The 57,671-nt window shown below is 71.9% G+C and carries 52 protein-coding genes and 2 tRNA genes; 34 read left to right on the top strand and 20 right to left on the bottom strand.

The window, feature by feature from the left end; translation table 11 throughout:
* Positions 1-79 precede the first annotated feature (79 nt).
* Positions 80-340, bottom strand: coding sequence for a 30S ribosomal protein S20 (gene rpsT, locus ACZDYF_RS08495; RefSeq protein ID WP_191788967.1), 261 nt, complete (start codon positions 338-340; stop codon positions 80-82).
* Positions 341-583: 243 nt separating this feature from the next.
* Positions 584-1,276, bottom strand: coding sequence for a type II toxin-antitoxin system PemK/MazF family toxin (locus ACZDYF_RS08490; RefSeq protein ID WP_475055411.1), 693 nt, complete (start codon positions 1,274-1,276; stop codon positions 584-586).
* 277 nt (positions 1,277-1,553) lie between these two features.
* On the opposite strand from ACZDYF_RS08490, the gene lepA reads away from it, so the two are divergent.
* From lepA to ACZDYF_RS08465, 5 genes are all read left to right on the top strand, one after another.
* Positions 1,554-3,476: a translation elongation factor 4 gene (gene lepA / locus ACZDYF_RS08485; RefSeq protein WP_475055409.1), complete on the top strand. Its 1,923-nt coding sequence runs from the start codon at positions 1,554-1,556 to the stop codon at positions 3,474-3,476.
* Positions 3,477-3,552: 76 nt separating this feature from the next.
* Positions 3,553-4,959, top strand: a complete 1,407-nt coding sequence (hemW, locus tag ACZDYF_RS08480; RefSeq protein ID WP_475055407.1) for a radical SAM family heme chaperone HemW — start codon at positions 3,553-3,555, stop codon at positions 4,957-4,959.
* A complete protein-coding gene (locus ACZDYF_RS08475) occupies positions 4,956-7,040 on the top strand; it encodes an acyltransferase family protein (RefSeq protein WP_475055405.1) in 2,085 nt (694 codons plus the stop codon). The genes hemW and ACZDYF_RS08475 overlap by 4 nt, the downstream gene beginning before the upstream one ends.
* Positions 7,041-7,200: 160 nt before the next feature.
* A complete protein-coding gene (locus ACZDYF_RS08470; RefSeq protein ID WP_475055403.1) occupies positions 7,201-8,289 on the top strand; it encodes a DUF2189 domain-containing protein in 1,089 nt (362 codons plus the stop codon).
* A 212-nt stretch (positions 8,290-8,501) separates the two neighbouring features.
* On the top strand, positions 8,502-9,044 hold the full coding sequence (locus ACZDYF_RS08465; RefSeq protein ID WP_475055401.1) for a DUF4870 domain-containing protein: 543 nt from the start codon (positions 8,502-8,504) through the stop codon (positions 9,042-9,044).
* 76 nt (positions 9,045-9,120) lie between these two features.
* On the opposite strand, the gene ACZDYF_RS08460 is transcribed toward ACZDYF_RS08465, so the two are convergent.
* Entirely contained in the window at positions 9,121-9,987 is an 867-nt protein-coding gene (locus ACZDYF_RS08460) for a DUF3097 domain-containing protein (RefSeq protein WP_475055399.1), read from the bottom strand.
* A gap of 144 nt (positions 9,988-10,131) precedes the next feature.
* On the opposite strand from ACZDYF_RS08460, the gene ACZDYF_RS08455 reads away from it, so the two are divergent.
* From ACZDYF_RS08455 to ACZDYF_RS08370, 18 genes are all read left to right on the top strand, one after another.
* Entirely contained in the window at positions 10,132-11,592 is a 1,461-nt protein-coding gene (locus tag ACZDYF_RS08455; protein ID WP_475055397.1) for an MFS transporter, read from the top strand.
* 275 nt (positions 11,593-11,867) lie between these two features.
* Entirely contained in the window at positions 11,868-12,959 is a 1,092-nt protein-coding gene (locus tag ACZDYF_RS08450) for a type I restriction endonuclease (RefSeq protein ID WP_191788976.1), read from the top strand.
* A gap of 199 nt (positions 12,960-13,158) precedes the next feature.
* On the top strand, positions 13,159-14,175 hold the full coding sequence (hrcA, locus tag ACZDYF_RS08445) for a heat-inducible transcriptional repressor HrcA (protein WP_191788977.1): 1,017 nt from the start codon (positions 13,159-13,161) through the stop codon (positions 14,173-14,175).
* 115 nt (positions 14,176-14,290) lie between these two features.
* Positions 14,291-15,403 (top strand): molecular chaperone DnaJ, encoded by a 1,113-nt coding sequence (gene dnaJ / locus ACZDYF_RS08440; RefSeq protein ID WP_191788978.1) that lies wholly within the window; start codon positions 14,291-14,293, stop codon positions 15,401-15,403.
* 2 nt (positions 15,404-15,405) lie between these two features.
* Positions 15,406-16,242 (top strand): 16S rRNA (uracil(1498)-N(3))-methyltransferase, encoded by an 837-nt coding sequence (locus ACZDYF_RS08435; RefSeq protein WP_191788979.1) that lies wholly within the window; start codon positions 15,406-15,408, stop codon positions 16,240-16,242.
* Positions 16,243-16,312: 70 nt separating this feature from the next.
* Positions 16,313-16,681 carry a histidine triad nucleotide-binding protein gene (locus ACZDYF_RS08430; protein WP_191788980.1) on the top strand — a complete coding sequence of 123 codons (369 nt, stop codon included), beginning with the start codon at positions 16,313-16,315 and terminating at the stop codon, positions 16,679-16,681.
* Positions 16,682-17,005: 324 nt separating this feature from the next.
* Complete coding sequence (locus tag ACZDYF_RS08425) at positions 17,006-18,034, top strand: PhoH family protein (RefSeq protein ID WP_475055517.1); 1,029 nt, start codon at positions 17,006-17,008, stop codon at positions 18,032-18,034.
* Entirely contained in the window at positions 18,034-18,486 is a 453-nt protein-coding gene (gene ybeY, locus ACZDYF_RS08420) for an rRNA maturation RNase YbeY (protein WP_030151649.1), read from the top strand. Before ACZDYF_RS08425 ends, ybeY begins: the two co-directional genes overlap by 1 nt.
* On the top strand, positions 18,483-19,958 hold the full coding sequence (locus tag ACZDYF_RS08415) for a hemolysin family protein (RefSeq protein WP_475055393.1): 1,476 nt from the start codon (positions 18,483-18,485) through the stop codon (positions 19,956-19,958). Before ybeY ends, ACZDYF_RS08415 begins: the two co-directional genes overlap by 4 nt.
* Positions 19,955-20,902 carry a GTPase Era gene (gene era / locus ACZDYF_RS08410; protein ID WP_204809426.1) on the top strand — a complete coding sequence of 316 codons (948 nt, stop codon included), beginning with the start codon at positions 19,955-19,957 and terminating at the stop codon, positions 20,900-20,902. The genes ACZDYF_RS08415 and era overlap by 4 nt, the downstream gene beginning before the upstream one ends.
* A 69-nt stretch (positions 20,903-20,971) precedes the next feature.
* A complete protein-coding gene (locus tag ACZDYF_RS08405; protein ID WP_475055391.1) occupies positions 20,972-22,519 on the top strand; it encodes an alpha/beta hydrolase family protein in 1,548 nt (515 codons plus the stop codon).
* A gap of 31 nt (positions 22,520-22,550) precedes the next feature.
* A complete protein-coding gene (locus tag ACZDYF_RS08400; protein WP_475055389.1) occupies positions 22,551-24,131 on the top strand; it encodes an outer membrane protein assembly factor BamB family protein in 1,581 nt (526 codons plus the stop codon).
* A 48-nt stretch (positions 24,132-24,179) separates the two neighbouring features.
* Positions 24,180-25,826: an outer membrane protein assembly factor BamB family protein gene (locus ACZDYF_RS08395; RefSeq protein WP_475055387.1), complete on the top strand. Its 1,647-nt coding sequence runs from the start codon at positions 24,180-24,182 to the stop codon at positions 25,824-25,826.
* 87 nt (positions 25,827-25,913) lie between these two features.
* The gene (locus ACZDYF_RS08390) at positions 25,914-27,968 is read left to right on the top strand and encodes a DUF7937 domain-containing protein (RefSeq protein ID WP_475055385.1); all 2,055 of its coding nucleotides are present in this window, start codon (positions 25,914-25,916) and stop codon (positions 27,966-27,968) included.
* Positions 27,969-28,336: 368 nt separating this feature from the next.
* Complete coding sequence (gene leuA / locus ACZDYF_RS08385; protein ID WP_475055383.1) at positions 28,337-30,112, top strand: 2-isopropylmalate synthase; 1,776 nt, start codon at positions 28,337-28,339, stop codon at positions 30,110-30,112.
* A 174-nt stretch (positions 30,113-30,286) separates the two neighbouring features.
* Positions 30,287-31,051 carry a DNA repair protein RecO gene (recO, locus tag ACZDYF_RS08380; RefSeq protein ID WP_138824114.1) on the top strand — a complete coding sequence of 255 codons (765 nt, stop codon included), beginning with the start codon at positions 30,287-30,289 and terminating at the stop codon, positions 31,049-31,051.
* Entirely contained in the window at positions 31,051-31,848 is a 798-nt protein-coding gene (locus tag ACZDYF_RS08375) for an isoprenyl transferase (protein ID WP_191788989.1), read from the top strand. The genes recO and ACZDYF_RS08375 overlap by 1 nt, the downstream gene beginning before the upstream one ends.
* A 55-nt stretch (positions 31,849-31,903) precedes the next feature.
* Complete coding sequence (locus ACZDYF_RS08370) at positions 31,904-32,281, top strand: VOC family protein (RefSeq protein ID WP_475055380.1); 378 nt, start codon at positions 31,904-31,906, stop codon at positions 32,279-32,281.
* Positions 32,282-32,286: 5 nt separating this feature from the next.
* Here the strand turns inward: ACZDYF_RS08370 and ACZDYF_RS08365 are convergent, their stop codons facing one another.
* The 5 genes from ACZDYF_RS08365 to ACZDYF_RS08345 are packed head-to-tail and all read right to left on the bottom strand — an operon-like array spanning position 32,287 to position 36,293.
* Complete coding sequence (locus tag ACZDYF_RS08365) at positions 32,287-33,084, bottom strand: DedA family protein (protein WP_475055378.1); 798 nt, start codon at positions 33,082-33,084, stop codon at positions 32,287-32,289.
* Positions 33,081-33,476 (bottom strand): Fur family transcriptional regulator, encoded by a 396-nt coding sequence (locus tag ACZDYF_RS08360; protein WP_191788991.1) that lies wholly within the window; start codon positions 33,474-33,476, stop codon positions 33,081-33,083. Before ACZDYF_RS08360 ends, ACZDYF_RS08365 begins: the two co-directional genes overlap by 4 nt.
* Positions 33,464-34,369 carry a metal ABC transporter permease gene (locus ACZDYF_RS08355; RefSeq protein ID WP_191789157.1) on the bottom strand — a complete coding sequence of 302 codons (906 nt, stop codon included), beginning with the start codon at positions 34,367-34,369 and terminating at the stop codon, positions 33,464-33,466. The genes ACZDYF_RS08360 and ACZDYF_RS08355 overlap by 13 nt, the downstream gene beginning before the upstream one ends.
* A 23-nt stretch (positions 34,370-34,392) precedes the next feature.
* Entirely contained in the window at positions 34,393-35,274 is an 882-nt protein-coding gene (locus ACZDYF_RS08350; protein ID WP_475055375.1) for a metal ABC transporter ATP-binding protein, read from the bottom strand.
* Positions 35,271-36,293, bottom strand: coding sequence for a metal ABC transporter substrate-binding protein (locus ACZDYF_RS08345; protein ID WP_475055373.1), 1,023 nt, complete (start codon positions 36,291-36,293; stop codon positions 35,271-35,273). The genes ACZDYF_RS08350 and ACZDYF_RS08345 overlap by 4 nt, the downstream gene beginning before the upstream one ends.
* Before the next feature lie 279 nt (positions 36,294-36,572).
* Here ACZDYF_RS08345 and ACZDYF_RS08340 point away from each other — a divergent pair, with 279 nt between their 5' ends.
* Positions 36,573-37,961, top strand: coding sequence for a glycine--tRNA ligase (locus ACZDYF_RS08340; protein ID WP_191795396.1), 1,389 nt, complete (start codon positions 36,573-36,575; stop codon positions 37,959-37,961).
* Positions 37,962-38,054: 93 nt separating this feature from the next.
* Positions 38,055-39,266, top strand: coding sequence for a tRNA dihydrouridine synthase DusB (dusB, locus tag ACZDYF_RS08335; protein ID WP_377677311.1), 1,212 nt, complete (start codon positions 38,055-38,057; stop codon positions 39,264-39,266).
* Between the two features lie 95 nt (positions 39,267-39,361).
* Here dusB and ACZDYF_RS08330 read toward each other — a convergent pair whose 3' ends face one another.
* Positions 39,362-41,167 carry a glycoside hydrolase family 13 protein gene (locus ACZDYF_RS08330; RefSeq protein ID WP_191788995.1) on the bottom strand — a complete coding sequence of 602 codons (1,806 nt, stop codon included), beginning with the start codon at positions 41,165-41,167 and terminating at the stop codon, positions 39,362-39,364.
* Between the two features lie 197 nt (positions 41,168-41,364).
* Positions 41,365-42,402 carry a LacI family DNA-binding transcriptional regulator gene (locus ACZDYF_RS08325; protein WP_307824130.1) on the bottom strand — a complete coding sequence of 346 codons (1,038 nt, stop codon included), beginning with the start codon at positions 42,400-42,402 and terminating at the stop codon, positions 41,365-41,367.
* A 238-nt stretch (positions 42,403-42,640) separates the two neighbouring features.
* On the opposite strand from ACZDYF_RS08325, the gene ACZDYF_RS08320 reads away from it, so the two are divergent.
* From ACZDYF_RS08320 to ACZDYF_RS08295, 6 genes are all read left to right on the top strand, one after another.
* A complete protein-coding gene (locus ACZDYF_RS08320) occupies positions 42,641-43,861 on the top strand; it encodes a sugar ABC transporter substrate-binding protein (protein ID WP_475055369.1) in 1,221 nt (406 codons plus the stop codon).
* 133 nt (positions 43,862-43,994) lie between these two features.
* Positions 43,995-45,647, top strand: coding sequence for an ABC transporter permease subunit (locus ACZDYF_RS08315; protein ID WP_475055367.1), 1,653 nt, complete (start codon positions 43,995-43,997; stop codon positions 45,645-45,647).
* Between the two features lies 1 nt (position 45,648).
* Positions 45,649-46,581 carry a sugar ABC transporter permease gene (locus tag ACZDYF_RS08310; protein WP_191788999.1) on the top strand — a complete coding sequence of 311 codons (933 nt, stop codon included), beginning with the start codon at positions 45,649-45,651 and terminating at the stop codon, positions 46,579-46,581.
* Positions 46,582-46,644: 63 nt separating this feature from the next.
* Positions 46,645-48,477, top strand: a complete 1,833-nt coding sequence (locus ACZDYF_RS08305; protein WP_475055511.1) for a glycoside hydrolase family 13 protein — start codon at positions 46,645-46,647, stop codon at positions 48,475-48,477.
* Between the two features lie 114 nt (positions 48,478-48,591).
* Complete coding sequence (locus ACZDYF_RS08300) at positions 48,592-48,843, top strand: hypothetical protein (protein ID WP_475055365.1); 252 nt, start codon at positions 48,592-48,594, stop codon at positions 48,841-48,843.
* Between the two features lie 84 nt (positions 48,844-48,927).
* Entirely contained in the window at positions 48,928-50,193 is a 1,266-nt protein-coding gene (locus ACZDYF_RS08295) for a deoxyguanosinetriphosphate triphosphohydrolase (RefSeq protein ID WP_475055507.1), read from the top strand.
* Here ACZDYF_RS08295 and ACZDYF_RS08290 read toward each other — a convergent pair.
* Positions 50,138-50,590, bottom strand: a complete 453-nt coding sequence (locus ACZDYF_RS08290; protein ID WP_475055363.1) for an AraC family ligand binding domain-containing protein — start codon at positions 50,588-50,590, stop codon at positions 50,138-50,140. The two genes, ACZDYF_RS08295 and ACZDYF_RS08290, sit on opposite strands and share 56 nt — an antisense overlap.
* 27 nt (positions 50,591-50,617) lie before the next feature.
* A complete protein-coding gene (locus ACZDYF_RS08285) occupies positions 50,618-51,073 on the bottom strand; it encodes a VOC family protein (protein WP_475055361.1) in 456 nt (151 codons plus the stop codon).
* 88 nt (positions 51,074-51,161) lie between these two features.
* On the opposite strand from ACZDYF_RS08285, the gene ACZDYF_RS08280 reads away from it, so the two are divergent.
* The gene (locus ACZDYF_RS08280) at positions 51,162-52,043 is read left to right on the top strand and encodes a helix-turn-helix domain-containing protein (RefSeq protein ID WP_475055359.1); all 882 of its coding nucleotides are present in this window, start codon (positions 51,162-51,164) and stop codon (positions 52,041-52,043) included.
* Positions 52,044-52,122: 79 nt separating this feature from the next.
* Positions 52,123-54,060 (top strand): DNA primase, encoded by a 1,938-nt coding sequence (gene dnaG, locus ACZDYF_RS08275; RefSeq protein ID WP_475055356.1) that lies wholly within the window; start codon positions 52,123-52,125, stop codon positions 54,058-54,060.
* Between the two features lie 174 nt (positions 54,061-54,234).
* On the opposite strand, the gene ACZDYF_RS08270 is transcribed toward dnaG, so the two are convergent.
* Both ACZDYF_RS08270 and ACZDYF_RS08265 read right to left on the bottom strand, forming a co-directional pair.
* Positions 54,235-54,307: transfer RNA gene (locus ACZDYF_RS08270), tRNA-Asn, on the bottom strand.
* Between the two features lie 54 nt (positions 54,308-54,361).
* Complete coding sequence (locus ACZDYF_RS08265) at positions 54,362-54,868, bottom strand: hypothetical protein (RefSeq protein WP_475055352.1); 507 nt, start codon at positions 54,866-54,868, stop codon at positions 54,362-54,364.
* 63 nt (positions 54,869-54,931) lie between these two features.
* On the opposite strand from ACZDYF_RS08265, the gene ACZDYF_RS08260 reads away from it, so the two are divergent.
* Positions 54,932-55,005 (top strand) — tRNA-Ile (locus tag ACZDYF_RS08260).
* A 129-nt stretch (positions 55,006-55,134) separates the two neighbouring features.
* Here ACZDYF_RS08260 and ACZDYF_RS08255 read toward each other — a convergent pair.
* From ACZDYF_RS08255 to ACZDYF_RS08230, 6 genes are all read right to left on the bottom strand, one after another.
* A complete protein-coding gene (locus ACZDYF_RS08255) occupies positions 55,135-55,356 on the bottom strand; it encodes a hypothetical protein (protein ID WP_475055349.1) in 222 nt (73 codons plus the stop codon).
* A complete protein-coding gene (locus ACZDYF_RS08250; RefSeq protein WP_475055347.1) occupies positions 55,353-55,526 on the bottom strand; it encodes a hypothetical protein in 174 nt (57 codons plus the stop codon). Before ACZDYF_RS08250 ends, ACZDYF_RS08255 begins: the two co-directional genes overlap by 4 nt.
* Before the next feature lie 179 nt (positions 55,527-55,705).
* Complete coding sequence (locus ACZDYF_RS08245) at positions 55,706-56,500, bottom strand: hypothetical protein (RefSeq protein ID WP_475055345.1); 795 nt, start codon at positions 56,498-56,500, stop codon at positions 55,706-55,708.
* Positions 56,501-56,723: 223 nt separating this feature from the next.
* The gene (locus ACZDYF_RS08240; protein ID WP_475055341.1) at positions 56,724-56,879 is read right to left on the bottom strand and encodes a hypothetical protein; all 156 of its coding nucleotides are present in this window, start codon (positions 56,877-56,879) and stop codon (positions 56,724-56,726) included.
* Between the two features lie 153 nt (positions 56,880-57,032).
* The gene (locus ACZDYF_RS08235; protein WP_475055339.1) at positions 57,033-57,254 is read right to left on the bottom strand and encodes a hypothetical protein; all 222 of its coding nucleotides are present in this window, start codon (positions 57,252-57,254) and stop codon (positions 57,033-57,035) included.
* A 103-nt stretch (positions 57,255-57,357) separates the two neighbouring features.
* Positions 57,358-57,540: a hypothetical protein gene (locus ACZDYF_RS08230; protein ID WP_475055337.1), complete on the bottom strand. Its 183-nt coding sequence runs from the start codon at positions 57,538-57,540 to the stop codon at positions 57,358-57,360.
* Positions 57,541-57,671: the final 131 nt, after the last annotated feature.

Here is a 57,671-nt window from a genome sequence, read left to right as displayed (position 1 = left end):
CAGCGCCTCTCGACGTTCACCGTGCAGCCCGAGGTGGATCAGGGGCGCACAAGGTCACGCGTGGAAGGGAGTGTCACGCTCAGAGAGCGTTGACGGCCTTCGACAGAGCCGACTTGCGGTTCGCAGCCTGGTTCTGGTGGATGACACCCTTGGAGACTGCCTTGTCGAGCTTCTTCGACGCGGTGGCGAGGGCGCTGGCAGCGGCCTCCTTGTCACCGGCGGCGACGGCCTCGCGAACGCGGCGAACGTTCGTCTTGAGCTCCGACTTGACGGCCTTGTTGCGCAGACGAGCCTTCTCGTTCGTCTTGATGCGCTTGATCTGAGACTTGATGTTTGCCACGTGTGGACTTTCTGGTGTGTTCGCCGAAGCGATCGAATAGGTCGTAGAGGGCGATTCCAGCTCCGGGACTGGGGGTGGGGAACCCTTGGAGAGGAGCTGGAACTGTGCCCGCCGACCTGGGCGGACACGCAGCCACCTAGACTACCAGCCGACCGCGAGATCGGCCAGAATGCTCACCTCCGGCTCGGCACGGCCTGCCATCGCGCCGTACGGGTGCCCACGGACGTCGCCCGTGCGCGCCGGTCAGCCCTGGATCCGACCCATCTCACGGACGATCGTCTCGAACGTGCGCCGGTCCATGACGGCGCCCTCGCGGCGCACCGCGCCGGGGTCGACGCGGATCACCCGGTCGAGGCGCACCTCGCTGTCGCGGCCGCGGGAGTCCCAGGGGCCCGAGCCGATGTCGAGCCAGTGCCGCCCCCAGCGCGCCTCGTCGGCGGCGTCGCGTGAGTGGTCCTTGCTCGACAGCATGGTCGCGAGCAGCCAGTCGCCGTCCCGCCCCACGAGCAGCACGGGCCGGTCCTTGCCCTGGGAGAAGTCCTCCTCGTAGGGCACCCAGGTCCAGACGATCTCGCCGGGGTCCGGGTCGCCGTCGAGCTGGGGGGAGTACTCGGCCCGCACGCGGCCCGTGAAGTCGCCGGGGTAGCTGCCCGTTGGCCGGGGTCCGCGCGCGGTCGCGGGGCCCGCAGGGCTGCCAGACCCGCGGCCCCCCGCCCGGGGTCCGGGCTTCGGTGCGCGCGTGCCCGACGCCGTCGCTCCCCTCCGCGGGCGTGGCGCCACTCCGCGCGGGGTGCCCGACGCCGTCGGGCCGGAGGGCTTGCGGGACGTGCCCGGACCGCTCCCGGACGTGCCGCCCGCGCGGGACGAGCCGCCGAGCGCGCCGAGGATCGCGCGCGCCGCGTCCGTGAGCAGGGAGATCCACTTGTTCTGAGCCACGCCCGCAATCTACCGGGACGAGGCAGCGGGCAGGAGGCAGCGGGCAGGAGCGTGCCCAGCGGCGGGCACGTGGCCGTGCGCCCCGCTCCGGACGGTCGCGTGAGCCTCGGCCGCGCGGGGTCGTGGGACAATGGTGGTTGCTGTCCGACCCTGCGTGCGACGACCAGCGACCTGCCGGGCACGTCCCGGCGGCTCACGCTCCGTCGTCGAGCACCGATCCGCAGGGGCGGGCGCCGTCCGCCGCCCCGTCTTGACCCACCACAGGAGCGCACCCCCGTTGTCCCCGATCCCCAGCGCCCAGCTGAGCACCCGCATCCAGCCCGCGGCGACGCCGCCCGAGCTGCTGCGCAACTTCTGCATCATCGCGCACATCGACCACGGCAAGTCCACGCTGGCCGATCGCATGCTCCAGCTCACCGGCGTCGTCGACTCGCGCGCCATGCGTGCGCAGTACCTCGACCGCATGGACATCGAGCGTGAGCGCGGCATCACGATCAAGTCGCAGGCCGTGCGCATGCCGTGGGCCGTGCGGGAGGGGGACGACCCGGACGACACGTCGGCGCCGCTCGTGCCGTACGCCCTGAACATGATCGACACGCCCGGGCACGTCGACTTCACGTACGAGGTCTCGCGCTCGCTCGCCGCGTGCGAGGGGGCCGTGCTGCTCGTGGACGCCGCGCAGGGCATCGAGGCGCAGACCCTCGCGAACCTGTACCTCGCGATGGAGAACGACCTCGCGATCATCCCGGTGCTCAACAAGATCGACCTGCCGGCCGCGCAGCCCGAGAAGTACGCGGAGGAGATCGCCGGCCTCGTGGGCGTCGACCCGTCGACGGTCCTGAAGGTCTCGGGCAAGACGGGCATGGGCGTGACGGAGCTGCTCGACCGCATCGTCCAGGAGGTGCCCGCCCCTCAGGGGGACGCCGACGCCCCGGCGCGCGCCATGATCTTCGACTCGGTCTACGACACCTACCGCGGCGTCGTGACCTACGTGCGCGTGGTCGACGGCAGCCTGAACCCGCGCGAGAAGATCGTCATGATGTCGACCAGGGCGACGCACGAGCTCCTCGAGATCGGCGTGTCCGCGCCCGAGCCGCACCCCACCAAGGGGCTCGGCGTGGGCGAGGTCGGCTACCTCATCACGGGCGTCAAGGACGTGCGCCAGTCGAAGGTCGGCGACACGGTCACCAACGCGGCCAAGCCGGCCGAGGACGCGCTGGGCGGCTACAGCGACCCCAAGCCCATGGTGTTCTCGGGCCTGTACCCGATCGACGGCTCGGACTACCCGGTCCTGCGCGACGCCCTGGACAAGCTCAAGCTCAACGACGCGGCGCTCAACTACGAGCCCGAGACCTCGGTCGCGCTCGGCTTCGGGTTCCGCGTGGGCTTCCTGGGCCTGCTGCACCTGGAGATCGTGCGCGAGCGTCTGGAGCGCGAGTTCGACCTCGAGCTCATCTCGACCGCGCCGAACGTCGTCTACGAGGTGACCCTCGAGGACCGCTCGGTCGTCACGGTCACCAACCCGAGCGAGTTCCCGGGCGGCAAGATCGGCGAGATCCGCGAACCCGTCGTCAAGGCCACGATCCTGTGCCCCACCGAGTTCATCGGTGCGGTCATGGAGCTCTGCCAGGGCAAGCGCGGCGTGCTGGGCGGCATGGACCACCTCTCGCAGGACCGCGTCGAGCTGCGGTACACGCTGCCTCTCGCGGAGATCGTGTTCGACTTCTTCGACCAGCTCAAGTCCAGGACGCGCGGCTACGCGTCGCTCGACTACGAGCTCTCGGGCGAGCAGGCGGCGGACCTGGTGAAGGTCGACATCCTGCTCCAGGGCCAGACGGTCGACGCGTTCAGCGCGATCGTGCACAAGGACAAGGCGTACTCGTACGGCGTCATGATGACGGAGAAGCTCAAGGAGCTCATCCCGCGCCAGCAGTTCGAGGTCCCCATCCAGGCCGCCGTGGGAGCGCGCGTGATCGCCCGCGAGACCATCCGCGCGATCCGCAAGGACGTGCTCGCCAAGTGCTACGGCGGCGACATCAGCCGTAAGCGCAAGCTGCTCGAGAAGCAGAAGGAGGGCAAGAAGCGCATGAAGACGATCGGTACGGTCGAGGTCCCCAAGGACGCGTTCATCGCGGCGCTGTCCTCCGACGGCGCGGGCAGCAGCGGGGGCAAGGACGCGAAGGACAAGTCCAAGAAGTGAGGTGCCGTTCTTCTCGTGAGCGTGTGGTCCTCGATGTGCAGGGGGCCGCGCGCTCCGCGGCGTCCGGGGGGCGGGCATGAGCCCGGCTCTCCCGGACGGCATCCCCGTGCCCGACGACGGCGCTCTCCCCGCGTGGGTGGGTGCGGTTCCTGGTGCGGGGGCGGACGACCACGCGGGTCGTGACTTCGGGGTGTACCTGCACGTGCCGTTCTGCACCGTGCGCTGCGGCTACTGCGACTTCAACACCTACACGGCCTCCGAGCTGGGCGGTGGCGCGAGCCAGGCCTCCTACGCGGACACGGCGCTGCGCGAGATCGACCTGGCGGCCCGGGTCATGGACCGCGCCGGGCTGGCGTCGCGCCCGGTCTCGACCGTGTTCGTGGGCGGCGGCACCCCGACGCTGCTGCCGGCCGGCGACCTGGGGCGCATGCTCGCGGGCGTGCGCGAGGCGTGGGGCCTGGCGCCGGGCGCCGAGGTCACGACCGAGGCGAACCCCGACTCGGTGACCCCCGAGTCGCTCGCCGAGCTCGCGGAGGCGGGTTTCACGAGGGTGTCGTTCGGGATGCAGTCGGCCGTGCCGCGCGTGCTCGCGACGCTCGAACGGACCCACGACCCGCGGCGCATCCCTGACGTGGTGCGCTGGGCGCGCGACGCGGGCCTCGCGGTGTCCCTCGACCTGATCTACGGGACCCCCGGCGAGAGCATCGACGACTGGCGCACGAGCCTCGAGGCAGCGCTCGCGACCGGTGTCGATCACGTGTCGGCGTACGCGCTCGTGGTCGAGCAGGGGACGAAGATGGCCGCGCAGGTGCGCCGCGGGGACATCTCGTTGCCGAGCGAGGACGACCAGGCCGAGAAGTACGAGCTCGCGGACGAGCTGCTCACCGCGGCCGGGCTCGAGTGGTACGAGGTCAGCAACTGGGCGAGGCGGGCTGAGGGCGACGGTGCCCCCGGGGACGTCGGGGCGGACCCCGCGTTCGTGTGCCGCCACAACCTGGCGTACTGGCGCGGTGAGGACTGGTGGGGGGTCGGCCCCGGGGCGCACTCGTACATCGGCGGAGCATCGAACCGTACAGGTGGTTCGGCGGCCCCCGAGGGGTCATCCGAGGATCTCCAGGACGCGTCCGACGACTCGGCCGACGACTCGGCCCAGCCTGCGTCGGGCGGCCGCGAGGGCGTGCGATGGTGGAACGTGAAGCACCCGCGGCGCTATGCGGCGTTGCTCGAGGCGGGCAGCAGCCCGGCGGCCGGCCGGGAGCTCCTGACGGTGGCCGAGGCCCATCTCGAGCGCGTCATGCTCGGCGTGCGCCTGCGAGAAGGACTGGACCTGAGCGTCCTTACCGAGGTGGGTCGGCGCAACGTGGCCGGCATGGTCGCGGCAGGCCTCCTCGACGGCAAGGCGGCGATCCGTGGCCGCGGGGTCCTGACCCTGCGAGGGCGGCTGCTGGCGGACACGGTGGTACGGGAGCTGACTGACGGGTGACGACGGTAGGACAGTCGGCTCGGGCGCAGGCCGGAGCGGCCAGGACCTCGACCGACCGCGTCGACGTGTGGCAGCGACTGCGACCTGCCGACCTCGACCTCGACTCGCCGGACAGGTCCCTCGTCGGGCCCCCGCCGCAGAGCCCACCGGCCGCCGACGGCCACCGCCCGTCGCGGCCGGTGCGACCGACGGTCCGGTACCGGCGGATCGCCGGGCTCGACGGGCTGCGCGCGCTGGCCGTGCTCTCGGTCATGGTCTTCCACTTCGCCCCGCAGGTCCTGCCCGGCGGGTACGTGGGCGTCGACATCTTCTTCGTGCTCTCCGGGTTCCTCATCACGACGCTCCTGGTCCGGGAGTTCCGTGCCCGGCGGGCCGTGTCCTTGTCCCGGTTCTGGGTCCGGCGAGCCCGCAGGCTCCTGCCGGCGCTGGGCCTGGTCGTCCTGGTGTGCACGGCTGCCGCGGGGCTCGTCGGGGGTGATCTCCTGGTGGGGATCGGGGCGCAGGTGGTGGGAGCGGCCACGTTCACGAGCAACTGGGTCTACATCGCCCAGGGCAGCACGTACTCCGGGGGGCTGGCACCGCAGATCTTCGCGAACCTGTGGTCGCTCGCGGTCGAGGAGCAGTTCTACCTGGTGTGGCCCCTCGTGGTCCTCGCCGTGCTCGCGCTGCGGATCACGCGGCGCAGGGCACTGGTCCTGGCGGGCGTGCTGGCCGGGGGGTCGGCCGTCGCGATGGCGTTCCTCTACTCGCCCGGCACGGACCCGACACGGGTCTACTTCGGTACCGACACCCACCTGTTCGGGCTGATGATCGGTGCGTTCCTGGCCTTCTGGCACCTGCGCACCGGACGCCCCACCCTCGTCCGGGAGTCGCCGCGCACCACGACGCGCAAGGGAACCCTGTTCGTCGCCGCCACGGGGATCGCGGGCGCGGTGGTCCTGGTCGCGGCGATGTTCTGGATGCCGTGGGACGACGACCTCACCTACCGGGGCGGCCTCTTCGCCGTGTCGCTCGCGACGGCGGGGGTCGTCAACCTCGTGCTGCACGCACCGGGCCTCGGCAAGCAGCTGGACCGGGGGCCGGTGGGCTGGGTGGGCGCGCGCTCGTACGGCCTGTACCTGTGGCACTGGCCGGTCTTCGTCCTGGCCGCCGCGCTCGCCGGGGGCGGTGGGCTGTACGCGAGCCCCGGCCCGTGGGTCGCGCTCGCCGCGACCGTCGTGACGTTCGGTGCTGCGGCGCTGTCCTACCGATACGTCGAGCGCCCTGTCATGGGGCGTGGTCTGGGCGGCTACGTGCGAACCGTGGTGGCGTGGCTCCGACGCGGCGCATCGGGTCGCAACCCGTTGCCCGTCCGCGGGTGGCTCACGGTCGGTGGCGTCGTGGTCGTCGTCGGGCTCGCGGTCACGGGCTTCGTGCGTGCCCCCGCGACGTCGTCTCTCGAGGCGCAGATCCGCGCGGGACAGGAGGTCGCCGCGCAGACCCAGCAGCCCGGTGGCGCCGCCGCGGCGGAACCGGCCCCGGAGGTGGCCCCGGTGCCCGCAGAGCCTGCCGCGCCGCAAGCGCCGGCCCCGGCCGTCGCCCCGACGCCCCCGCCCGGCGACCAGGTCACGATCATCGGCGACTCGGTCACGCTCGCGAGCGCACCGGCCCTGACCACCTCGCTCCCCGGAGTGCTGATCGACGGCGCCGTGGCCCGCCAGATGAAGGACGCCGTCGGTCTCGTCGACGCCGTCCGCGCGGCGGGAAACCTCCGGCCGTACGTCGTCCTCTCGCTCGGGACCAACAGCACGGTGGACGCCGCGATGATGGACAGGGTCCTCGCCGCGATCGGCCCCGACCACACGGTCGTGCTCGTCACGGGGTACGCCGACAGGTCCTGGGTGCCCGTCACGAACGCCGAGCTCGTCGGCGCGTCCCAGCGCTGGGGGAACGTCGTGGTCGCGGACTGGAGCGGCGCGGTCGGGGCCCAGCCTGCGCTCCTCGGGCCCGACGGCGTGCACCCCACGGGCGAGGGCGCCTCGCTCTACGCGGGGGTCGTCGCGGGCGGTCTCACGCAGGCGGCCGCGCTCCGCGGTTCCTGACGCCGCGGCGGCGCCGACGGGCGGCGCTTCGCGCGGGCTGCGCTTCCTGTGGCGGGAATGGACCGAACGCCCCATCGTGGAGGGTGATCTGTGAAATGTTCGATCGTCACAGTCCGTTCACAGTGTGGCTTGCCGCACCCCGCCGACCCGAGGGATCACGATGAGCGACAACACCGCAGGCGGGCCGCCGCCGGAAGAGAACGAGCCGACGCCCCAGAACCCGTACGCGAGCACTCCGGACCCGGGCGCCGCCGCACCACCGCCGTCCGATCCGGTACCGCCGAGCCAGCCGCCTGCCCAGCCCCCGGTGACGCCGCCCACGCAGCCACCCGCCCAGCCGACGCCACCGGCTCAGCCCACGCCACCCGCCCAGCCGACCCCGCCGGCGCAGCCAGGTCCTCCGGCCGCGCCGCCGTACGGCGCACCGACCCCGCCCCCGGCAGAGCCCTACGGCGCTCCCGCCGGCGGCCAGCAGCCTCCGTACCTGCCGCCCGCGGGCGCCTACCCGCCGCCCTCAGGCGCGTACCCGCCGCCCGCTGGCGCCTACCCGCCGCCAGGCCAGCCGGCGTACGCGGGTGCTGCCCCGTTCTCGGTGGGTGACGCGATCGGTTTCGGGTGGAAGAAGTTCTGGGCCAACCCGTGGCCGTGGATCCTCGCGGCCTTGATCTTCCTGGTCATCAACGCGGTCTTCAACTGGATCTCGGGCGGGTTCGACCGGTTCACCGACTACCGCACCGACGGGTTCTCGGACACGAACATGGCCGAGGCGCTGGGGCTGAGCTTCGTCGGCGTCCTGCTGACGATCATCGGCGTGATCATCAGCTACCTGATCGCCGCGTTCTACTCCCGAGGCGCTCTGGACGAGACCCAGGGCCGCAAGCCCGACGTCTCGGCGTTCTTCCGGATCGCCAACGTCGGCAACGTCCTGCTGGCCGCGTTCCTCGTGGCCGTCATGACGATCATCGGCACGATCCTGTGCATCCTGCCCGGGATCGCGGTCGCGATCTTCTCGGCGTTCGTCTACTACTTCACCCTCGACAAGGAGCAGGACGCGATCACCGCGATCAAGTCCAGCTGGTCGCTCGTCGCGAAGAACTTCGGGTCGGTCTTCCTGCTGCTCCTGGCGCTCTTCGGGATCAACATCCTGGGATTCCTGGTCTGCTTCGTCGGCCTGCTGGTCACGATCCCGCTGTCGTACATCGCGGTCGCCTACGCCTACCGGCGTCTGGTGGACGAGCAGCCCGTCTGACCTCGCACCCTTCCCGACGACGGGCCGTGCCGCACCCCCATCTCGGGGGCGGGACGGCCCGTCGTCGTCTGCCCACGGGCGAGCGCCGGGTGTCTGCCGGGTGAACCGGTTCGGTCGGGTGACGGGCACGGTGGCCGCGGGTGCGCCGGACCGGCTAGCGTGAGGCGCCCGGTCCGTCCTGAACGGTCCGGTCCGTCCGTAGAGAGGCCCCGATGAGCAGCCAGAACCCTTCCGACCAGGTCCCCGACTACGGGCAGTACGTGCCCCCGACGGACCAGCACGGCACGCCAGGAGCCCAGCCCGGCCAGCCCGGCCAGCAGGGATGGGCAGGTCAGCAGGCCTCGTACGGCCCTCCTGCGGGTCAGCAGGGCCAGTACCCGCCCCAGGGCCAGTACCCGCCGCCGGGCTACCAGGGGGCCCCGGCTTCGCCTCTCTCGCCTGCCGACACCAAGACGTGGGCGAGCCTGTCCCACCTCCTGGGCGGGATCCTCGGGTTCCTCGCCCCGCTCGTGATCTGGCTCGTCTTCCGCGAGCGCAGCCACGTCGTGGACGTCGAGGCCAAGAAGGCGCTCAACTTCCAGATCCCCGTGGCCCTCGTCCTGCTCGCCGCGAACTGGGTGCTCCCGGGCTTCCTGTCCGGACTGGTGGTCTTCGGCGTCTGGGTGACGTCGCTCGTGTTCAGCATCATCGCGTTCCAGGCCGTCAGCAACGGCCGTCCGACCAGCTACCCGGTCGACGTGAAGATCGTGAAGTAGGCCGACGAGCCGCTGAGGGCGCGTCCTGGGGGAGACCCAGGACGCGCCCTCGGTACGCCGTCCCGGACGCGGGACCTCAGTCGGCCGTCACGAAGTCGATGAGCTCCTCGACACGGCCGAGCAGCGACGGTTCGAGGTCGGCGTAGGTGCGCACGGTCCCGAGGATGCGCTGCCAGCCGCGGGCGACGTCGGCCTGCTCGGCCGCCGGCCAGCCGAGCTCGCGCAGGATGCCGCGCTTCCACTCGGTGCCACGCTCGATCACGGGCCACACGTCGAGTCCCACGCGCTCGGGCCGAACGGCCTGCCACACGTCGACGTAGGGGTGACCGAGCACCATGACGGTGCCGGGGCGCACGCCCCGCAGCGCCTCTGCGACCAGGCGCGTCTCCTTGCTGCCGGGGACCAGGTGGTCGACGAGCACGCCCACCTTGCGCTCCGTCGTCGGGCCGAAGTCCTTGAGCGCCTCGGCGAGGTTGTCGACGCCGTCGAGCAGCTCGACCACGACCCCCTCGATGCGCAGGTCGTCGCCCCAGACCTTCTCCACGAGCTCGGCGTCGTGCTTGCCCTCGACCCAGATGCGGCTGCCGCGCGCGACGCGCGCCCGGACGTTCGCCACCGCCCGCGAGCCCGACGCGGTGCGCGTCGGGGCGACGGGCGCCGTCGAGGTCACCGGGGCGGTCAGCTCGACGGGCTCGCCGTCGACCCAGAAGCCCGGGCCGAGGGGGAAGGTGCGCGTGCGACCTGCTCGGTCCTCGAGGACGACGACGTGCATGCCGCCGGACTTCTCGACGCGCACCACGGCGCCGACCCAGCCGGTCTCGACGTCCTCGACGACGAGGCCGCGCTCGGCGGGCTGAGGGCGGGACACAGGTCGCCGGCGGTGGGGGACCGGGGCGGGGGTCGCGCTGGACAGGACGTCGGAACCGTAGCGATCGAAGCTCACCCGGTTCACCCTAGGCGGTGGTCGCCCGTGCGCCCGGAAGGGGCGCGCGGCGACCCGCGAGGTCGTGGACCCGGGCACCACGGGACCGGCCCCTCGCGGGCCGCTCGCCGGGTGCGGGCCCACGCACCGTGGTACGACTGGCCGGTGAGCACTTCGAACGGCCCGGCCACGCCCGACGCCCAGCGGTGGCGCGTCCTGGGGCTGTGCCTCGCGGTCGGTTTCATCACCATGCTCGACGTGTCGATCGTCAACGTCGCCCTCCCGTCGATCGAGAAGGCGCTCGACGCGGGCCCGACCGAGCTGCAGCTCATCGTCGCGGGCTACACCCTCGCGTTCGGTCTCGCGCTCGTCCCGTCCGGTCGCCTGGGGGACGCGGGCGGGCGTCGGACGTTGTTCATCGTCGGCCTCGTGGGCTTCGCGCTCACGAGCCTCGCGGCGGGCCTGGCGCCGAACGACGAGTGGCTCGCGATCGCCCGGCTCCTGCAGGGCGTGAGCGCGGGCATGCTCAACCCGCAGGTCGTCGGACTCATCCAGCAGATGTTCTCGGGGTACGAGCGCGGCAAGGCGTTCGGCATGTTCGGTGCGACGATCGGCGTCTCGACCGCGCTCGGCCCCCTCCTGGGCGGGCTGATCCTCCAGGTCGCGGGCGAGGAGAACGGGTGGCGCTGGATCTTCGGGATCAACGTCCCGATCATCGCGGTCGTGCTGCCCCTCGCGATCAGGTTCCTGCCCGTGACGGCGCGCAGGCCCGGCCCGCGCAGGCTCGACCCCGTGGGCCTCGTCCTCATCGCGGTCGCGACGGTCGCGGTCATGCTGCCGTTCGTCACGACGTCGGGCCAGGACGACGACCCCGGGCGCTGGTGGTGGCTCGCGCTCGGGGCGGTCGCGGTCGTCGCCGCGGTGTTCTGGGAGCGTCGCTACCAGCGGACTACGGGCGCCCCGGTCCTGGACCCGCGGGTCCTGTCGCTCACGTCGTTCCGCAACGGCACGCTGCTCGGCATCACGTACTTCGCGGGGTTCACGGGGATCTTCCTCGTCGCGACGCTCTACCTGCAGAACGACCTGCACTTCACGCCGCTGCACGCGGGGCTCATCGGGATGCCGTTCGCGATCGCGTCGGGCGTGGCGTCGTGGCTCGCGGGTCGCGGGGTCGCGCGCTGGGGCCGGCCGCTCGTGGTCGCGGGCCTCGTGGTGGTGCTCGTCGGGCTCGGTGGCGTGATCCTCGCGATCCGCGCCACGGGGGACGACTCGTCGGCCGCAGGCTGGGGCATCGCCCTGACCATGATGATCACCGGGATCGGCAGCGGGACCGTCATCTCCCCGAACCAGACCTTGACCCTGGCCCGCGTCCCGGTCGAGCTCGCGGGAGTCGCGGGCAGCATGCTCCAGCTCGGGCAGCGCGTGGGATCGGCCATGGGCATCGCCGTGGTCCTCTCGACGTACTACTCGCTCAAGGCGGGCGGCTCGACGGGAGCCGTCGCCGCGAGCACCGCGATGCTCATCACGGTCGCCCTGGTCGCGGTCTCGCTCGTGGTCGCGGTCGTCGACCTGCGGGCGCGGCACGCACAGGCAGCGCCCGAGGGCAAGGTGACGTCCGCTCTGTGAGCGCCGCCGTCCGGCGCGGCGTGGACGGCGCGATGAGGCCCGGTGAGCGCCCAGGGCCCGACGGCGGGGCGCGGGCTGCGTCGTCGGGTGCGGCGACTGGTTGCTCGGCACGGACGAACCCGACGTCTGAACGTGCCTCTCACGGGAATGCTCGACCGGCGAGCCGGGCTGCGCGATCTGTGAATTGTGGGTGAAGTTCGCGAGCAATCGTCCCTCTCGATTGCCGGCCCGCTATGCTGCGGCCACCACACACTACGTCGAGATAGGTGATTCGGTTGGAAATCGCGGAGCGTCTTGCCTCGTTGGCAACCAAGGTTCGTCAGCAGAAGGCCTCGATCCAGACCGAGGAGGCGACCAAGAACGCGTTCGTCATGCCGTTCATCTCACTCGTCCTGGGATACGACGTGTTCAACCCGAACGAGGTCGTTCCCGAGTTCACGGCGGACGTCGGGACGAAGAAGGGCGAGAAGATCGACTATGCGATCGTCAAGGACGGCGAGGTCCAGATCCTCATCGAGGCGAAGACGGTCGGCAGCCCGCTGGGGATCAACCACGCGTCCCAGCTCTTTCGGTACTTCGCGACGACGAACGCACGAATCGCAGTCCTGACCAACGGCGAGAACTACCACTTCTTCACCGATCTCGACCGACCGAACAGGATGGACGACAAGCCCTTCCTGCAACTCGACCTCTCCGACCTCGACGACTCGCTGGTGCCAGAGATCCAGAAGCTCACGAAGGACTCGTTCGACCTCGAGTCCGTGGTGAGTGCCGCTGAAGAACTGAAATACATCGGCGCTCTCAAGCGAGCTCTTGCGGTGCAGTTCCGTGAACCGGACGCCGAGTGGGTGAAGGCCCTCACCGGCCGCGTGTACGAGGGTTCGATCACCCAGAAGGTGCGCGAGCAGTTCCGCACACTCGTCACCAAGGCGATGAAGCAATTCCTCGCGGACCAGGTCAACGAGCGTCTCAAGGCCGCACTCGGCGGACAGGGGTACGCGGAGTCCGCCGCCCCGCTGACCGGTGAGTCGGCGGCGCGAGAGAGTGTTGCGGAGGCCGTCGAAGAAGCCGATCGCGGGATCGTGACGACGTTCGAGGAACTCGAGGGGTTCCAGATTGTCCGAGCCATTGCATGCAGCGAGGTTCCGCCGAGCAGGATCGTGCATCGAGACACGAAGAGCTACATGGGCATCCTGCTGGACGACAACAACCGCAAGCCGCTCGCCCGTCTTCACTTCAACACGGGGCAGAAGTACGTAGGGCTGTTCGACGAGGAGAAGAACGAGACCCGACACGCGATCGAGACGCCGGAGGAGATCTACAACTTCGCCGAGCACATCCGTAAGAGCGTGCACTACTACGACTGATCGGCGGGGCGGGCCGTCGCCTGACGGCCCGCCCCGACGGCAGAGGCCTCGTCTCGGTGTCCCGTACTGGCCCGGACCCGAACGGGAAGACCCCGTGAGGGCCCTGTGCACGTCGCACCCCGCGCCTCCGGCCACCGCGTAGAATTAGCACTCGACGGTGGAGAGTGCGAGAACGCGCGACGATCGGCAGGAGGTGGTCATGAGCGAGGAACGACGGCTCGACGTGCTGCGTGCCATCGTCGAGGACTACGTCCTGACGAGGGAGCCGGTGGGATCCCGCGTCCTGGCCGAACGCCACCGCCTGGGCGTGTCCCCGGCCACGATCCGCAACGACATGGCCGCCCTCGAGGAGGACGGCTACATCGCCCAGCCCCACACGTCGGCCGGGCGCATCCCCACGGACAAGGGCTACCGCCTGTTCGTGGACAAGCTCTCGACGGTCAAGCCCCTGTCCTCGCCCGAGCGGCGCGCGATCGAGACGTTCTTGTCGGAGGCCGTGGACCTCGACGACGTGGTCGCCCGGGCGGGGCGTCTCCTCGCCCAGCTCACGGGCCAGGTCGCCGTGGTGCAGTACCCGTCGCTGCGCCGGTCTGGCCTGCGGCACCTCGAGCTCGTCCCGGTGGGCGACCGGCGCCTGCTCGTGGTCATCATCACGGACACGGGCCGCGTCGAGCAGCGCACCCTCGAGGTCGCCCAGGCGCCGGACGAGGCCACGCTCGCCGAGCTGCGCTCGCGGCTCAACGCCGTCGCGGCCGGCAAGCGTCTCGCTGAGCTCGGCAAGGGCTTCGCCGACGTCGCGGAGGAGTTCCGCCCCGAGGACAGGGACCTCGCGCGCTCGCTCGCGCTGCTCGTCGAGGAGACGCTGTCCGAGGAGTCGGAGGAGCGCATCGTGCTCGCCGGCACCGCCAACCTGGCCCGGGTCGGCATGAGGTTCGAGCACGCGCTGCGCCCCGTCCTCGAGGCGCTCGAGGAACAAGTCGTGCTGCTCGGGTTGTTGACGGAGATGGCCGCGGAGTCCGGGGTGAGCGTGCGCATCGGTCACGAGACGCAGCTCGAAGGGCTCGTCGAAACGTCGGTCGTGACGAGCGGATACGGTAACGAGGGAGACTCGGTCGCGTTGATCGGCTCGATCGGACCGACCCGCATGGACTACCCCGGGACGATCGCCTCGGTCCGCGCGGTCGCGCGGTACCTGTCGCGCGTCCTGACCACATGAGTTCGGTTCTTGCGCCGGCGGGTGCTCGACCTGGTCCTCGGACCCTGGTCGTCGCCGCACGGTGTTGTCGGAAGTCGCCGGTCCTGGATCGGCGTGCGCTAGTAGAGAGTGACCTGTGAGCGACTACTACGAGATCCTGGGCGTGCCCCGGGACGCGAGCCAGGACCAGATCAAGAAGGCCTACCGCAAGCTGGCCCGTGAGCTGCACCCTGACGTCGCGGGCGAGGCCGCCGAGGACAAGTTCAAGGACGTGTCCCGCGCCTACGAGGTGCTGTCCAGCCCGGACAAGCGCCAGCAGTACGACCTCGGCTCGGACCCGTCGGCCGCCGGCGGCGGCATGGGCGGAGGGTTCGGCTTCCAGGACATCTTCGAGACGTTCTTCGGGGGAGGCCAGGCGCAGACCGGCCCCATCCCGCGTGCCCGTCGTGGCCAGGACGCCCTCGTGCGTCTCGACATCGACCTCTCGGAGGCGACCTTCGGGGCGCGCCGCGAGCTCCAGGTCGACACCGCGGTGATCTGCGGCACCTGTTCGGGCTCGTGCTGTCGACCCGGCACGTCGCCCCGCACGTGCGACGTGTGCAACGGCCGCGGCACCGTCCAGCGTGTGGCGCGTTCGTTCCTCGGCCAGGTCATGACGACCGCCCCCTGTGCCGCGTGCCAGGGCTTCGGCACCGTGATCCCCGAGCCGTGCGCCGAGTGCGCGGGCGAAGGGCGCGTGCGCAGCCGTCGCACCCTGACCGTCAACGTCCCTGCGGGCGTGGACACCGGCACCCGCATCAAGCTCACGTCGCAGGGCGAGGTCGGCCCCGCGGGCGGTCCCGCGGGCGACCTGTACGTCGAGATCCGCGAGCGCAACCACGAGGTCTTCGTGCGCCGCGGCGACGACCTGCACTGCACGCTCCAGGTGCCCATGACGGCTGCGGCCCTCGGCACGGTCCTCGAGCTCGAGACCCTGGACGGCCCGCAGGAGATCGACCTGCGCCCCGGGACGCAGCCCGGTCAGATCGTGACGCTCAAGAACCTCGGCGTCGGCCACCTGCACACCGGCGGCCGGGGCGACCTCAACGTGCACGTCGAGGTCCAGGTCCCGACGGGCCTCGACGAGGAGCAGGAGGAGCTGCTGCGCTCGCTCGCGAAGGCTCGCGGCGAGGAGCGGCCCGACCCGCGCCTGTCCGCCGCGCACCCGGGGGTCTTCTCCCGGCTGCGCGACAAGCTCTCGGGACGCTGAGCGTGAGCGCGCCGGTCTTCCTCGCGGAGGCGAGCAGCTCGCTTGAGAGCGGGGCCGCGAGCGGCCTCGCGGGCTTCCCCGCGGGATCGCTCTACGTGCTCGACGGCGCCGAGGGGCGTCATGCGGGTGTCGTGCAGCGGCGCGGTGTCGGGGAGGCGGTCGACGTCGTCGACGGCGAGGGCCTTCGCCTGCGGTGCACCATCGAGGGCGTCGAGCCCTCCGGGGTCCGCCTGCGCGTCGACGAGGTCGTCGAGGAGCCCGCACCCGACGTCGTCGTGACGCTGGTCCAGGCCCTCGCGAAGGGCGACCGCGACGAGATGGCGATCGAGGCCGCGACCGAGGTCGGGGCCGACGCCGTGGTGCCGTGGCAGGCCGAGCGCTCGATCGTCGTGTGGCGTGGGGACCGTGCCGCCAAGTCGCGTGCCCGCTGGCTCGCGACCGTGCGCGCCGCGACCAAGCAGGCGCGGCGCGCCCGCCTTCCCCGGGTCGACCTCGCGATCGACACGCGCGGGCTCGTCGAGCGCACCCGTCAGGTCGTCGAGGCCGGCGGCGCGGTGATCGTGCTGCACGAGGAGGCGTTCGTCCCGCTCGCCGAGGTGGCCCTGCCGGTCCCCGCGTCCCAGGACGTGGCCGCGGCGGGACGAGCGCCCGAGGTGCTCGTCGTCGTCGGGCCGGAGGGCGGCATCTCCGAGAAGGAGGTCGAGGCGCTGACCGGCGCCGGTGCGCGCACCGCGCGCCTCGGCCCGCACGTGCTGCGGACCTCGACCGCTGGCCCGGTCGCGATCGCGATGCTCGTCCAGCGGCTCGGCCGGTGGGGCGGCACGGACGACGAGCAGTGACCCGGCGCGCGGTCCCGGCGCCCGTCCCGCCCCCCGGGCCGCGCAGACGAGCCGGGGGTAGCCTGCCGTCATGACCAGCAACGACACCGCTCGCCCGACCGACCCGGACTGCCTGTTCTGCAAGATCGTCGCAGGTGAGATCCCCGCGACGATCGTGGCGACCACGGACCAGGCCGTGGCGTTCAAGGACATCAACCCGCAGGCCCCGCTGCACGTGCTCGTGGTGCCGCGCGCGCACCACGGCGACATCGCTCAGCTCGCCGCCGCCGACCCCGACCTCCTCGCGGGGGTCGTGGCGCTGGCCGACGAGATCGCGAGCGAGCAGGCCGACGGACAGTTCCGGCTCATCTTCAACTCGGGGCCGCGCGCCGGGCAGAGCGTGTTCCACGTCCACGGGCACGTCATCGGAGGCACCGCGCTGGGGTGGAACCCGGCCTGACCACCACGTGCCGGCCGTCGCTCGTCCGTCGAGCCGCCGGGCCGCCGGTATTCGCCCTGACCCGGGCGGGCGTGCTCGATATCATGGACGCACCACGAACCACCAGACCTGCAGAAGGAGTGCCTCGGCGCAAGCCGGCTCATGCCATCTTCGACACCACCCCCACCGACCGGCCCGGCGTCGCACGGCCTCGGAGGTCCTCCTCGTGATCAGGAGCGCGCCCGCGCCGTCCGGCCGAACGGGACCGTCGACGCGGAGGCAGCAGCCACGCACCCCGCCGGTACCCGGGTAGAGCACCGCATCGTCGTGCCGTCCCACGTGCCCATGGTCGACCTCCTCGGCAGCGGGGACGTGGTCCTGCGGGCGATCGAGTCGGGGTTCCCCACGATCGACGTCCACGCACGCGGCAACGAGATCGCCGTGACGGGCCCCGTCGGCGACGTCGCGCTCGCCTCCCGGCTGCTCGACGAGCTCGTCGAGGTCGTCGAGTCCGGCACTCGCCTGACGCCCGACGTCGTGACCCGCTCCGTCGCGATGCTCACCGCGGCGACCGCGGCCCGCCCGGCCGAGGTCCTCACGTTCAGCATCCTCTCGAGCCGTGGCCGGACCATCCGGCCCAAGACGGTCGGGCAGAAGCGCTACGTCGACGCGATCGACGCGAGCACCGTGACGTTCGGGATCGGCCCCGCCGGGACGGGCAAGACGTACCTCGCGATGGCCAAGGCCGTCCAGGCCCTCCAGGCCAAGCAGGTCAGCCGCATCGTCCTGACCCGGCCCGCCGTCGAGGCGGGGGAGCGGCTCGGGTTCCTGCCCGGCTCGCTGTCGGAGAAGATCGACCCCTACCTGCGCCCGCTGTACGACGCGCTGCACGACATGATCGACCCCGAGTCGATCCCCAAGCTCATCGAGGCCGGGACCATCGAGGTCGCTCCGCTGGCCTACATGCGCGGTCGCACGCTCAACGACGCGTTCATCATCCTCGACGAGGCGCAGAACACCTCGACCGAGCAGATGAAGATGTTCCTCACACGCCTCGGGTTCGGTTCCAAGATGGTCATCACGGGGGACGTGACGCAGGTCGACCTGCCCGGGGGCACCCCGTCCGGGCTGCGGGTCATCGAGGACGTACTGACCGGGGTCGACGACGTCGAGTTCTGCCGCCTGACCTCCACGGACGTCGTGCGGCACCGGCTCGTGAGCGACATCATCGACGCGTACGCGCGCTGGGACGTGAGCACCGCACGGCCCGCCCGTGACGGTGGCGGCCGTGCGCACGGCGGTGCTCGGGGCGGGACGGCCCGCCGCGAGCGACCACGAGACCCACGAGACCAACGAGAGCAAGGGGCACGCTGATGAGCGTCGAGATCAACAACGAGTCCGGCTACGAGGTCGACGAGGCGGAGTTCGCGGCCCTCGCGCGTTACGTCCTGGACGCGATGCACGTCCACCCCCAGAGCGAGCTCGGCATCCGGTTCGTCGAGTCGGACGTCATGGCCGAGCTGCACGTGCGCTGGATGGACGAGCCCGGCCCCACGGACGTCCTGTCGTTCCCGATGGACGAGCTGCGTCCCGGTCGCGACGGCGACGTGACCCCCGCGGGCGAGCTGGGCGACATCGTGCTGTGCCCCGAGGTCGCCGCGCAGCAGGCGGTGACGGCGGGTCACTCGACGGCCGAGGAGATGCTCCTGCTCACGACGCACGGCATCCTCCACCTGCTCGGCTACGACCACGCCGAGCCCGAGGAGGAGAAGGAGATGTTCGCGCTGCAGCGCAAGCTGCTCCTGACGTTCCTCGCCAGCCGATGACCGAGGTCCCCGTCGCGCTGCTGCTCGTCCTCGCGGTCGTGGGGGTCGTCCTCGCGGGGGCGCTCGGCGCCGGGGAGGCGGCCGTCATGCGCGTCACGCGCGCGGCCGTGGGCGAGGCGGCAGCGGAGGCCGAGGCTGCCGTCACCGGCGGGCACAACGGCGGATCTGCCGGACCCCTCCCGCCGCGCGTGGTCCGGGTCCGCCGCGTCCAGGCGCTGACCGAGGACCCGCCGCACACCGCGGCCTCGCTCGCCTTCCTGCGCGTCGTCGCCGAGATGCTCGCGGCGACCTGCGTCACGTTGCTCGTCCTGGCCTGGCTCGACGACTGGTGGCAGGCGTTGCTCGCCGCGTCGCTCTTCGCGGTCCTGGTCGCGCTGGGCTTCGCCCGGGTCGCCCCGCGTGCGCTCGGACGGCAGCACCCGGTGCGCGTGCTCGTGGCCCTGTCGGGGGTCCTGACCCCCGCGGTCGCCCTGACGGGCTGGCTGGTGCGTGTCACCGCCTCGAAGGACGACACCGACGGGCCGCACGAGCGCGAGCTGCAGGACATGGTCGACCGTGTGAACGAGTCCGAGATCATCGAGGAGGAGGAGCGCGAGATGATCCGCTCCGTCTTCGAGCTCGGCGACACCCTCACGCGCGAGGTCATGGTGCCCCGCACCGACATGATCACCACGCCGGCCTCGACGCCCCTGTCCAAGGCGCTGGCCCTCTTCCTGCGCTCCGGGTTCTCGCGCCTGCCGGTCACGGGGACGTCGGTCGACGACCTCGTGGGCGTCGTCTACTTCAAGGACGTCGTCAAGGTCGTGCACGGCTCGCCCGAGGCCGCGTCGCGCCGCGTCGCGGACGTCGCCCGCCCGGCGATCTTCGTGCCCGAGTCCAAGCCCGTCGACGACCTCCTGCGCGAGATGCAGGCCTCGGCCTCGCACATCGCGATGGTGGTCGACGAGTACGGCGGCGTGGCCGGTCTCGTGACGATCGAGGACGCGCTCGAGGAGATCGTGGGCGAGCTCACCGACGAGCACGACAGGTCGGGCCCCGAGGTCGAGGACCTGGGCGACGGGACCTTCCGCGTCCCGGCCCGCCTGCCGCTCGACGAGCTCGGCGAGCTGTTCGAGCTCGACATCGAGGACGACGACGTGGACACCGTCGGGGGCCTGCTCTCCAAGGCGCTCGGCAAGGTCCCGCTCCCCGGATCGACCGCCGAGGCCCAGGGCGTGCACATGACCGGCGAACGCGTCGAGGGGCGCCGCAAGCAGCTCGCGACCGTGCTCGTGAGCGCTGCGGCCACCGACCGGGAGAGCGCTGGCGATCCCGAGCCCTCACCGGACGCGGGCACCCCCGAGCGCACCGAGCCGCGCGAGCGCGGCCACCGAGACCACCAGTCGACCCCCCAGCACGCGGAGCGTGCCGGGCGGACCAGTGACACCCCGCGTCGAGCGGGCGAGTCGAACGAGAGAGAAGCACACCGGTGACCCAGAACGACCACGCAGCAGCAGAGCACAAGGCCGGCTTCGCGTGCTTCGTCGGACGGCCCAACGCGGGCAAGTCCACGCTCACGAACGCCCTGGTCGGGCAGAAGGTCGCGATCACCTCCGGGCGACCGCAGACGACCCGCCACACGATCCGCGGCATCGTGCACCGCCCCGACGCGCAGCTCATCCTCGTGGACACGCCCGGGCTGCACCGTCCGCGCACGCTCCTCGGTGAGCGGCTCAACGACCTGGTCCGCGAGACCCTCGCGCAGGTCGACGTCATCGCGTTCTGCCTCCCGGCGGACCAGAAGGTGGGGCCGGGCGACAAGTACATCGCGGCCCAGCTCGCGGACCTGACCAAGGGGCGGCGCCCGACCCCGGTCGTCGCGGTCGTGACCAAGGCGGACCTGGTGGACCGCGAGACCCTCACGAAGCACCTGCTCGCGGTCGACCAGCTCGGCGAGTGGCAGGACATCGTGCCGGTCTCGGCGAAGGACGGCTTCCAGGTCGAGACCTTGGAGGAGGTGCTGGTCAAGCACCTGCCGCCGGGCCCCGAGCTGTACCCCGGTGGCGAGCTGACCGACGAGCCCGAGGCCGTGATGGTCGCCGAGCTCGTCCGCGAGGCGGCCCTGGAGGGCGTGCGCGACGAGCTGCCGCACAGCCTCGCCGTGGTCGTCGACGAGATCGTGCCGCGCGAGGGGTCCGGCAACCCGGAGACGGGCAGGCCCCCGCTCCTGGACGTGCGGGTCAACCTCTTCGTGGAGCGCGACAGCCAGAAGGCGATCATCATCGGGCGTGGCGGTTCGCGTCTGCGTCACGTCGGGACCGAGGCCCGCAAGGGCATCGAGGCGCTGCTCGGTGCGCGCGTGTACCTCGACCTGCACGTCAAGGTCGCCAAGGACTGGCAGCGTGACCCCAAGCAGCTGCGCCGGCTCGGGTTCTAGGGTGTACCCCCGTCCGTCGTCGGGCCGTCCCCAGGGCGGACGGCCCTCCTCGCGCGAGACGATCCTGTCGTGATCTTCCGTACCGCGGCGACGAGCGCCGCCCTCGCGATCGGGCTCGCCCTGGTCGGGGCCGTGACCGGACCCCAGTGGTCTCCGGTCCCGGTCACCGACCACCTTGAGCCCACCACCTCCGACACGACGATCGGCGGGCAGGGGCCCGACGTCCAGCCCGTGGGGACCTACGAGGTCCGGGAGACCCCGGTCGTCGTCAGGCTCGACGGCACGAGCGTCGAGGGGATCGTGCGCGAGCCGGTCGACGCCCCGGAAGGGCGCCCGGGAGTGGTGTTCCTGCACGGCGCGGGCACCGGGGCGGCGGACGAGGCGTTCGTCGACGTCGCGACCGACATGGCGAGCGCGGGAGTCGTGACGCTCGTGCCCTCGAAGCGGCTCGACACGTACACGACCCGGCACCGCGACTACGTCGACATGGCTCGGGACTACGAGCACTCGGTCGACCTGCTGCGGACCAGGCCCTCGGTCGACCCGGACAAGGTGGGGTTGTACGCCGAGTCCGAGGGGACGTGGATCGCACCCGTCCTGGTGGACCAGGACCCCGACGTGTCCTTCCTGGTCATGGTCTCCGCGCCCGTGGTGCCGCCACGCCAGCAGGCGGGCTTCGCCGTCGACTCCTACCTGCGCAACACGGGCGTGCCGCAGGGGGTGTTCCGCGCGATCCCGCGCGCCGTCGGCATGGAGATGCCCGGGGGAGGGTTCGAGTACGCGGACTTCGACGTCACGCCCTACCTCTCGCGCCTCGACGTGCCCACCCTCGTGGTCTACGGCACGGCGGACCCGTCGATGCCGATCGAGCAGGGCGCGCTGCGCATCATCGCGGAGGCGGGGGCGAACGGGAACCATGACGTGACCGTGCGCTACTACGAGGGCGCGAACCACGGCATCAAGATCGACGACGTCCTCGTGCCGGAGTTCGCGCGCGACGTCTCGGCGTGGGTCCAGGGACTCGTGGGCACCGCCGGTGCCCCGCCGACCGTGGCGGGCGGCCAGCCGAACCAGCTCTACCTGGCCTCGGCCGTGCCCAACCCTCGGTGGTACGGCAACGGCGACATCGTCATCGGGTTCGTGATCGTGGGTGGCGTGCTGCTCGTCGTGGGGCCGCTCGTGTGGCTCGTGACGGGGGCGGCGCGCAGGCTGCGCCGTACGCCGCACGCGGCCGGGCGGCTCGCACCGGGACTGCGGTGGCCGCTCGTGGGTCTGGCGACCGGGTCGGTCGCGACCATGATCGGTCTCGTCGTCTACCTGGTCTCGGTCGCTCGGCTGGCCCTCGACTACCGGACGGACGCGTGGGTGGTCCAGGGCGGGTGGGTCGCCGTCCGTCTCCTGGGGCTGGCGACCGTCGTGGCCGCGGCGTTCATCATCAACCGCCTGTCCGACCTCCGGACGGCCCGCAAGACGGTCGACGCCTCCCCGGAGGGGGGCGTGGTGGTCCGGCCTGCGACCGGCGTCGGTGCCCGCACGACGTTGTGGGCGACCGTCGCGGGGTCGACGATCCTGCTCGTGACGCTCGCGTACTGGGGTGTGTACCAGCTCGGCATCTGACTTCCCGGTCGTCGACGCTTAGGGTCGTCCCATGGGACGACGTCCGCGGGGCACGGCGAGGTCGAGCGTGCGCGTCTTCGCGATCGAGGACGTCGACGAGGACCTGGCCGAGCAGGGCCCGTCCGGCCCGCGGTCGCGCGGCGCGGTGCCCGACGGTGGGGCGTCCGTCCAGGGGCCGGCCGACGGCCCGGTGCCGCAGGTCCTCTCCGGTGCCGAGCCGCAGGTCGACGAGCGGCCTGCCCGTCGACCGTGGTCGCGCAGGTCTCGCCTCTTCGTCGGGGCAGGGGTGTCCGTCGTCGCCCTCCTCGTCGTCGGAGGGGTCGTCCGTGGCGAGATGAACGAGTCTGCCCGCGTCGATCGGGTGATCGCGGCCGGCGGGATTCGGCCCCTGGGCCCGGAGGTGGGTGTCCTGTGGCGGATCGAGCCGACCGGCTCGGGCGACGAGGATTCCCCGACGGGATGGTGGTTGTCACCCGCCGTGGTGGACGGGACGCTCGTCGTGCAAGGGAGCCCGGTGGTCGGCTACGACCCGACGACAGGTCGGGAGCTGTGGCGCGGCGCGCCCCGGCCCGCGTCGGACACGGCGAAGGTCACGACCGCGTGCACGGGTACGGGCACGTGGGAGGTGCAGGAGGACCCGCTGGTCTGCACGACGTTCGAGCTCCGGTCTGTCCCGACCGTCGGGGCGACGTTCGAGCAGTCGTTCCCGGTGCGCGTCGACGTCATGGTCGCCGCGACCGGAGAGGTCACGGGCACCCGCACGTTCGGCGAGGAGACGCAGGGTGCCGCCTTCTTCGACGACGGCATCGCCTCGGTCAGGTGGGGGGACGACGGACACGTGGTGGTCGACCTGGAGGACCGGGCCACGGGAGAGCTGCGCTGGTCGCGGGAGATCGCCCAGGAGCGTGGGAGCAGCCCGGAGGGGGAGTACCTGGGACTGCAGGACGGCGGCTCGGTGCTCATGGTCGCGGTCGCAGGCCGTCTGGTGACGCTGGACGCGGACGGCCGGACCGTGGACGAGGCCGAGGAGTCGTGGACCATCCCCCTGCGGGACGGGCTCGCCCTCGTCCAGCACCCCGACGGGGGCTCGACGGTCCTGGACCGTCACGGGGCGGAGCTCTTCCGCACCCGGGGCACCGTCCAGGAGTTCACCGCGACGGACGGAGGGCCGACGGCGGCGTTCTTCGTCACCGAGGGCGGCGGTGTGATGGACGAGTCCGGGAACATCGAGCGGCCGCGCACGACAGCGCTCGACCCGGCGACCGGACGGACCCGGTGGAGCATCGACGGGGTCGCCGCCCCGGTCGCCCAGGTGGGCGACGTCGGGATCCTGTCGAGGGCAGGTCGGCTGTTGGCGGTGGACCTGGGCTCCGGGGAACGGTTGTGGGAGTCCTCCGAGGTCCTGACCTATACGTCGGCGCACACCGACGGGACGGACCTGTACCTCATGGGACCGAGCGCGACGGGCGGGACCCGGGTCACGGCGGTCTCCGTGGACTCCGGGCAGGAGCTGTGGTCGAGCGACCTCGAGGACTCCGCCGCGTGGGGGGTCGGCGTGCGTGGGACGCTCGTCGTCGCGACCGACGACGGCACGCTGCTGGGCATCGGCTGACGGGCCCCTCGCTCCGCCCGGTCGGCGTATCGGGACTACCGTGGAGAGGTGGCTCCACGACGTCGTGAGCACGATGCCCACGCCGTCGAGCTGGTCGAGGTGGCCGAGCTCGACGACGACTTCGACGCGGAGCCGTCGGTCGCGACCGGGCCCAGGCGGGGGAGCGTCGGAGCACGCACGGGAGGCACCGCTGCCCGGGATGCGGGAGCCGGCTCGTCGCGGGTCGGCGTCGGACCTGGGTCGGACGGTGCGTTCGACGGGTCGCCCGAGCCGCGTGGCCGAAGGGGCGGCGTGCTCGGCCACGTGATCCTCGGCGCGGTCCTCCTGCTCTGCGTCCTCGGGGCGTCGTTCGCGGTCGGCGCAGTGCTCGAACGGGCGAGGGCAGCCCGGGTGGCGGCACAGGCGGGTGGGCTGTGGCCCGTCACGGTCGAGCCCGCGAGCGTGTGGCGGGCGTCGAAGGGAGCGGGACTGCCCGCAGCCGTCGAGGGGCAGGTCGTCGTCGTCGGCCCGGGTGGGACGTTGTCCGCCCGTGACCTCACCACGGGTGAGGAGGTGTGGGCCGCCGACCTGCCGTCCGGAGCGACCACGTGCGGGCCCGACCTCCTCGACCCGGACGGTCGAGGTTCGCCGCTCGTGTGCGTCACGGTCCGCGGGGCGTCGACCGAGGCCGGTCGGGGCGACGACGGGTTCCCGCTTCTCGTGACGGTCCTGGACCGGTCCGGGCGGGTCGTCGGGTCGCGTGGGCTGGCGGACAGGATCGAGGCGGCGGTCCCGCTCGCGGGAGGGCAGGTCGCGACGGCCGTCCGGGCGACGGACGGCGTGGTCGTCTCGTGGGAAGGTGCGCTCGACGGTGTCGTCGAGAGGGTGCGGACGGTCGGTGTCGACCAGGACCGGGTGGACGGCGTCGGGGCCACGGGGATCGACGGGGCGCCGTCGGGGACGGTGCCCCCCGACGGCCTCGGCCTGGTCGCGGCGCGCGGGTTGCTGCAGGTCCGGTCGGGCGGCGCGTCGACGACCTTCGACGCGCACGGCGAAGCGCTCACCGAGCGTGCAGGCGTGCGGACGCGGGGCTGGTTGGGGGAAGGCGGCCTCCCCGGAGGTGCGTCGGCCCGGGTGGTCGACGACCGCCGGACGGGGTGGGAGGACCGCGTCGACGTGACGGGGGCGGACGGTCGGGTGCGGTTCAGCATGGCCGGTGAACCGTTCCTGCCGCAGGTCGCCGATGACGGACCTCCCCCGGTCGTCGTGGTCCGGATGCCTGGCTTCACGGGGTACGACGCGAGCACGGGCCGTCGGCTCTGGCACCGGGAGGAGTGGCCCGAGGTGCTCTGGCTCCAGACCGACGACGTCGTGGTGGTGGAGTCGGGGTCGCGGTTGCTCGCGCTCGAGTCCCGGACCGGGCGTGAGATCTGGCAGCGCTGGTTGCCCGCGGAGGTCGTCCGGGTGTTCACCGACGGGGACTCGGTGCTGCTCGCGACCGTCGGCGACGGGCTCGGCGGGACGGACGGCGCCGCGACGAGCGTCGTGTCCGTGAGCCTCTTCGACGGGCGCACCGAGTGGCGCAGAGCCCTCGACGGCGACTACTACGAGGTCGTGTCCGCCCAGGGGATGCTGTTCGCGATGACGAGGACGGAGGTCGTGCGCCTGGGTCGTGGGTCGCGCAGGCACAGAGTGGGAGACTTGAGCCATCGGTGATCTACCGGTAGAAACTGACGGGGCCGTCGTGGCCTGATCCGGCGCTCGCCCGACAGCGAGCCCGGGGTGATCTGTAGGGAGAACGCGATGACCAACGAGACCGACCCTGGGCCTGGCCCCGATCAGCAGTCACCGACTCCGGCCGGCGGGGCCGCGAAGGCTCCGTCGTCCGACACGCCCGCGACGGGTACGGCCCCGGCGGCGCCCGTCGCCGAGCAGAAGCCGGAGGCGGCCGCCGGGAGCAACCCGTTCGCCGGCATCCCCGTGAGCGACTACGTGCGCGACGGCGTGGCGGCCCTGCTGCTCTTCGTCTCGCTCACGATGCCGTGGGACGTCGGGCACAAGGCGTCGGACAAGATCGAGGTCATCCTCGTCACGGTCGTCTCGTTGCTCTCGCTCGCGCTGCCGTACCTGGCACGGACCGGTGCGCTGCCCACCACGTGGACGGTGCACACGACCCGCCTCGCGCGTCTCGTCGCGAACGCCCCGTACGTGCTCCTGGCGGCGGTCTACGTCGTCCTGGACCTGGTCAACCGGTCGGCCGACAACGGCTGGGGCGGCATCGGTACCGCTCTCTCGCTCGGACTCGCGGGGGCGTTCCTCGCGGCCCAGCCGCGCCAGGCCGAGCTCGGCCCGGTCGAGCAGGACAGGGCGGCCTCGCGCGTCTGGACGCTGGTCCTGACCGTCGTCGCGGGCGTGGCGGTCGTCGGTGCGCTGATCGCGTTCCTGCTCACCTTCTCCCTCGGCGTGTCCGCCCTGCTGCTGCTCCGGTTCCTCGTCGCCGGCGCCGTGACCGTGGCGCTCGTCGGGTGGCCCGTGTGGGGGATCCTGCGCCGCGACGAGGCCTGGCGCCTCGTGCTCGTCGGTCTGGGGATCGCGCTCGTGGTCCTCTTCGTCCTGAACACCAGCAACCTGCTGGTCAGCTTCGACTCGTTCGCGCTCGGGCAGTTCGGCCTGCTGCTCGTCCCCGCCGCTGCGGCGGTCGCCTCGTCGCCCGCGCTCGCGCGGACCACCTCCTCGCAGTCGCCCGTCTCGACGTGGGTCGCCGTCGCGGTGAACACGCTCGACCTCGTCGTCGTCGTCGCCCTCGGAACCGCGCTGACCGGTGTCTTCACGCTCGCGAACGGCGCGAGCGGGTCGGTCCTCATCCTGTCGATCGTGTTCGGGCTCCTCGCTGCGGGCGCCGCGCTCGTGGCTCGTCGATCGCTCGCCCGCGACGCCGTGGCCGGGCGGACGCTCGCGCTCGGCGCGGCAGGCGTCGTCGCGATCCTCGGCATCGTGCTCCTCATCGTCGCGACGAACCAGCCCGGGGCAGGCTTCGGCACGACGCTGCTCCTGCTGGCGTACGGGCTGCCGCTCATCGTGGTCTTCGCGCTCACGGTGCCGGCCGAGGTCCGGACGCACTTCGCGGAGAACCGCCCGTCGTCGCTCGTCGGGGCCGACGCCGCGCCGAGCGCGTACGTCTGGCAGCCGCCCGCGCCGCGCCCGGCTCGTCCCAAGCCCGCGCAGGAGCCGGTCGCGGGTCCGTACGGCAGCGGCAGCTACGCGACGGGCCCGGACGGGTACGGCCCAGAGGCCGGCGAGCACGAGCCCGACCAGGTCGCGGCCCCGTCGCGTCCGACACCTGTCCGCGCTCCGGCACAGTCGGCCCAGCCCGTGCAGTCTGCCCAGCAGCCTCAGCAGCCCCAGTCGGCGCAGCCCGTGCAGCAGGTCCGCTACCAGCCGACCCAGGAGCCGACGCAGCCGGTCCGTCAGGAACCGCAGACGCAGCCTTCCCGGCCGGTCGAGCAGTACCAGCCGACCCAGGTCCTGCCGGCGCAGGGGGGCTCGTCGTCGCACCCCGTGCAGCCGGTCGTCCCCGAGCGTTCGGGCTACGCGGCGCGGCCGGGCTACGCGGCACAGTCCGTGGGTGACACGGCGGTCCTGCCCCCGTACCAGGACCCGTCGCCGGTCGGGTTCAGCGCCGCTCAGGCACTGGACCCGTCCACGCCGCTCGAGGTGCTCGCGCAGATCGTCCAGGAGGCCCCACACCTGCGCCCCCAGGTCGCGGCCAACCCGTCGACGTACCCCGCGCTGCTCGAGTGGCTCGGCAACCTGGGCGACCCTGCGGTCGACGCCGCCCTGCGTTCGCGCGGCCGCTGACCGGCCCTGACCAGGCGGGGCCGCGCTCTGAGGCGGGCCGACGAGGTCGCTCTCGTGGCGTCGCTGGTTCGTCTGGTCCCGCTCTGAGGCGGGCCGACGACGTCGCTCTCGTGGCGTCGCTGGTTCGTCTGGTCCCGCTCTGAGGCGGGCCGACGGCGTCGCTCTCGTGGCGTCGTCGGCCCGCCTCGCGCGTGTCGTCCATCGGGACGTCCCGGACCATCGCCCCGGACGGGAGTACAGTGGCAGCGTGCACGTGACTCAGCTGCTCCTCCTTCGTTGCCGCGACGAGGCCCTCTAGGCCGCATCCTCGTCGCGGTGGTCTGGTGTGCCGGCTGAACAGCACCGACGAAGAGATCGCGAAGGACATGATGAGCACCACGGCGCAGACCCCCCAGACCAGCACCCGCTCCGCACAGCAGCCGTCCGGCATGCCCGTGCACAAGTACGAGCCGTTCCACGAGCAGTTCGACGTGTCGCTGCCGGACCGGACGTGGCCGGACAAGCGCATCGAGAAGGCCCCGCGCTGGTGCGCGGTCGACCTGCGTGACGGCAACCAGGCGCTGATCGAGCCCATGAACGCCGAGCGCAAGCTGAAGATGTTCCAGCTGCTCGTCGAGATGGGCTACAAGGAGATCGAGGTCGGGTTCCCGTCGGCCTCGCAGACCGACTTCGACTTCGTGCGCCTGCTCATCGAGGAGGGGCACATCCCGGACGACGTCGTGATCCAGGTCCTGACGCAGTCCCGTGAGCACCTGATCGCCCGGACGTACGAGTCGCTGCGGGGCGCGAAGCAGGCGATCGTGCACCTGTACAACTCGACGTCGCGGCTCCAGCGCGAGGTCGTGTTCCGCACCGACCGCGAGGGAATCATCGCGATCGCGGTGAACGGCGCCAAGCTGTGCCGCAAGTTCGAGGAGACCATCCCGGAGACCACGGTCTTCTACGAGTACTCGCCCGAGTCCTACACGGGCACCGAGCTCGAGTTCGCCGTGGAGATCTGCAACGAGGTCATCGAGGTCTTCGAGCCGACGCCGGAGCGCAAGGTCATCATCAACCTGCCGGCGACGGTCGAGATGGCGACGCCCAACGTCTACGCCGACTCGATCGAGTGGATGAACCGGCACCTGGCGCACCGCGAGAACGTCGTCCTGTCGCTGCACCCGCACAACGACCGCGGGACGGCCGTGGCCGCCGCGGAGCTGGGCTACCAGGCCGGGGCGGACCGCATCGAGGGCTGCCTGTTCGGCAACGGCGAGCGCACGGGCAACGTCTGCCTGGTGACGCTCGGCATGAACCTGTTCAGCCAGGGCATCGACCCGGAGATCGACTTCTCCGACATGGACCGTATCCGTCGCACGGTCGAGCACTGCAACCAGATCGCCGTGCACGAGCGTCACCCGTACGCGGGCGACCTGGTCTTCACCGCGTTCTCGGGCTCGCACCAGGACGCGATCAAGAAGGGCCTGGACGCCATGGCCGCGGAGGCCGAGGCTGCGGGCAAGGGCGTCGACGACCTGGTCTGGGGCGTGCCGTACCTGCCGATCGACCCCAAGGACGTGGGCCGGTCGTACGAGGCAGTGATCCGCGTCAACTCGCAGTCGGGCAAGGGCGGCATCTCGTACCTGCTGCAGTCCGAGCGCCACCTGGACCTGCCGCGTCGCCTGCAGATCGAGTTCTCGCGCGTCGTCCAGGCGTTCACGGACGCCGGGGGCCAGGAGGTCACGGGCGACGACATCTGGCGGATCTTCTCGGACGAGTACCTGCCGGTCGCTCCTGAGTCCGGCCTGGAGCCGTGGGGCCGGCTGAAGCTGCGGGGTACCCGCGCGGCGTCGTCGGAGGACGGCCCGGACACCCTGGCGGTCGACGTGCTGGACCGTGGTGAGCACCTGACGCTCGAGGGCTCGGGCAACGGTCCGGTCGCGGCGTTCGTCGACGCGATCGCGCAGGTCGGTGTCGAGGTCCGTGTCCTGGACTACGCCGAGCACGCGCTCTCGGAGGGCGGTGACGCGACGGCCGCCGCGTACGTCGAGTGCCAGGTCGGCGACGACGTGCTGTGGGGCGTCGGGATCGACCCGTCGATCACCACGGCCTCGCTGAAGGCGATCGTCTCGGCCGTGAACCGCGCGGAGCGCTCCGAGGGCTGATCCCTTCCGTCGACGGGTCCCGTGCCGGGCGGCTCGGGACCCGTCGTCGTGTCCGCACACCTGCGCCTCGCGTGGCGGTACGCACACAGCCGGCGCGCACCGGGCAACGCACCGGGCACGTACCGGGCACGGACCGTGCACCGGGACGTCGGTGGCATGACGGACAATGGTGGAGTGGTCCTCTACCGAGACGAAGCGATCGTCCTGCGCGCCCAGAAGCTGGGCGAGGCGGACCGCATCGTCACCCTGCTCACGCGCGAGAACGGCAAGGTCCGGGCTGTGGGAAAGGGCGTGCGCCGCACGTCCTCGCGCTTCGGGGCGCGGCTCGAGCCGTTCATGTTCGTCGACGTCCAGCTCCACGTGGGCAGGTCGCTCGACGTCGTGACGCAGGCGGAGACCGTGGGGCCCTACGCGCGCGCGATCTGCGAGGACTACGGCCTGTACACGGCGGGGGCCGCGATGCTGGAGACGGCCGAGCGGCTCGTCGAGGCCGAGAAGGAGCCTGCCGTCCAGCAGTTCTGGCTGCTCGCCGGAGCGTTGCGGTCGCTCGCGGGGCACGCGCACGCGCCGGGCCTGGTGCTCGACTCCTACCTCCTGCGCGCCTTCGCGGTCGCCGGGTGGGCGCCGAGCTTCACCGACTGCTCGCGCTGCGGCGAGCCCGGCCCGCACCGGTCGTTCGCGGTGGCGCTGGGCGGGGCGGTCTGCTCACGGTGCAGGCCGCCGGGGTCGACGTCCCCGGCCCCCGAGACCTTCTCCCTGCTCGCGGCGCTGCTCGCGGGCGAGTGGGACGTGGCGGACGCGTCGGACGTGCGCCACCGCAAGGAAGCCAGCGGCCTCGTGGCCGCCTACAGCCAATATCACCTGGAGAGAACGTTGCGATCACTGCGGATGGTGGAACGAGACGACGCGGGTACCCCGCGGGCCGGGGGAGAGGCCTGATGGGGCGAGGGATCCAGCCGCCCCCGCCGCACCCGTCGGGGGCGACGGCGCCGAACATCCCGGCCCGGTTCGTGCCGAACCACGTCGCGATCGTGATGGACGGCAACGGTCGGTGGGCCAACGAGCGGGGGCTCCCGCGCACCGAGGGGCACAAGGCCGGGGAGGCCGCGCTGCTCGACGTCGTGGCGGGCGCGATCGAGATCGGCGTCAAGCACGTCTCGGCGTACGCGTTCTCGACCGAGAACTGGAAGCGCTCGCCCGAGGAGGTCCGCTTCCTGATGCAGTTCAACCGGGACGTGATCAGGCGCCGTCGTGACGAGATGAGCAGCTGGGGCGTGCGCATGCGCTGGGCGGGGCGTCGGCCGCGTCTGTGGGGCTCGGTCATCAAGGAGCTCGAGGACGCCGAGCGACTCACCAAGGACAACGACACGTGCACGCTCACGATGTGCGTGAACTACGGCGGGCGCGCCGAGATCGCGGACGCCGCGCAGGCCATCGCGCGGGAGGTCGCCGCGGGCCGGCTCGACCCGAGGAAGGTCACCGAGAAGACTGTCGCGAAGTACCTGGACGAGCCCGACCTGCCGGACGTGGACCTGTTCCTGCGGTCCTCGGGCGAGCAGCGGACGTCGAACTTCATGATCTGGCAGGCCGCGTACGCCGAGATGGTCTTCCTGCCCGAGCACTGGCCCGACGTCGACCGGCGCAGCCTGTGGCGTGCGGTCGAGGAGTACGCGAGCCGTGACCGACGCTACGGCGGGGCGATCGACAAGTCGGCAGAGTCGGCCGACATCCCCTGACCTGGAGGGCTTCGACCGTGTGCACGTGTCGGTGCCCCTCGCTACCCTGCCGGGTATGACTCTTTCGATCGGTATGGTCACGGTGGACTCGACCGACCCGCGCCCGCTGGCGCAGTGGTGGGCCCGGCAGACGGGCGGCAAGGTGATCGACGAGGCCGACGGCTGGTTCCTCGAGGTCGTCCCCTCCCCGGAGGGCACGGGGCCCGTGCTGGGGTTCCAGAAGGTCGAGGACCCGACGCCCGGCAAGAACAGGCTCCACCTCGACGCGTCGACCGCCGACCGTGCGGCGGAGGTCGCGCGCCTGCTGGCGGACGGAGCCTCGCTGGTCGCCGAGCACACGATCCCCGGTTACCGGTGGTCGGTGCTCGCGGACCCGCAGGGCAACCAGTTCTGCGTGGGCGAGGCGGACGAGAGCGCGACCGAGATCTCCTGAGGAGCTCAGTCGCGCTCAGGCTCCGCGGGCTCGGCCGAGGGGTCTGCGGGGTCGCTGCGCGGACGACGCGCCTGCGTGGGGCCGGGGACGTCGTCCGGGGCGTCGAGCAGCAGGTCCGCGACGTCACCGAACGGGTTGCTCCCGGTCGTCCGAGGCGCCCCGTCCGTCGCCTCGGTCGTGGCCGGGGCGTCGTCGCCCGACGACGTCGCGAGGGTCGCGTCGTCGTCGCCCGCGGCACGTGAGCGGCGTCGCCGCGACGCGACGACGACCCATGCCACGAGCCCGGCGACGAGCAGCACGAGCACGACCAGCCCGACCGGGCTGCCTGCCGCGAGCAGCACGGCCGTGTTGAACGCCGCGATCCCGATCGTCGTCCAGATGGCGGCCCAGATCGCGCACCCCGGCAGCAGCGCCGCGAGGTAGCGCGGGAGCCGCATGCGCGTGTAGCCCGCCGTCAGGTTGATGACGGTCTGGACCCCGACCGTGAAGAACGACAGGGTGACCGCGATGGGCCCCCACTTGTGGATCGTGGCGATCGCCCGCTGGGCGCGCTCGCTCTCGAGGCGGCGGGCCCACCGGGTGTTGCCCGTGCCGCGAGCGACGCCGCGACCGACCCAGTACGTGGCCTGCGCGCGGACGAACACGATCGCGAAGGCCGCGGCGTAGATGATCCAGTACGGGACGCCGTCGATCGTGAAGATCCCTGTCGACCCGTCTGCCGCGGTGACGACCTCCACGCCGCGCGCGAAGGAGGGCGCGGACGTGAGCGATGCCGTCGGGCCCAGGAGGAGCGGCACGCTCACGACGCCTGCTTCGCGCGGCACGCCTCGCACGTGCCGAAGAGCTCGATCGTGTGCTGGATGTCCGTGAAGCCGTGCGCGGATCCCACCTGGGAGGCCCAGGTCTCGACGGTCGGGCCGTCGATCTCGACGGCCTTGCCGCACGAGCGGCACACCAGGTGGTGGTGGTGCTCGGTCCGCTCGCACTTGCGGTACAGGCTCTCGCCGTCCTCGGTGCGCAGGACGTCGACGTCTCCGCCGTCGGCCAGGGTCTGCAGGGTGCGGTAGACGGTCGCCAGACCCACGGCGTCGCCGCGAGCGCGCAGCAGCTCGTGGAGCTGTTGCGCGCTGCGGAAGTCGGGCAGGTCCTCCAGGGCCTCGGAGACCGCTGCCCGTTGACGGGTCATGCGCTGCATCGCTCGCCACCTTCCACGTGGACGTCGTCGGGGATGTCGGGGTGCGGGTCGTGCGACGTGCGCGGCCTGCGCCGCACGAGCACGGGCCGCAGGACCGCCACGACCGCGTAGAGGGCGATCGCCAGGACGACGATCGTGGCCCCCGGGGACAGAGTCTGCCAGTACGTGACGGACAGCCCGACCACGCAGACCACGACGCCGATCACCATGGCCAGCGCCATGGTCCGTCGGAAGGAGATCGTCACGAGCTGCGCGATCGCGACGGGCACGATCATCAGGGCGCTCACGAGCAGCAGTCCGACGACGCGCATGGCGACGGTCACGGTGAGGGCTGCGATGACGGCGATCGCGATGTTGAGGGCCCGGACCGGCAGTCCCGAGGCCCGCGAGAACTCCTCGTCGTAGCTCACGGCGAACAGCGCGGCGCGCAGCCCCATGCCGACCGCGAGGATGAGCACTCCCAGGATCAGGGTCAGCCACAGGTCGGTCGGGGAGACGCTCGAGATCGACCCGAACAGGTACTGCATGAGGTTGCCCGAGCTGCCGCCGGCGACGCCGATGAGCAGGACGCCGCCCGCGATGCCGCCGTAGAACATCAGGGCCAGCGCCACGTCACCGCTCGTGCGGCCGCGCTCGCGCACGATCTCGATGATCACGGAGCCGATCACGGCCGCGACGACCGCACCGGGGATGGCGAGGGCGTCGTCGGGCACGACGCCCATGGCGCCGCCGACGAGCCAGCCCAGGGCCACGCCCGTGAGGGCCACGTGCCCGATCCCGTCGCCGAGCAGCGACAGCTTGCGCTGCACGAGGTAGGTCCCCATGACCGGCGCGGTCACGCCGACCAGCACGGCCGCGACGAGCGCGCGCTGCATGAAGGGGTCGGTGAGCATCCCGACCAGCTCGTCGAGGGCGTTCACGAGGCGGCTCCACGGTCGATGCGGGCGGGGGCGGGGTTGTGGTGCGTGAGCGGGGCGTCGATGAGGCCCATGTCGATCCCGGCGGAGGTGCCGTGCTCGGCGTCGTCCCCGTGCGGGTGCAGGTGCTCGTGGTCGGGGCCGGCGTGCTCGGCGGTCGCCTGCGGCGGGGCGCCGTCGTGCACCACGAGGCCGTGCCGCAGGACCACGCACCGCTGGATGAGGGGCGCGAGCGCGCCCAGCTCGTGCAGGACGACCAGGACCGTCATGCCACCGCGCGTGAGCTCGGTGAGCGTCGCGGCGAACGCTTCCTGGCTGGGCTGGTCGACGCCCGCGACGGGCTCGTCGAGGATGAGCAGCTCGGGGCTGCGTGCCAGCGCCCGGGCGATGAGGACCCGCTGCTGCTGCCCGCCCGAGAGCTCGTGCACGGCGCTCTGTGCCCGGTCGGCGAGGCCCACGCGGTCGAGCGCCTCGCGCGCGGTGGTGCGCCAGCCGCGCGGCAGGCGGATGCGACGGCCGTGGAGCAGGCCTGAGGCGACGACCTCCTCGGCCGTCGACGGGACGCCCGTCTGCGCCGAGACGCGCTGCGGCACGTACCCCAGGTGCGCCCAGGGGACCCGGGGGCCGAGCTCGGCCCCCAGGAGACGGACGTGCCCCGCCGCGAGCGGGACGATGCCCACGAGGGACTTCACGAGCGTCGACTTGCCCGAGCCGTTCGCGCCGAGCAGCGCGACGACCTCGCCGCGCTCGACCGTGAGGTCGACGCCGCGCAGGATGTCGCTGCTGCCGAGCCGCACGTGCACGCCGCGGGCCTCGATCGCGGGTGTCCCCGCGGCGCGGTCCGTGGGGTGGTCCGGAGAGGTCAGGGACGAGGTGCTCATGCGCAGGTCAGGCCGGTGCGCAGCGCCTCCAGGTTGGTCCGCATGACGCCAAGGTAGTCGGTCCCGTCCGTGCTCAGGCCCTCGAGCGGGTCGAGCACCGCGGCCTGGACCCCGACGTCCTGCGCGAGGGTCTGGGTCACCTTGGGGCTCGTGAGGGTCTCGAAGAAGATCGTGGTCACGCCGTGGTCGCGGATGATGTCGGCGACCTCGCGCAGCCGGGCGGGAGAGGCCTCGGCCTCGGGGTCGATCCCCGTGATCCCGACCTGCTCGAGCCCGTAGCGCTCGGCGAGGTAGCCGAACGCCTCGTGCGACGTGACGAGGTACGGGCTCGCGCAGCTCGCGAGGCCGGCCTCGTACTCGGCGTCGAGCGCGGTCAGGTCGGCCGTGAGGGCCTCCAGGTTGGCCGCGTACTCGTCGGCGCCGTCGGGGTCGACCGCGCTCAGCTCGGCCGCGACCTGCTCGGCAACCGGGACCAGGCGGGCGGGGTCGAGCCAGAAGTGCGGGTCGAGGCCGCCTTCCGACGTGTGGTCGTGCCCGTCGTCCGCGCGGTCGTCGTGCGCGGCGTGCTCGTCCTCGGTGGCCGTCCCTTCGGCCGCGTCCGTGGTCGACCCGCCCGGGTGCTCCTCGAGGCCTGCGGCCTCGGTCGCGTCCACGAGGTGTGCCGGGTCGCGGGCGTCGACGGCCTCGTCGACCGCGGCCTGGAAGCCGGACTGGTAGACCACGAGGTCGGCCGTTCCGATCGAGCGGGCCTGGGCGGGGGAGAGCTCGAGGTCGTGGGGCTCCGCCGCGGGCGGCGTGAGGTTGGCGACCGTGACCCGGTCGCCGCCCACGCGCTCGGCCACGAACTGCAGAGGGTAGAACGAGGCGAGCACGTCGACGGCACCGTCCGCGCCGTCCGGCCCCCCCGACCCGCCGCCGCCCGACGTGCCCCCGGACCCGCAGGCCGCCAGGGTGAGCGTCGTCGCGAGGGCGACGGACGTGGCGAGGGCAGCGCGGTGGCGGAGGAGGTGGCGGGGCATGGCATCCATCGTCACTGATATTGATAACGAATGTCAACAAGGGTCGGTGTGGCCTGGCCGACACCCCACCCGGGGGAACCGCCGGCCCGACGGCGCCGCTCGCCGTCGGGCCGGCGCGCCCCCTCGTGCGCTCTCCCCCCAGGGAAAGACCGAGTAACCTGGGACGTTGGTGCCCACGGGGCCGTCCGCCTCACGGCGACGGCCGGGGCACCGGCGTCCCGCAACGTCCCGCACGAAGCCACGTGCGGGGTACGCACGATTTCCCTGGAGTGATCAACTGTGGCCACTGCGCCTTCTCGACTCGATGCCGTCGTCTCCCTCGCCAAGCGGCGCGGGTTCGTCTTCCCCTCGGGCGAGATCTACGGCGGTACCCGGTCCGCCTGGGACTACGGACCGCTCGGCACCGAGCTCAAGGAGAACATCAAGAAGCAGTGGTGGCGCACCATGGTCACGAGCCGTGACGACGTGGTGGGCCTCGACTCCTCCGTGATCCTCCCGCGCGAGGTCTGGGTCGCCTCGGGCCACGTCGGCGTCTTCACCGACCCGCTCACCGAGTGCCTCTCGTGCCACAAGCGGTTCCGCGAGGACCAGATGATCGAGGAGTTCGAGGAGAAGAAGGGCCGCGCCCCCGAGGGCGGCCTCGCCGAGATCGTCTGCCCCAACTGCGGTACGCGCGGCCAGTGGACCGAGCCCCGCGACTTCAACATGATGCTCAAGACGTACCTCGGCCCGGTCGAGGACGAGTCCGGGATGCACTACCTGCGCCCCGAGACCGCGCAGGGCATCTTCGTGAACTTCCAGAACGTCGTCGGCGCGGCCCGCAAGAAGCCGCCCTTCGGCATCGGCCAGATCGGCAAGTCGTTCCGCAACGAGATCACGCCGGGCAACTTCATCTTCCGCACGCGCGAGTTCGAGCAGATGGAGATGGAGTTCTTCGTCGAGCCCGGGACGGACGAGGAGTGGCACCAGTACTGGATCGACCTGCGCACCAACTGGTACGTCGACCTCGGCATCGACCGCGACAACCTGCGCCTCTACGAGCACCCGAAGGAGAAGCTGTCGCACTACTCGACCCGCACGGTCGACATCGAGTACCGCTTCGGCTTCAAGGGCTCCGAGTGGGGCGAGCTCGAGGGCGTCGCGAACCGCACGGACTTCGACCTCAAGACGCACTCCGAGCACTCCGGCAAGGACCTCACCTACCGTGATCCGGTCACCAACGAGAAGTACGTGCCGTACGTCATCGAGCCCGCCGCGGGCCTGACGCGTTCGCTCATGGCCTTCCTCGTCGAGTCGTACCACGAGGAGGAGGCGCCCAACGCGAAGGGCGGCACCGACGTCCGCACGGTGCTCCGGCTCGACCCGCGTCTCGCGCCCGTCAAGGCTGCGGTCCTGCCGCTGAGCCGCAACGAGCAGCTCTCGCCCAAGGCGCGCGACCTGGCCGCCGAGCTGCGCAAGTTCTGGAACGTCGACTTCGACGACGCCGGGGCGATCGGCCGCCGCTACCGCCGCCAGGACGAGATCGGCACCCCGTTCTGCATCACGGTCGACTTCGACACGCTCGACGACCAGGCCGTGACGATCCGTCACCGCGACACCATGGCCCAGGAGCGCGTCGCGCTCGACCAGGTCACCGCGTACCTGGGCGCCCGCCTCCTCGGCGCCTAGCACGCCTGCCCTCCGGGGCCGGAGAAGGGCCGCCGTCCACCCGTGGACGGCGGCCCTTTTTCTCCTGCCGGGGGTTGGTGGGAGAATGGCCGGGTGACCCTCCCCACCCTTTCCGACGCCACGCGTGCGCCCGAGACCCCGGCGCCCGCAACCGGACACGTGCTGCCGCCCCTGCGGATCGGGCCCCACGTCGTCGAGACCCCCGTCGTCCTGGCCCCCATGGCGGGCGTGACCAACGCCGCCTTCCGTCGGCTGTGCCGCGAGCACGGCGCAGGCCTGTACGTCGCCGAGATGGTGACCAGCCGTGCGCTCGTCGAGCGCAACGAGGAGTCGCTGCGCATCGTCACGTTCGAGGACGACGAGAAGACCCGCTCGGCCCAGGTCTACGGCGTGGACCCCGCGACGGTCGGCGCCGCGGTCAAGATCATCGCGGGCGAGGACCGGGCGGACCACGTCGACCTCAACTTCGGCTGCCCCGTGCCCAAGGTCACGCGCAAGGGCGGCGGCTCGGCGCTGCCGTGGAAGAGGGACCTGTTCACCTCGATCGTGCGCGCTGCGGTCACGGCCGCCGAGCCGTACGGCGTGCCCGTCACGATCAAGATGCGCAAGGGCATCGACGACGACCACCTGACGTACCTCGAGGCCGGGCTCATCGCCCAGCGCGAGGGCGTCGCGGCCGTGGCCCTGCACGCGCGGACCGCCGCCGACTACTACAGCGGCACCGCGGACTGGTCCGCCATCGCGCGCCTCAAGGAGACCGTGACCGAGATCCCGGTCCTCGGCAACGGCGACATCTGGTCGGCCGAGGACGCCGTGCGCATGGTGCGGGAGACGGGATGCGACGGCGTCGTCGTCGGGCGCGGGTGCCAGGGGCGGCCCTGGCTCTTCGCGGACCTGGCCGCGGCCTTCTCCGGCTCGGACGCGCGCGTGACGCCCGGCCTGCGCGAGGTCGCCGAGACCATCTACCGCCACGGCGAGCTCATGATCGAGTACTTCGGCGGGGACGAGGGCAAGGGGATGCGGGACCTGCGCAAGCACATGGCCTGGTACCTCAAGGGCTATGCGGTGGGCGGCGAGGCGCGTCAGGGTCTCGCGATGGTCTCGACGCTCGACGAGCTGCGGGGCAAGCTCGACGCGCTCGACCTCGACCAGCCCTACCCGGGCGAGGCCGCCGAGGGGCAGCGCGGCCGCGCCGGCTCGCCCAAGAAGCCACACCTGCCGTACGGCTGGCTCGACTCGCGCGAGCTCTCCGAGGAGTTCGAGGAGAAGCTGCGCGAGGCCGAGCTGAGCGTCTCCGGCGGCTGAGGCCACGGCAGGCACGACGACGGCCCGGCGCCGGAGGAGATCCTCCGGTACCGGGCCGTCGTCGTGCGGGCCGTCGGGCAGCCCGGGCTACCAGGTCACGCGCGGAACCACACCGTGGTGTCGGAGGGCACGCGCACCTGCGGGTCGGCGCTGCGGTCGGAGAACGTGGGTCCGCTCTCGACCAGCACCTGCGCGCCGCGGGGCAGGACGACGGGCTCGGAGCCCAGGTTCGCCAGGACGACCACGTCGCCGTTGCGGAACGCGATGACGTCGGTGGAGTCCGCGTAGGCGTCGACCCAGGCGAGCGAGCCCGCGCCGAGGTTCTCGGCCTTGCGGATCTCGAGCGCGGCCTTGTACATCTCGAACGTCGAGCCGGCGACGCCGTACTGCGCGTCGGCCGCGAGGGCCTTGTAGGACTCGGGCTGGGGGAGCCAGGTCTTGCCCGTGGGGCCGAACCCGAGGCCGGGGGCCTCGGCCGACCAGGGGAGCGGCACGCGGCAGCCGTCGCGGCCCGCCTCGGCGCCCTCGGTGCGGAAGAACGCGGGGTCCTCGCGGACCTCGTTCGGCAGCGACGTGTGCTCGGGCAGCCCGAGCTCCTCGCCCTGGTACAGGTAGGAGCTGCCCGGCAGGCCGAGCATGAGCAGGCTCGCGGCGCGGGCCCGGCGCAGGCCGAGCTCCTCGTCGGGCTGGGGCTCGTGCGCGAAGATCCCGTTGGGGCGCAGGCCCGGCTCGGCCAGGCCCAGGCGCGAGGGGTGGCGCACGACGTCGTGGTTCGACAGCACCCAGGTGGTGGGCGCGCCGACCTCGTCGGACGCGTTGAGCGACGCGGCGACGACAGCGCGCAGCGGGGCGGCGTCCCAGGCCGTGGTGAGGAACGAGAAGTTGAAGGCCTGGTGCATCTCGTCGGGGCGCACGTAGCGTGCCAGTCGCGAGAGCGGCTCGACCCAGGCCTCGGCGACGAGGGCGCGGTCGCCGTCGTACTCGGCGAGGACCTTGTGCCAGGCGCGGTAGATGTCGTGCACGCCGTCCTGGTCGAACATGGGGCCGGAGTTGCCGGCGCCGGTCGAGCCGTCCTCGGGGGCGCCCGTGTCGGTGCCCTCGACCATGGAGACGGTGCCGTCCCAGTCGGGCAGACCGTCCTGCTTGACCATGCCGTGCGCGACGTCGATGCGGAAACCGTCCACACCCTTGTCGAGCCAGAAGCGCAGGACGTCCTCGAACTCGGCGCGGACCTCGGGGTTGCTCCAGTCGAGGTCGGGCTGGGTCGAGTCGAACATGTGCAGGTACCACTGGCCGGGCACCTCGCCCTCGGCGCCGGTCACGACGTGCGCGTCCGCGCCAGCGGTCACACGGGTCCAGGCCGGGCCGCCGAAGATCGACTGCCAGTTGTTCGGGGGCAGCTCGCCGTTCTCGCCCTTGCCCTCGCGGAACAGGTAGCGGGCACGCTCGGGCGAGCCCTCGGGGGCGGCGAGCGCCTCGACGAACCAGGCGTGCTGGTCCGACGTGTGGTTCGGGACGACGTCGACGATGACGCGGATGCCCATCTCGTGGGCCTTCGCGAGCATCTCGTCGAAGTCGGCGAGCGTGCCGAACAGCGGGTCGACGTCGCGGTAGTCGGAGACGTCGTAGCCGGCGTCCTTCTGGGGCGAGCGGTAGAAGGGCGAGAGCCAGACGGCGTCGATCCCGAGCGCCTTGAGGTGCGGCAGGCGGGCGGTCACCCCGGGCAGGTCGCCGATCCCGTCGCCGTTGCCGTCCGCGAAGGAGCGCGGGTAGACCTGGTAGATCACGGCGTCGCGCCACCACTCGCCCGGGCCCTCGTGGGCGGCGTGGACGAGCTGGGTGGCGGTGAGCGCCGTGGCGGAGTCGACCTCGGGCGCCGTGGTCGAATCGATACGAGACATGGAGTACAGGTCCTCACTGTGCGGGGTGTGGCTGGGTGCTGCGAGTTCTGGGTGGCGCCGGGCCGTGCACCGGCTGCGGTGCGACGGTCCGAGCGGGGATCCGGGCGCGAGCGCCTCGGGGATCACCGGAACGGCGACCGAGGGCGCGACAGAAGGGCTGTCGCGTCGAGCCGTCGTCCGAGTGTAAGCGCTTGCGGCTAGGGGTTGTCGAGTCGACCGCTCGGCGCGGCGCCCGTCGACCCGCGCACGATCAGCTCCGGCTGGAACAACAGCTCCGAGCGGGGCGCCCGGTCGCCGGAGATCTCCGTGAGCAGCGCGCTGATGGCCGCCTGGCCCATCGCGGCGACCGGCTGGCGCACGGTCGTGAGCGGCGGGTCCGTGAACGCGATGAGCGGTGAGTCGTCGTAGCCGACGACCGACACGTCCTCGGGGACGCGCAGCCCGCGCGACCGTGCGGCACGGATGGCGCCGAGCGCCATGAGGTCCGAGCCGCACACGATCGCGGTGTGTCCCGAGTCGATGAGCTCGCCGGCCGCGGCCTGGCCGCCCTCGACCGTGAAGAGCGTGACCACGATGTGCTCGGACGCCTGGTCGGCGTCGTCGACCAGCCCGTGCCGCACGAGGGAGTCCGCGAAGCTCGCGAGCTTGCGCTGGGCCGGGACGAAGCGTCCCGGACCGATCGCGAGACCGATCTTGCGGTGCCCCAGCGACTGCAGGTGGCGCACCGAGAGCTCGACGCTCGCGACGTCGTCGGGCGAGACGAACGGGGCGTCCACGCCCGGTGCGTAGCCGTTGACGAGCACGATCGGCATGCCGCGGCTGCGCAGGCGCTCGTAGCGCTCGTGGCTGGCCTGGGTGTCGGCGTGGAGGCCGGAGATGAAGACGATGCCGTCGACCGCGTGGTCGAGCAGCATCTCGACGTACTCGTCCTCGGTGGTGCCGCCCGGCGACTGCGTGCACAGCAGGGGCGTGTACCCGTGCTCCGAGAGCAGCGACTCGACGACCTGGGCGAACGCAGGGAAGACGGGGTTCGTCAGCTCCGGGACGATCAGGCCGACCAGGCCGGCGGAACGGTTGCGGAGCTTCTCCGGGCGTTCGTACCCGAGGAGGTCGAGAGCGGCGAGGACGGCCTGGCGCGTCTCGCTCGCGACGCCGACCTTGCCGTTGAGGACGCGCGAGACCGTCGCAGTACTGACGCCGGCCTGCTCGGCCAGATCTGTGAGACGGGTACGCACGTGGGGGAGTGTAGGGGACACCGGACCTCCTCGTCCTGGTTGCTCGCGGGCTGGATGTCGCAGTCCCGGAGGCGGTGCGCGATGAGCTGTTTCACCGTGATGTGCAATGCGTTGCATGAAAGTTACCGCAAGCGCTTGCATCATGGCTACCCGGCGTCGTACGGTCGTCCCCATCAGGGCCGAGGAGGGCAGGTTCGCCACCCTCGGCTGACATCTCGATTGCTTGGGAGTGACTCAGATGCGACGGAGCATCCTTCTTGCCGCAGCGCTCGGCACCACGCTGGCGCTCACAGCCTGCTCCGGCGGCGGTAGCGGAGACGACCCCACCACGGGGTCCGAGGACACGACTGGTGCGCTGACGGTCTGGGTCGACGAGACCCGCCAGGCCGCGGTCACCGATGCCGCGAAGGCCTTCGAGACCGAGACCGGCACCAAGGTCGAGGTCGTCCTCAAGAACTTCGACGACATCCGCGCGGACTTCCTCGCGCAGGTCCCGACGGGCAAGGGCCCCGACATCACGGTCGGCGCGCACGACTGGCTCGGCGAGTTCACGACCAACGGTGTCGTCGCACCGCTCGAGCTGGGCGACAAGGCCGCCGAGTTCGAGAAGGTCTCGATCGAGGCCTTCACGCAGGACGGCCAGGTCTACGGCCTGCCCTACGCGACCGAGAACATCGCCCTGATCCGCAACACCGCGCTCGCCGCGACCGCCCCCGCCACGTGGGACGAGGCCGTCGCCGCCGGCCAGGCCGCCGGGACCAAGTTCCCGATCCTCGTCCAGTCGGACGGCGCCAAGGGTGACCCCTACACGCACTACCCGTTCCAGACGTCGTTCGGCGCCCCCGTGTTCGCGCAGAACGAGGACGGCTCCTACAGCTCCGAGCTCGCGATGGGCGGCCCCGAGGGCCAGGCGTTCGCGACGTGGCTCGGTGCGCAGGGCGCAGCCGGCACGCTCAGCCAGGACACGACGTACGACATCGCGGTCGAGGCCTTCAAGAACGGCGAGTCGCCCTTCATCGTCGGCGGCCCGTGGATGATCGAGTCCTTCGAGGGCCTGGACCTCGCGATCGACCCGATCCCGACCGCCGGTGGCCAGACCGCGCAGCCGTTCGTGGGCGTGCAGGGCTTCTACCTCAGCAACCAGAGCAAGAACGCGCTCGTCGCCAACGACTTCCTCGTCAACTTCCTCTCGACCGAAGAGGCCCAGACGGCCCTGTACAAGGCGGGCAACCGTTCGCCGGCCCTCACCGTCTCGGCTGACAAGGCCGCCGCGGAGGACCCGATCATCGCCGGCTTCCGTGCCGTCGGTGCCGACGCCCTGCCCATGCCCTCGATCCCCGAGATGGCTTCCGTGTGGAGCTTCTGGGGCGTGACCGAGGCAGCGATCGTCGGCGGTGCCGACCCGATCACCACCTGGGACAAGATGATCGCCGACATCCAGGCAGCGATCGGTTCCTGATCACCTGACACCCTGGCCGTGGCGCCCCGACCGGGCGCCACGGCCGCGGGTCGTCGGCGCAGCCCGCACGAGCGGCGCTGCGCCAGCCCCATGACGCGGGCCGGTACCCGTGTCGCACGACTACGGAGGCTCGATGTCCGCCCCACAGATCACGCCCACCGACACCGCCGTCGGCGCTCCGGAGGACTCCGGGCCGCCCGAGGGGCCGCGCCGGTCACGCCCGCGCCGGGACCGCGACGGGTCGCACGCCCGGAACTACAGCCCCGGGTTCTTCGCCAAGCTCGCCCTCATGGCCGTCATCGACGCGCTGGGCGTGTACGTGGTCTGGTCCGCGTGGACGGCCGAGTCGTACGGCATCCTCGCCGCGTCGGCGGCCATGCTGGTCGCGGCCAACTGGGTCTACTTCTCCAAGCGCGCGCTGCCGCTCAAGTACATCCTGCCGGGCCTGATCTTCCTGCTGGCCTATCAGATCTTCGTGGTGGCCTACACGGGCTACATCGCCTTCACCAACTACGGCACGGGGCACAACTCGACCAAGGAGCAGGCCATCGAGGCCCTGCTCGTCCAGAACGAGCGCCGCGTCGAGGGCTCCGAGTCGGCCCCGCTCACGGTCGTCGAGGACGGTGGCACGCTCGCCTTCGCGATCGTCACCCCTGACGGCGACGTCGAGGTCGGCTCGGCCGAGCAGCCCCTGACCGTGGTCGACGACGCGACGGTCGAGGCCGGCCGCGCGACCGAGGTCCCCGGGTACACGGTCCTCGAGCGTGGCCAGGTGCTCCAGCGCCAGGAGGAGGTCACGAACCTCCGCGTGCCCGTGTCCGACGACCCGGAGGACGGGTCGATCCGTACCCCGGACGCGATGACCGGGTTCGTCTACACGTCGACGCTCGAGTACGACGACGCGAGCGACACCATGACGGACACGACGACCGGCACGGTCTACACCCCCAACGACGACGGCCAGTTCGAGGCCGCGGACGGCACGACGCTCGCCGTCGGCTGGCGCGTGGCGGTCGGGTTCGACAACTTCGTCACCGCCTTCTCCGACGGGCGCTACGCGCAGCCCTTCGTCAAGATCCTCGCGTGGACGTTCGTCTTCGCGATCGGGTCCGTGGCGACGACGTTCCTGCTGGGACTGTTCCTCGCGATCACGTTCAACGACGTGCGCATGCGCGGTCGCAAGATCTACCGCGTGCTCATGATCCTGCCGTACGCGATCCCGGGCTTCCTCGCGGCGCTGCTGTGGTCGGGTCTGCTCAACACGCGGTTCGGCTTCATCAACGAGGTCCTGCTCGGGGGAGCGGAGATCCCGTGGCTCACCGACCCGGTGCTCGCGAAGCTCTCGGTGCTCTTCGTGAACCTCTGGCTCGGCTTCCCCTACATGTTCCTGATCTGCACGGGCGCGCTGCAGTCGCTGCCGTCGGACGTCATGGAGGCCGCGAAGATCGACGGCGCGGGCCGCTGGCGGACCTGGCGCTCGGTCACGCTGCCGCTGCTGCTCATCTCCACGGCGCCGCTGCTGATCTCGTCGTTCGCGTTCAACTTCAACAACTTCACGCTCATCTACATGCTCACCGGGGGCGGTCCACGGTTCGGGGACGCCTCGGTCCCGCTGGGGCACACCGACATCCTGATCTCGATGGTCTACCAGATCTCCGGGGTCGACGGGTCGGCTCCGAAGAACTTCGGGCTCGCGAGCGCGCTGTCGATCGTCATCTTCGTGATCGTCGGCACCATCTCTGCCCTGGCCTTCCGGAGCACCCGCAAGTTCGAGGAGATCAACTGACATGGCGACCACCTCTGTCTCCGCTCCCGTCGGCTCGGCGGGCTCGTCCTCGGGCGGTGCGTCCGGTCCCGAGGGCCGTACGCGCATGAAGCCCGGCCGCTGGTTCAGCGAGCTCGGCTGGCGTCACCTCGTGGGCGTCGTCGCGGTCGTGTTCGCCGCGTTCCCGCTGGTCTACGTCCTGTCGGCGTCGCTGTCGGAGAACGGCACCCTCACGGGCTCCAACTCGCTCTTCGCCGACGTGAGCTCGGTGAACTACGCGGAGCTCGGCGACTCGCTGTTCTGGACGTGGATGCTCAACACGCTCGTGATCGCGGTCGCGACGTCGGTCGGCACGGTGCTCATGGGCGCCGCCGCGGCGTACGCGTTCTCGCGGTTCCGCTTCACGGGGCGCCGCACCGGCCTGACGTCGCTGCTGATCATCCAGATGTTCCCGCAGATGCTCGCGTTCATCGCGATCTTCCTGCTGCTCCTGAGCCTCGGTGACGTGGTCCCGGCCCTCGGCCTGGACAGCAAGCTGGCGCTGATCTGCGTGTACCTGGGCGGCGCGCTGGGCGTGAACACGTTTCTCATGTACGGGTTCTTCAACACGGTCCCGCGCGAGCTCGACGAGGCCGCGAAGCTCGACGGTGCGACGCACGCCCAGATCTACTGGACGATCATCCTGCGCCTCGTGGCGCCGATCCTGGCCGTCGTGGCGCTGCTGTCCTTCATCAGCACGTACGGCGAGTTCATGATCGCCCGCATCGTCCTGACCTCGGAGGCCAACTGGACGCTCGCGGTCGGCCTGTACGGGTGGGTCTCGTCGCTGCGCGAGGCGAACTGGGGCCTGTTCACGGCGGGCGCGGTCATCTCGACGCTCCCGGTGCTGGCGCTGTTCCTCTACCTGCAGAAGTACATCGTGGGCGGTCTGACGGCCGGCTCGGTCAAGGGCTGACCCGTGAGCACCACCGTGCCCGACGACGTCACGCCCGCCGGGAGGGCCGCCTCGCCCCGCGAGGTGGTCGCCCTGGCCGCGCACCACGACGGTTCGGAGGTCTACGTGCCCGGTGGCACGCCCGCCCTGGGGGACGTGGTCCCGGTCCGGGTGCGCGTGCCACGGGTGCCCGGTGGTGCCGACGCGCAGGTCCGGGCCGTGTGGCTGCGGACCGTGCGCGACGGCGAGCCGCGCCTGGCGGAGGCCCGGCTCGAACGGGAGGACGAGCACGAGTCCTGGTACGTGGCCGACGTCCTGGTGCACAACCCGGTCACGAGCTACCGGTTCTTCCTGGACGTCCCGGGTGGGTACCGGTGGCTCAACGGGCGCGGGGTCTTCGACCGCGACGTGCCCGACGCCGCGGACTTCCGCCTGACCGTGCACCCGCCCGCCCCGTCGTGGATGGGCGACGGCGTGGTCTACCAGGTGTTCCCGGACCGCTTCGCGCGCTCGGCCGAGGCCGGCTCGCGACCGGTGCCGGACTGGGCGCAGCCGGCCGCCTGGGACGACGAGCCGCTCGCGGCCGGGCCCGGCGTCGGGACGCAGTACTACGGCGGCGACCTGCGGGGGATCGAGGAGCACCTGGACCACCTGCAGTCGCTCGGCGTCGGGACGGTCTACCTGACCCCGGTGTTCCCGGGACGGTCCAACCACCGTTACGACGCGAGCACGTTCGACCACGTCGACCCGCTGCTGGGCGGCGACGAGGCGTACGCGTCGCTCTCGCGGGCCGTGCACGCGCGCGGGATGCGGCTCCTCGGCGACCTGACGACCAACCACACGGGCGCGGGCCACGAGTGGTTCCGGCGCGCGCATGCCGACGAGTCGAGCGTCGAACGGGACTGGTTCTACTGGACGCCGGGCGAGCCCGGATACGTGGGCTGGCTCGAGCACGCGTCGCTGCCCAAGCTCAACTACGGCTCGTCCACGCTCGGGGCGAGGATGATCGACGGGCCGGGCTCCGTCGTCGGGCGCTACCTGGGGGAGCCCTTCGCCCTCGACGGGTGGCGCATCGACGTCGCGAACATGACGGGGCGCTACGCCGACGAGGACCGCACGCTCGAGATCGCGCGCCGGATCCGCGCGACCATGGCCGCGATCAACCCCGACGCGGTCCTGGTGAGCGAGCACTTCCACGACGCCTCGCTCGACCTCGCGGGCGACGGGTGGCACGCCAACATGAACTACTCGGCGTTCACGCGCCCGATCTGGACGTGGCTCGCGCCGCACGACTCGGCCGTGCCGTTCCTCGGGCTGCCCGTGACGACACCGCGACGGGGCGGGCGCAGCATGGTCGAGACCATGCGCGACTTCGACGCCGTGCTGCCGTGGTCCGTCACCTCCCGCCAGTGGAACATGCTCGGGTCGCACGACACCCCGCGCCTGCGCTCGATCGTGGGCTCGGCCGCGATGGTCGAGGTCGCCGCGACGCTCCTGCTGACCTACCCCGGCACGCCCGTGATGTTCGCGGGCGACGAGGTGGGCCTCACGGGGATCAACGGCGAGCACGCGCGCGTGCCCATGCCGTGGGACCGCCCGGACCGCTGGGACGGCGACACGTTCGAGGTCTACCGGCGGCTCGTCGCGCTGCGCCGGGGGAGCCGGGCGCTGCGCGAGGGCGGGCTGCGCTGGCTCGTGGTCGACGACGACGCCGTGGCGTACCTGCGCGAGACGCTCGACGAGCGCGTGCTCGTCGTCGTGGCGCGGGACACGTGGGGCGGGGCGCGACTGCCGCGGCACCTGCTCGCGGGCGCCGACGCCGAGCGGCTGCACGGCGTCCTGGGTCTCGACGTCTCGGCCGCGGGCCTCGACGTGGCGGGCGACGGCCCGGGCGTGGGGGTGTGGCGGCTCGCCTGAGCCTGCTCGTGTGCTGGGCCCCGTGACGAGAAGTGAGCAGATGCCCCTGACCCGCTGTGGCCAGGGGCATCTGCTCACTTCTCGGCAAGATCGTCGCCGTGGCAGGATCCCCGCATGACCCTCGACCGGATCGCCGTCGTGTCCGACGTCCACGGCAACCTCACGGCCCTCGAGGCCGTCCTCGAGGGGCGCCTGGACGACGAGGCGCCAGGGCCCTTCGGGCTCCAGCTCGTGCGCGTGCCGTACGACGTCGAGGCCGAGATCGAGGTCGCCCACCTGCTCGGCATGCCGACGGCCGACGTCTGGGAGGTCGAGCTGCGCACGGGCGTCTACCGGGGGCTCCAGGCGCGGCCCGAGCAGGCCTGAGCCGCCGCGGCCCGCGACGGAGCCCTGGGGACGAGCACCACGGCGACCCGCCGCGTCGATAGGGTGGGACCCGTGCCCCACACGATGCCAGGAAGCGCCCTCGGATACTCGGCCGGCGACGTCGAGCGCTGGGTCCCCGAGCCGCCCAAGAGCAAGGCCCGCACGCCCTTCGAACGGGACCGTGCGCGCGTGGTCCACTCCTCGGCGCTGCGTCGGCTCGGTGCCAAGACCCAGGTCCTGGGCCCTGGCTCCGACGACTTCGTGCGCACGCGCCTGACGCACAGCCTCGAGGTCGCGCAGGTGGGCCGGGAGATGGGGCGCGCGCTCGGGTGCGACCCGGACGTCGTCGACACCGCGTGCCTCGCCCATGACCTGGGCCATCCGCCGTTCGGGCACAACGGCGAGCGGGCGCTCGCTGAGATCATGGCGGACCACGGCGGCTTCGAGGGCAACGCCCAGACGTTGCGGCTCCTGACGCGCCTCGAGCCCAAGGTCTTCGCCGCGGACGGTACCCCGGTGGGCCTCAACCTGACCCGCGCGAGCCTCGACGCGAGCGTCAAGTACCCGTGGCGCCGGGGCGAGGGGCCGCTGCGCGCGGACGGGACCACGACGCACAAGTTCGGCGTCTACCCCGACGACGTGCCCGTCTACACGTGGTTGCGCGAGGGGGCCCCCGAGCACGTCAAGTGCATGGAGGCCCAGGTCATGGACCTGGCCGACGACATCTCCTACTCGGTGCACGACGTCGAGGACGCGATCGTGGGCGGCAAGCTCGACCTCGCCGTCCTCGCGGACCCCGACGAGCGGGCGCGCGTCGTGGCCGCGGTCCGCGCCTGGTACGGCGACGCGTACACCGCGGACGAGCTCGACGCGGCGATCTCCCGGCTCGAGGCGACCGGCCACCTGATGCGCGGGTTCGACGGGTCCCGCCGGGCGCTCGCGGCCCTCAAGGACTCCACGAGCCAGCTCATCGGGCGTTTCAGCGGGTCGGCGCAGACCGCGACGCGCGAGGAGTACGGAGACGGTCCGCTCACGCGCTACTCGGCCCGGCTCGTGGTCCCGGAGACGACGTCCGCGGAGATCCTCGCGCTCAAGGGCATGGCGGTCGCGTACGTCATGGCCCCGCGCGAGCAGGAGCCGCTGCACCACCAGCAGCGGCAGGTCCTGGCGGACCTCGTCGGGGTCTTCATCGACAAGGCCCCGGACGCGCTCGAGGCGCCGTTCGCGGCGGACTGGGTCGAGGCGCCCGACGACGCCGCTCGCCTCCGGGTGGTCGTCGACCAGGTCGCGTCGCTCACCGACGTGAGCGCGTACCAGCTCCACGAGCGGTGGGTCTCGGGCCCGCGCTGACCTCGCCTGCAGCGTACGCACGCCTGCTCGGAGCGCCGGGCCGTGGCGCGACCTGGTCGGGATTCAGATAGGTGGCGTAGAGGGTCACGTCAGGATCGGCCCGGACCCTGTGCCGCGTCCCCGCGGGAAGCCAGATCCCCAGGGTCGGCGGGACCAGCCACCGTCTGCCCACGGCCTCGACGTCGAGCGGACCACCCTCACCCCAGACGAGCTCGTGCTCGTAGTGGACCTCGTCGGGCCACTCGCGTGCGTGGCCCGGCTCGAACACGTTGGTCGCAAGGCTCCACGGCGCGGCGACCATCCGCCCCTCAGGGGCCCGGTACGGCACCGTGGGCTCCTCGGTGAACGACGGGGCACCCCAGATGCGGATGCTCCCGGGGTGCTCGTCGATCGTCATGGGCAGGACGCTACCGTCCGTGCCCGCTCAGCCGGCCGGCTGCTCGCTCATCCAGGCGTCGCTCGCGCGCTGCACGTCGTCGGCCGTGACCGAGCCGGCGACCGTCGTGAAGTACCACCGGTGCCCGAACGGGCACCGCACCGAGGCCTGGCGGAAGCCCTCGAACCAGTCCGCGGGCTCGGACGTGCTCGTCGCGCCCGCGGCGATCGCGCGGGCGTACGCGGCGTCGGTGTCCTGGACGGGCACGGTGAACGACACGGGGGTCGGGCCCTCGGGATCCGGTGCCACCGACCCCGCGCCCGGGAATTCCTGGGCGACGGTGAACGTCGAGAACCCGGACGCCGTGGGCAGGCGCAGGTCGGAGTGGATGATCACGTCGCCGGCAGTGATGACGTCGTCGACCTCGGCGCCGAACGCCGCGGTGTAGAAGTCGATCGCGGCCCGCGCGTCGGAGACGGCCAGGTTCGGGTGCAGGGCTGACATGTCCATGGTTCCTCCAGTGGTGGGTGCTGCCGGTTCGTGGTGCGTCGGCTCCATCGTCGTGTGGGTGCGCGGTGGCAGTCTTGGAGGAATGCGACACGAACCCGCGGGCGCCGCCGGTGCCCCGAGCAGCCCCGGTGGACCCGGTGGCCCCGGCGTCCCGTCCACCACGTACGGCGTCGTGGACCCCGCGGCCGCGCGCAGGGCGTTCGCGCTCGAGCGCCTGCCCGCCCCGGTGGACCTCACGGACCGTGTCGACTGGTTCTGGCTCGTGCGCTGGGACCTGCCGGTCGGGGAGTCGTTCACCCAGACCGTGATCCCGCACCCGTGCGTCAATCTCGTCGCCGAGTCGAGCGGGTTCGCGGCCCACGGCATCCCCGACGGGCTGTTCGACCGGACGCTGCTCGGGGCCGGCGTCGTCGTCGCCGCGAAGCTGCGCCCCGGCGCGCTGGCCGTGGCGCGCGGGACGTCCGTGCCGGCGTCGGGCGTCCTGGGGCAGGAGGCCGACGAAGTGGGGGAGCGGGCCCTCGCGCTCGCCGAGCGCGGCCAGGACCAGGCCGCCGTCGGTGTCCTCGCGGACCTCTTGCGCGACCGGCTCGCCCCCGACCCCGCGCTGCCGCAGGTCTCGCGCGTGCTGGACGCCGCGACGTCGGGCGAGCTCGGCCCGCACGCTCGCGTCGCCGACCTCGCGCGCGTCGCGGGCACCAGCACGCGCAGCCTCCAGCGCCTCCTCGGCGAGCGCGTCGGCGTCGGCCCCAAGTGGGTCCTGCAACGTCACCGCGTCCACCTCGCGGCCGAGCGCCTGGCCGCCGACCCCGGTCAGGACCTCGCGGCGCTCGCGGTCGACGTCGGCTACTACGACCAGGCGCACCTGGCTGTGGACTTCGTCTCCGTGACCGGTCACACCCCGGGCGCGTACGCCCGACGGTGCGCGGAATCGCGGGCTCGCCTGCTGCAGCTCGCGTCCTCCTGAGCGGGTCGGGGCGTGGTCCGGGCCGCCTCGGGAGCGGGCTCGGCGTGACACGTGGGTGGCGGCACCTACACTCGGGTACGTGGCAGGTCTGATCCGACGCGAGGACGTCGACGCGGTGCGCGAACGCGCGAGGATCGACGAGATCGTGTCCTCGCACGTGACCCTCAAGCCCGCCGGCGTCGGGTCGCTCAAGGGACTGTGCCCGTTCCACGACGAGCGTTCCCCGTCCTTCCACGTCCGCCCGCAGGTGGGGCGCTGGCACTGCTTCGGCTGCAACGAGGGCGGCGACGTCATCTCGTTCGTGCAGAAGATCGACGGCATGACCTTCACGGAGGCCGTCGAGTACCTCGCGGACCGTGTCGGCATCCAGCTGCGGTACGAGGAGGGCGGCGGGCCTCGCCGCACCGAGGAGCCCGGAAAGCGCCAGCGACTGCTCGAGGCCCACCGTGTGGCCTCGCAGTACTTCTCCGAGCAGCTTTTCGCGCCGGGCGCCACGGTCGCGCGCACGTTCCTGGCCGAGCGCAGCTTCGACCGTTCGGACGCCGAGCGCTTCGGCGTCGGGTTCGCCCCGACCGGCTGGGACTCGCTCCTGCGCCACTTGCGCGGGCGCGGGTTCACGGAGGCGGAGCTGGTCGCGTCGGGCCTCATGAGCCAGGGCCAGCGCGGCATCTACGACCGCTTTCGTGGCCGCCTCGTGTGGCCCATCCGCGACGTCACGGGCGAGACCATCGGGTTCGGCGCGCGCAAGCTCTTCGACGAGGACCAGGGCCCCAAGTACCTCAACACCCCGGAGACCACGCTCTACAAGAAGTCCCAGGTGCTCTACGGGATCGACCTCGCCAAGCGCGAGATCGCCAAGAACAAGCGCGTCGTGGTCGTCGAGGGGTACACCGACGTCATGGCCGCGCACCTGTCGGGGATCACGACCGCCGTCGCGACGTGCGGCACGGCGTTCGGCACCGACCACGCGCGCATCGTGCGCCGGCTGCTCGGGGACACGACCGCGGGGGGCGGGCTCCAGCTCGCGTCGGGCGCGTCGCTCGGCGGAGAGGTCGTCTTCACGTTCGACGGCGACGCCGCGGGCCAGAAGGCCGCGGTCCGTGCGTTCGGCGAGGACCAGCGCTTCTACGCCCAGACGTTCGTCGCGGTCGAGCCCAGCGGGATGGACCCGTGCGAGCTGCGCATGGCGCGCGGCCCCGAGGGCGTCCGAGCCCTCGTGGAGGGGCGCCAGCCGCTGTTCGAGTTCGTCATCCGCACCACGCTCGCGACGTTCGACCTCGACACCGCCGAGGGGCGCGTGGCCGCGCTGCGCGCAGCGGCCCCGGTCGTCGCGGGAATCCGCGACACGGCCCTGCGGCCCGAGTACGCGCGCATGCTCGCGGGCTGGATCGGGATGGACTCCGAGTCGGTGCGACGCGCGGTCGCGGCGGCGGGCAAGGGCGGGGTCCCGCAGACGCTCCCGGCCCCGGTCCGCCCGGCACCGCCCGGGCCCGACGACGCAGCTGTCGCGGCGCCGTCGGGTCCCGTCTTCGCGCAGCCCGACCCGCGCGACCCCGTGGCCCGCCTCGAGCGGCAGGCGCTCCTCGTCGCGCTCCAGTACCCGCAGTACGTGCCGGCCGAGGAGTTCGACGCGTTCGCCGAGACCGCGTTCGCGACCCCGGCCTGGCGGGCCGTGCACGACGCGATCCGGGCCGCCGGCGGCATGGCGGGCGCCGCCGCGCACCCCGCGGGGCAGTGGGTCGAGCACGTGATCGACCAGTCGCCCGAGACCGTGCGGGGCATCGTCAACCAGCTCGCCGTCGCACCTCTGCCCGAGGACCGCGAGAACGTCATCCAGGGGTACGTCCAGGGCGTGATCAAGGCGTTCGTGGACCTGGGTCTCACGCGGCGCGTCGCGGACGCCAAGAGCCGCCTGCAACGCCTCGACCCTGCCGCCGACCCCGACGCGTACGGGGCTGCGTTCGCCGAGCTGCTGTCGGTCGAGAAGGAGCGCCGGGAGCTGCGCGAGCGGGTCTGAGGATGCGGGGGCGTTGGGGGGTTCCCTGCGCGACCTGCGGTCGACGGTCACGCCGTGCGACGAAGGTCACATCGCTGTGGGTGGTCGGCCGGGCGCCGGATCGCGGTCCCTCGTCAGGGGAGATGCAGAAGGCCCCTGGTCTGCGTTTTCGCAGACCAGGGGCCTGGTGTCCTGCTCCCGCGGTAGGACTTGAACCTACGACCGTCCGATTAACAGTCGGATGCTCTGCCAGCTGAGCTACGCGGGACCGCTCACCCACCGATCTTCACCGGTTGGGCGACCGGAGAAAACTCTATCAGCATCAGAGGGGTAGTCCGGACATCGATCGGACCCGGTCCTCCGCGGCGTCGATCACAGCCCGCGTCCGGGCATCTTCCAGGTCCACGCCTGCCTCGGCGACGACCTGGGAGAAGAGCGAGCCGTCGCTGTCACGGCGAACGGCGACCTTGGCGGAGCGCCCGCCGCCGAGCGTCACGACCTCCGCGAGGACCACCGACGACTGCACCCGTTCCCGGACCGTCTGGGCCAGCGCGGTGCGCTTGACGTCGGCGAGGTGCAGGACCAGGGGAGCGGCGCCGTCGACCCACTCGACCGTGATCGACGCGGTGGCCGGGTCGTATCCCGCCTTGTCCACGTCGCACCACGGGCGTGAGGTCGCGGCATCCCCGGTCGTGGCCAGGACGGTGCGGGTCGCGACCGCCCACGACCCGCCGACGAGCTGCGCGGAAGCGAGCACCGCGTCCTTCGGGGCGAGGCGCAGGGACCTGCGGGCGTCGTCGGGCAGGGAGCTACGGGCGAACAGAGCCATGCCAGACACGGTACTGCCCGCGCGCCCGTCCAGCGCTCGCCTGCCGGTACGCTTGTCCGCCGAGGGGCAGTAGCTCAGTCGGTCAGAGCATCGGACTCATAATCCGCCGGTCGTGGGTTCAAGCCCCACCTGCCCTACGGTGCAAACACTGGGAATCTTCGGGGTTGGCTACACCTTTGATGTAGCCACAACTGTAGCCAACTCCGAATCCTCCCACTCTCGGCCCATGTGACGCGGCATCCGGCTCGGGTGAGGCGCCCCCAGGGTCAGGTCGAGGGTCGCTGGCCACGGGGGAGCGGGCCTGTTGACGGGAACGGCTCTCCGTCGTTGTGCGCCGCCTCAAGGCGGCACACCTCGTCGGCCAGGAGTCGCTCGACCAGCTTGGAGAGGTTGCCGACGTCGGCCGCGGTGCCGGAGAGTCCGGCGACCGCGGCCCGTGCGCGGGCCACGACGTCCTGGTCGAGGTACAGGCCGGTGTTCTTCCTCATCGCTTGGCCGCCCGGCGCTTGGTGGCGGCCAGGGCGAGGTCTGTGCCGACCGCGAGAACGGCGGCGATCGCGAGCAGGACCCATCCCCAGGTCGGGACGTTCCATCCGCCCCAGACGTCGAGGGCGACGATCGCTGCGAGCACGAGCAGGGTGGCGTTGGTGGCGCGCATGCTGTTCTCCTTCCTATGCTGGGAGGGCCCCGGGTCGGAGGCGCTTACTTCGCTTCCGACCCGGGGTTTCTCACTCCTCCGTGTCCCGCATCTCCCGGTGGCGTCGACCTCCCGGACGGGTGGCGCGCCCCTCTGGGGCCGGAACGCACGTGCCTGCACACCGACCTCCCGGTTGGGTTCTAGTTGCGGCGCAATGGTGCTCGGCGGAGTCGCTCCGGGATGCCGAGGTGGTCGGCATCCTCGGTCGTCGAGCGGAGGCGCCGCGGCGGCAGTGCGTGGGCGAGGATCGCCTCAGCCTCGGCGATGCCGGCGTCCTGCAGTGCGGCGGCTAGCGCGCGCACGAGGGGCGCTTGGCGCGACGGGCGCTTGGTTGAGAAGACCCACAGGTCGAACCCTGGCGCTGTTCTGAGGTCCACCGGCAGGCGCTGTGCCCACGCGTGGCGCGCGACGGTCGGTGAGACCGCCATGAACGTGATCGGGCGCCGGGACCACAGGACCGTCCGTGACGCGCCGCTGACTCCGCGGTCGGTGAGCAGCAGCCCAACCGTGCGCTGGTTGCCCACCCCGGCGGAAATCGTCCTCGGGTCGAAGCCTGACCACGGGATCACCGTGGGGTGCAGGAACGGGGCGAAGGAACCGACGACGATCCCGCCGTCCAGCACAAGCAACTTCTCCGAGCCGAGGAACCACACGATGGCGCCCACGACGAGCGCGAGGGCCACGAGGAGGACCAGGGCGGCTCCCGGGTCGCCGTCGCGAAAGCTCGCCGCAGGAGCCAGCAGCAAGATCGCGACCGCGACGACCCACGCCGGGCCGTTCGGCGTCGCGGCCTCCACGTGCCGCAGGCGTCCGAGCCGTGCCGCGTCCGCCCAGTGGCGGACCTTGCGCGTCGCACGATCACCCGTCCTGTTGAAAGCACCGGTTGGTGGGTGGGGCAGGACGTGGGCTGCGTGTTCGGGGTGCTGCTGGGTCACTGGGCCTCCGACGATGTCTGCGACGTCGGGCGGTCCGGCGCCGGTCGCGAACCTCACGACGAGGGCGCGCGCCCGATGGTATCGAGGTGGAAGCGACCGCTCTCAGCTGGTCCAGGAGTCGATGGCGAGGAGTAGGGCCCCCAGAAGATGAGCCCGCTGCTGGCCGAGGGCAGCCCGGGGAACGACGAACGGCCCCGCCCTCCCGAAGGAGAGCGGGGCTTCGTCAGTTGAAGCAGTGGCCGGCCTCGTCGAGGCCGGTTGCATCCTGGGTGCGTGCCTTGCTCGGGATGCTCGCAGAGGCGTTGGCGGTCATCTGCACGTCGACCACGCTCTCACAGGCAGGGCAGTATCGGACCTCGGTCCAGTTGCGACTCGGCATCGAGTTCTCGTTCCTGCTTCAATCGGATCCTCGACGCGACCTTCCGCACGTCCACCCGATGATGACGTGAGCGTACCGCCGGACGCGTGACCTAGTCCCATGACGACGAACGGCCCCGCCCTCCGAAGAGGGCGGGGCTTCGTCATGCTCGGGTCAGGTGCCAGGGGACGGCTCGGGGTGTGCCCACTTCCACCAGTTTCGCGCGTAGATCGCGGCGTAGGCGAGTGCAGAGATGATGAAGCCGTACTGGCCGGTGGCGAGCGCGTAGACGATCCAGAGGGCCTGCGCGGCGACACCCTCCGCCAGGCTCCTTGGCGCGACCTTCGCGAACGGTGACGAGCGCCGGGCGTCTGCCGGCGCTCGTCGGGTTCGCACGAAGCGAACGACGGGCTCAGGTGACGTCGTGACCGGCCTCGTGGACCCCCACGGGCTCGTCGGTGGCGTCCACACCACGGTCTAGACCTTCTTGCGCGGTCACCTAGCTGCTCCACATGTCGATGACGACGAGCAGCGCCCCCCAGAAGATGAGGCCACCCCCCAGGGCCATGCCGGTCCCGTGAGCGCCGGTGCTCAGCTCGCTCCTGCGCCGCCGCACACCGGTCGCCACCCGCGCGACCAGCAAGATCCCGAGCGTGGCCAGGATGAGACCGACACCGGTCACCACCACGACGACACCAGCCGGTGCCGTTTCGTGCGCAACGTAGATGCGAACATGCCCTCGCCCCCTGAGGTCAATCGCCATCCTGCACGTTCTCGATGTCTACCACGGCCAGGAGCCCTGTGCCGATAGGA

The organism is Oerskovia sp. PE-21s (genome assembly GCF_056158145.1).
This window is presented reverse-complemented; position numbering and strand designations above follow the sequence as displayed.

Bases quoted from the DNA above. Each gene is read 5' to 3' on its own strand.
- hemW (WP_475055407.1), top strand. From the start codon at position 3,553: ATGAGCCCGGCTCTCCCGGACGGCATCCCCGTGCCCGACGACGGCGCT.
- ACZDYF_RS08470 (WP_475055403.1), top strand. From the start codon at position 7,201: ATGAGCGACAACACCGCAGGCGGGCCGCCGCCGGAAGAGAACGAGCCG.
- ACZDYF_RS08465 (WP_475055401.1), top strand. From the start codon at position 8,502: ATGAGCAGCCAGAACCCTTCCGACCAGGTCCCCGACTACGGGCAGTAC.
- hrcA (WP_191788977.1), top strand. From the start codon at position 13,159: ATGAGCGAGGAACGACGGCTCGACGTGCTGCGTGCCATCGTCGAGGAC.
- ACZDYF_RS08430 (WP_191788980.1), top strand. From the start codon at position 16,313: ATGACCAGCAACGACACCGCTCGCCCGACCGACCCGGACTGCCTGTTC.
- ACZDYF_RS08425 (WP_475055517.1), top strand. From the start codon at position 17,006: ATGGTCGACCTCCTCGGCAGCGGGGACGTGGTCCTGCGGGCGATCGAG.
- ybeY (WP_030151649.1), top strand. From the start codon at position 18,034: ATGAGCGTCGAGATCAACAACGAGTCCGGCTACGAGGTCGACGAGGCG.
- ACZDYF_RS08415 (WP_475055393.1), top strand. From the start codon at position 18,483: ATGACCGAGGTCCCCGTCGCGCTGCTGCTCGTCCTCGCGGTCGTGGGG.
- ACZDYF_RS08400 (WP_475055389.1), top strand. From the start codon at position 22,551: ATGGGACGACGTCCGCGGGGCACGGCGAGGTCGAGCGTGCGCGTCTTC.
- ACZDYF_RS08390 (WP_475055385.1), top strand. From the start codon at position 25,914: ATGACCAACGAGACCGACCCTGGGCCTGGCCCCGATCAGCAGTCACCG.
- leuA (WP_475055383.1), top strand. From the start codon at position 28,337: ATGAGCACCACGGCGCAGACCCCCCAGACCAGCACCCGCTCCGCACAG.
- ACZDYF_RS08375 (WP_191788989.1), top strand. From the start codon at position 31,051: ATGGGGCGAGGGATCCAGCCGCCCCCGCCGCACCCGTCGGGGGCGACG.
- ACZDYF_RS08370 (WP_475055380.1), top strand. From the start codon at position 31,904: ATGACTCTTTCGATCGGTATGGTCACGGTGGACTCGACCGACCCGCGC.
- ACZDYF_RS08360 (WP_191788991.1), bottom strand. From the start codon at position 33,476: ATGCAGCGCATGACCCGTCAACGGGCAGCGGTCTCCGAGGCCCTGGAG.
- ACZDYF_RS08355 (WP_191789157.1), bottom strand. From the start codon at position 34,369: ATGCTCACCGACCCCTTCATGCAGCGCGCGCTCGTCGCGGCCGTGCTG.
- ACZDYF_RS08350 (WP_475055375.1), bottom strand. From the start codon at position 35,274: ATGAGCACCTCGTCCCTGACCTCTCCGGACCACCCCACGGACCGCGCC.
- ACZDYF_RS08345 (WP_475055373.1), bottom strand. From the start codon at position 36,293: ATGCCCCGCCACCTCCTCCGCCACCGCGCTGCCCTCGCCACGTCCGTC.
- ACZDYF_RS08330 (WP_191788995.1), bottom strand. From the start codon at position 41,167: ATGTCTCGTATCGATTCGACCACGGCGCCCGAGGTCGACTCCGCCACG.
- ACZDYF_RS08320 (WP_475055369.1), top strand. From the start codon at position 42,641: ATGCGACGGAGCATCCTTCTTGCCGCAGCGCTCGGCACCACGCTGGCG.
- ACZDYF_RS08315 (WP_475055367.1), top strand. From the start codon at position 43,995: ATGTCCGCCCCACAGATCACGCCCACCGACACCGCCGTCGGCGCTCCG.
- ACZDYF_RS08310 (WP_191788999.1), top strand. From the start codon at position 45,649: ATGGCGACCACCTCTGTCTCCGCTCCCGTCGGCTCGGCGGGCTCGTCC.
- ACZDYF_RS08300 (WP_475055365.1), top strand. From the start codon at position 48,592: ATGACCCTCGACCGGATCGCCGTCGTGTCCGACGTCCACGGCAACCTC.
- ACZDYF_RS08295 (WP_475055507.1), top strand. From the start codon at position 48,928: ATGCCAGGAAGCGCCCTCGGATACTCGGCCGGCGACGTCGAGCGCTGG.
- ACZDYF_RS08290 (WP_475055363.1), bottom strand. From the start codon at position 50,590: ATGACGATCGACGAGCACCCCGGGAGCATCCGCATCTGGGGTGCCCCG.
- ACZDYF_RS08285 (WP_475055361.1), bottom strand. From the start codon at position 51,073: ATGTCAGCCCTGCACCCGAACCTGGCCGTCTCCGACGCGCGGGCCGCG.
- ACZDYF_RS08280 (WP_475055359.1), top strand. From the start codon at position 51,162: ATGCGACACGAACCCGCGGGCGCCGCCGGTGCCCCGAGCAGCCCCGGT.
- ACZDYF_RS08265 (WP_475055352.1), bottom strand. From the start codon at position 54,868: ATGGCTCTGTTCGCCCGTAGCTCCCTGCCCGACGACGCCCGCAGGTCC.
- ACZDYF_RS08255 (WP_475055349.1), bottom strand. From the start codon at position 55,356: ATGAGGAAGAACACCGGCCTGTACCTCGACCAGGACGTCGTGGCCCGC.
- ACZDYF_RS08250 (WP_475055347.1), bottom strand. From the start codon at position 55,526: ATGCGCGCCACCAACGCCACCCTGCTCGTGCTCGCAGCGATCGTCGCC.
- ACZDYF_RS08240 (WP_475055341.1), bottom strand. From the start codon at position 56,879: ATGCCGAGTCGCAACTGGACCGAGGTCCGATACTGCCCTGCCTGTGAG.